This window comes from Pseudomonas sp. TE24901 (genome assembly GCF_054058375.1).
Window position 1 is genome coordinate 230,687 of the sequence record NZ_JBSSAF010000009.1, and the last position, 54,576, is coordinate 285,262.

Annotated in this window: 60 protein-coding genes (1 of these 60 running past the window's edge); 26 read left to right on the forward strand and 34 right to left on the reverse strand. The window is 61.4% G+C overall.

What is annotated here, in order from left to right; translation table 11 throughout:
- Window positions 1-149 precede the first annotated feature (149 nt).
- The 4 genes from ACVWVP_RS19565 (at window position 150) to ACVWVP_RS19580 (ending at window position 3,257) form a co-directional block, all read left to right on the forward strand.
- Window positions 150-806, forward strand: a complete 657-nt coding sequence (locus ACVWVP_RS19565) for a DedA family protein (protein WP_178919367.1) — start codon at window positions 150-152, stop codon at window positions 804-806.
- 7 nt (window positions 807-813) lie between these two features.
- Window positions 814-1,644, forward strand: a complete 831-nt coding sequence (locus tag ACVWVP_RS19570; protein ID WP_178919365.1) for a M90 family metallopeptidase — start codon at window positions 814-816, stop codon at window positions 1,642-1,644.
- 94 nt (window positions 1,645-1,738) lie between these two features.
- Window positions 1,739-2,266 carry an inorganic diphosphatase gene (ppa, locus tag ACVWVP_RS19575; RefSeq protein ID WP_068579703.1) on the forward strand — a complete coding sequence of 176 codons (528 nt, stop codon included), beginning with the start codon at window positions 1,739-1,741 and terminating at the stop codon, window positions 2,264-2,266.
- 214 nt (window positions 2,267-2,480) lie between these two features.
- A complete protein-coding gene (locus tag ACVWVP_RS19580; RefSeq protein WP_457407624.1) occupies window positions 2,481-3,257 on the forward strand; it encodes a LexA family transcriptional regulator in 777 nt (258 codons plus the stop codon).
- A 232-nt stretch (window positions 3,258-3,489) separates the two neighbouring features.
- Here ACVWVP_RS19580 and ACVWVP_RS19585 read toward each other — a convergent pair whose 3' ends face one another.
- The 8 genes from ACVWVP_RS19585 to ACVWVP_RS19620 are packed head-to-tail and all read right to left on the reverse strand — an operon-like array spanning window position 3,490 to window position 9,507.
- Window positions 3,490-4,647, reverse strand: coding sequence for a glutathionylspermidine synthase family protein (locus ACVWVP_RS19585; RefSeq protein WP_457407625.1), 1,158 nt, complete (start codon window positions 4,645-4,647; stop codon window positions 3,490-3,492).
- Window positions 4,648-4,659: 12 nt separating this feature from the next.
- Window positions 4,660-5,373 carry a DUF1190 domain-containing protein gene (locus tag ACVWVP_RS19590; protein WP_259175087.1) on the reverse strand — a complete coding sequence of 238 codons (714 nt, stop codon included), beginning with the start codon at window positions 5,371-5,373 and terminating at the stop codon, window positions 4,660-4,662.
- A gap of 18 nt (window positions 5,374-5,391) precedes the next feature.
- A complete protein-coding gene (locus tag ACVWVP_RS19595; RefSeq protein WP_178924304.1) occupies window positions 5,392-5,820 on the reverse strand; it encodes a DUF350 domain-containing protein in 429 nt (142 codons plus the stop codon).
- Window positions 5,821-5,835: 15 nt separating this feature from the next.
- Complete coding sequence (locus ACVWVP_RS19600; RefSeq protein ID WP_457407626.1) at window positions 5,836-6,510, reverse strand: DUF2491 family protein; 675 nt, start codon at window positions 6,508-6,510, stop codon at window positions 5,836-5,838.
- Complete coding sequence (locus ACVWVP_RS19605; protein ID WP_178924300.1) at window positions 6,497-7,531, reverse strand: ion channel; 1,035 nt, start codon at window positions 7,529-7,531, stop codon at window positions 6,497-6,499. Before ACVWVP_RS19605 ends, ACVWVP_RS19600 begins: the two co-directional genes overlap by 14 nt.
- A gap of 59 nt (window positions 7,532-7,590) precedes the next feature.
- Window positions 7,591-8,151, reverse strand: coding sequence for a rhomboid family intramembrane serine protease (locus ACVWVP_RS19610; RefSeq protein ID WP_176999291.1), 561 nt, complete (start codon window positions 8,149-8,151; stop codon window positions 7,591-7,593).
- 58 nt (window positions 8,152-8,209) lie between these two features.
- Window positions 8,210-8,908 carry a PspA/IM30 family protein gene (locus ACVWVP_RS19615; RefSeq protein ID WP_457407629.1) on the reverse strand — a complete coding sequence of 233 codons (699 nt, stop codon included), beginning with the start codon at window positions 8,906-8,908 and terminating at the stop codon, window positions 8,210-8,212.
- Window positions 8,909-8,925: 17 nt separating this feature from the next.
- Window positions 8,926-9,507 (reverse strand): YjfI family protein, encoded by a 582-nt coding sequence (locus tag ACVWVP_RS19620; protein WP_176999307.1) that lies wholly within the window; start codon window positions 9,505-9,507, stop codon window positions 8,926-8,928.
- A gap of 371 nt (window positions 9,508-9,878) precedes the next feature.
- Between ACVWVP_RS19620 and ycaC the strand changes: the two genes are divergently transcribed.
- On the forward strand, window positions 9,879-10,511 hold the full coding sequence (ycaC, locus tag ACVWVP_RS19625; RefSeq protein ID WP_176999289.1) for an isochorismate family cysteine hydrolase YcaC: 633 nt from the start codon (window positions 9,879-9,881) through the stop codon (window positions 10,509-10,511).
- A 46-nt stretch (window positions 10,512-10,557) separates the two neighbouring features.
- Here the strand turns inward: ycaC and ACVWVP_RS19630 are convergent, their stop codons facing one another.
- Window positions 10,558-11,592 carry a PDDEXK nuclease domain-containing protein gene (locus tag ACVWVP_RS19630; protein WP_457407631.1) on the reverse strand — a complete coding sequence of 345 codons (1,035 nt, stop codon included), beginning with the start codon at window positions 11,590-11,592 and terminating at the stop codon, window positions 10,558-10,560.
- Between the two features lie 188 nt (window positions 11,593-11,780).
- Here ACVWVP_RS19630 and ACVWVP_RS19635 point away from each other — a divergent pair, with 188 nt between their 5' ends.
- The 7 genes from ACVWVP_RS19635 (at window position 11,781) to ACVWVP_RS19665 (ending at window position 18,225) form a co-directional block, all read left to right on the forward strand.
- Window positions 11,781-12,425, forward strand: coding sequence for an NAD(P)H-dependent oxidoreductase (locus tag ACVWVP_RS19635; RefSeq protein WP_457407632.1), 645 nt, complete (start codon window positions 11,781-11,783; stop codon window positions 12,423-12,425).
- Entirely contained in the window at window positions 12,364-12,795 is a 432-nt protein-coding gene (locus ACVWVP_RS19640; protein WP_457407633.1) for a MerR family transcriptional regulator, read from the forward strand. Before ACVWVP_RS19635 ends, ACVWVP_RS19640 begins: the two co-directional genes overlap by 62 nt.
- Window positions 12,792-13,010: a FecR/PupR family sigma factor regulator gene (locus ACVWVP_RS19645; RefSeq protein ID WP_457407634.1), complete on the forward strand. Its 219-nt coding sequence runs from the start codon at window positions 12,792-12,794 to the stop codon at window positions 13,008-13,010. The genes ACVWVP_RS19640 and ACVWVP_RS19645 overlap by 4 nt, the downstream gene beginning before the upstream one ends.
- A gap of 36 nt (window positions 13,011-13,046) precedes the next feature.
- Entirely contained in the window at window positions 13,047-13,289 is a 243-nt protein-coding gene (locus ACVWVP_RS19650) for an exodeoxyribonuclease VII small subunit (RefSeq protein WP_003176346.1), read from the forward strand.
- On the forward strand, window positions 13,286-14,173 hold the full coding sequence (gene ispA, locus ACVWVP_RS19655) for a (2E,6E)-farnesyl diphosphate synthase (RefSeq protein ID WP_457407636.1): 888 nt from the start codon (window positions 13,286-13,288) through the stop codon (window positions 14,171-14,173). The genes ACVWVP_RS19650 and ispA overlap by 4 nt, the downstream gene beginning before the upstream one ends.
- Window positions 14,174-14,283: 110 nt before the next feature.
- The gene (gene dxs, locus ACVWVP_RS19660) at window positions 14,284-16,182 is read left to right on the forward strand and encodes a 1-deoxy-D-xylulose-5-phosphate synthase (protein WP_178924290.1); all 1,899 of its coding nucleotides are present in this window, start codon (window positions 14,284-14,286) and stop codon (window positions 16,180-16,182) included.
- 156 nt (window positions 16,183-16,338) lie between these two features.
- Window positions 16,339-18,225, forward strand: a complete 1,887-nt coding sequence (locus tag ACVWVP_RS19665; RefSeq protein WP_457407637.1) for a TonB-dependent receptor domain-containing protein — start codon at window positions 16,339-16,341, stop codon at window positions 18,223-18,225.
- Between the two features lie 91 nt (window positions 18,226-18,316).
- On the opposite strand, the gene ACVWVP_RS19670 is transcribed toward ACVWVP_RS19665, so the two are convergent.
- From ACVWVP_RS19670 to nrdR, 11 genes are all read right to left on the reverse strand, one after another.
- The gene (locus ACVWVP_RS19670; RefSeq protein WP_457407639.1) at window positions 18,317-19,105 is read right to left on the reverse strand and encodes a cobalamin-binding protein; all 789 of its coding nucleotides are present in this window, start codon (window positions 19,103-19,105) and stop codon (window positions 18,317-18,319) included.
- Window positions 19,102-19,521 carry an MFS transporter gene (locus tag ACVWVP_RS19675; RefSeq protein ID WP_178924284.1) on the reverse strand — a complete coding sequence of 140 codons (420 nt, stop codon included), beginning with the start codon at window positions 19,519-19,521 and terminating at the stop codon, window positions 19,102-19,104. The genes ACVWVP_RS19670 and ACVWVP_RS19675 overlap by 4 nt, the downstream gene beginning before the upstream one ends.
- On the reverse strand, window positions 19,518-20,135 hold the full coding sequence (ribA, locus tag ACVWVP_RS19680) for a GTP cyclohydrolase II (RefSeq protein ID WP_095013680.1): 618 nt from the start codon (window positions 20,133-20,135) through the stop codon (window positions 19,518-19,520). Before ribA ends, ACVWVP_RS19675 begins: the two co-directional genes overlap by 4 nt.
- 129 nt (window positions 20,136-20,264) lie before the next feature.
- Entirely contained in the window at window positions 20,265-20,990 is a 726-nt protein-coding gene (locus ACVWVP_RS19685) for a substrate-binding periplasmic protein (protein ID WP_457407641.1), read from the reverse strand.
- Window positions 20,991-21,045: 55 nt separating this feature from the next.
- Entirely contained in the window at window positions 21,046-22,011 is a 966-nt protein-coding gene (gene thiL / locus ACVWVP_RS19690) for a thiamine-phosphate kinase (RefSeq protein ID WP_457407643.1), read from the reverse strand.
- A gap of 15 nt (window positions 22,012-22,026) precedes the next feature.
- Window positions 22,027-22,527 (reverse strand): transcription antitermination factor NusB, encoded by a 501-nt coding sequence (gene nusB / locus ACVWVP_RS19695; protein ID WP_178924278.1) that lies wholly within the window; start codon window positions 22,525-22,527, stop codon window positions 22,027-22,029.
- Window positions 22,524-23,000, reverse strand: coding sequence for a 6,7-dimethyl-8-ribityllumazine synthase (gene ribH / locus ACVWVP_RS19700; RefSeq protein ID WP_003194576.1), 477 nt, complete (start codon window positions 22,998-23,000; stop codon window positions 22,524-22,526). Before ribH ends, nusB begins: the two co-directional genes overlap by 4 nt.
- A gap of 88 nt (window positions 23,001-23,088) precedes the next feature.
- A complete protein-coding gene (gene ribBA, locus ACVWVP_RS19705) occupies window positions 23,089-24,180 on the reverse strand; it encodes a bifunctional 3,4-dihydroxy-2-butanone-4-phosphate synthase/GTP cyclohydrolase II (protein WP_176999278.1) in 1,092 nt (363 codons plus the stop codon).
- Window positions 24,181-24,195: 15 nt separating this feature from the next.
- Complete coding sequence (locus ACVWVP_RS19710; RefSeq protein ID WP_016973956.1) at window positions 24,196-24,858, reverse strand: riboflavin synthase; 663 nt, start codon at window positions 24,856-24,858, stop codon at window positions 24,196-24,198.
- Window positions 24,859-24,906: 48 nt separating this feature from the next.
- Window positions 24,907-26,043, reverse strand: coding sequence for a bifunctional diaminohydroxyphosphoribosylaminopyrimidine deaminase/5-amino-6-(5-phosphoribosylamino)uracil reductase RibD (gene ribD, locus ACVWVP_RS19715; protein WP_457407644.1), 1,137 nt, complete (start codon window positions 26,041-26,043; stop codon window positions 24,907-24,909).
- On the reverse strand, window positions 26,040-26,504 hold the full coding sequence (nrdR, locus tag ACVWVP_RS19720; RefSeq protein WP_010206843.1) for a transcriptional regulator NrdR: 465 nt from the start codon (window positions 26,502-26,504) through the stop codon (window positions 26,040-26,042). Before nrdR ends, ribD begins: the two co-directional genes overlap by 4 nt.
- 140 nt (window positions 26,505-26,644) lie before the next feature.
- Between nrdR and ACVWVP_RS19725 the strand changes: the two genes are divergently transcribed.
- From ACVWVP_RS19725 to trxA, 3 genes are all read left to right on the forward strand, one after another.
- Window positions 26,645-27,100 carry a YbaY family lipoprotein gene (locus ACVWVP_RS19725; protein WP_178924275.1) on the forward strand — a complete coding sequence of 152 codons (456 nt, stop codon included), beginning with the start codon at window positions 26,645-26,647 and terminating at the stop codon, window positions 27,098-27,100.
- The gene (locus ACVWVP_RS19730) at window positions 27,097-27,753 is read left to right on the forward strand and encodes a class I SAM-dependent methyltransferase (RefSeq protein WP_457407645.1); all 657 of its coding nucleotides are present in this window, start codon (window positions 27,097-27,099) and stop codon (window positions 27,751-27,753) included. The genes ACVWVP_RS19725 and ACVWVP_RS19730 overlap by 4 nt, the downstream gene beginning before the upstream one ends.
- A gap of 171 nt (window positions 27,754-27,924) precedes the next feature.
- Complete coding sequence (gene trxA / locus ACVWVP_RS19735) at window positions 27,925-28,797, forward strand: thioredoxin (protein ID WP_178924271.1); 873 nt, start codon at window positions 27,925-27,927, stop codon at window positions 28,795-28,797.
- Here the strand turns inward: trxA and ACVWVP_RS19740 are convergent.
- Window positions 28,794-29,135: a hypothetical protein gene (locus ACVWVP_RS19740; RefSeq protein ID WP_178924269.1), complete on the reverse strand. Its 342-nt coding sequence runs from the start codon at window positions 29,133-29,135 to the stop codon at window positions 28,794-28,796. The genes trxA and ACVWVP_RS19740 overlap by 4 nt on opposite strands.
- 130 nt (window positions 29,136-29,265) lie before the next feature.
- Between ACVWVP_RS19740 and ACVWVP_RS19745 the strand changes: the two genes are divergently transcribed.
- The 5 genes from ACVWVP_RS19745 (at window position 29,266) to ACVWVP_RS19765 (ending at window position 33,311) form a co-directional block, all read left to right on the forward strand.
- Window positions 29,266-29,874, forward strand: a complete 609-nt coding sequence (locus tag ACVWVP_RS19745) for a DUF2796 domain-containing protein (protein ID WP_457407646.1) — start codon at window positions 29,266-29,268, stop codon at window positions 29,872-29,874.
- Window positions 29,875-30,006: 132 nt separating this feature from the next.
- On the forward strand, window positions 30,007-30,717 hold the full coding sequence (locus ACVWVP_RS19750; protein ID WP_176999271.1) for an ABC transporter ATP-binding protein: 711 nt from the start codon (window positions 30,007-30,009) through the stop codon (window positions 30,715-30,717).
- A gap of 1 nt (window position 30,718) precedes the next feature.
- Window positions 30,719-31,984, forward strand: coding sequence for an ABC transporter permease (locus ACVWVP_RS19755; RefSeq protein ID WP_178924267.1), 1,266 nt, complete (start codon window positions 30,719-30,721; stop codon window positions 31,982-31,984).
- Window positions 31,985-31,995: 11 nt separating this feature from the next.
- Window positions 31,996-32,517, forward strand: coding sequence for a DUF3299 domain-containing protein (locus ACVWVP_RS19760; protein WP_178924265.1), 522 nt, complete (start codon window positions 31,996-31,998; stop codon window positions 32,515-32,517).
- Between the two features lie 95 nt (window positions 32,518-32,612).
- Window positions 32,613-33,311: an OmpW/AlkL family protein gene (locus ACVWVP_RS19765; protein WP_176999268.1), complete on the forward strand. Its 699-nt coding sequence runs from the start codon at window positions 32,613-32,615 to the stop codon at window positions 33,309-33,311.
- Between the two features lie 178 nt (window positions 33,312-33,489).
- On the opposite strand, the gene ACVWVP_RS19770 is transcribed toward ACVWVP_RS19765, so the two are convergent.
- Window positions 33,490-34,374: a sugar nucleotide-binding protein gene (locus ACVWVP_RS19770; RefSeq protein ID WP_176999267.1), complete on the reverse strand. Its 885-nt coding sequence runs from the start codon at window positions 34,372-34,374 to the stop codon at window positions 33,490-33,492.
- 289 nt (window positions 34,375-34,663) lie between these two features.
- The gene (locus tag ACVWVP_RS19775) at window positions 34,664-36,769 is read right to left on the reverse strand and encodes a mechanosensitive ion channel family protein (protein WP_457407647.1); all 2,106 of its coding nucleotides are present in this window, start codon (window positions 36,767-36,769) and stop codon (window positions 34,664-34,666) included.
- A gap of 310 nt (window positions 36,770-37,079) precedes the next feature.
- Between ACVWVP_RS19775 and ACVWVP_RS19780 the strand changes: the two genes are divergently transcribed.
- Genes ACVWVP_RS19780 through ACVWVP_RS19790 form a run of 3 tightly spaced genes read left to right on the forward strand, consistent with a single transcriptional unit; the run spans window position 37,080 to window position 40,055 of the window.
- On the forward strand, window positions 37,080-37,859 hold the full coding sequence (locus ACVWVP_RS19780; RefSeq protein WP_178924261.1) for an endonuclease/exonuclease/phosphatase family protein: 780 nt from the start codon (window positions 37,080-37,082) through the stop codon (window positions 37,857-37,859).
- Window positions 37,856-39,118, forward strand: coding sequence for a cardiolipin synthase ClsB (gene clsB / locus ACVWVP_RS19785; protein ID WP_178924259.1), 1,263 nt, complete (start codon window positions 37,856-37,858; stop codon window positions 39,116-39,118). Before ACVWVP_RS19780 ends, clsB begins: the two co-directional genes overlap by 4 nt.
- Window positions 39,108-40,055: a lysylphosphatidylglycerol synthase domain-containing protein gene (locus ACVWVP_RS19790; RefSeq protein WP_259175063.1), complete on the forward strand. Its 948-nt coding sequence runs from the start codon at window positions 39,108-39,110 to the stop codon at window positions 40,053-40,055. Before clsB ends, ACVWVP_RS19790 begins: the two co-directional genes overlap by 11 nt.
- Window positions 40,056-40,191: 136 nt before the next feature.
- Here ACVWVP_RS19790 and ACVWVP_RS19795 read toward each other — a convergent pair whose 3' ends face one another.
- From ACVWVP_RS19795 to ACVWVP_RS19805, 3 genes are all read right to left on the reverse strand, one after another.
- Complete coding sequence (locus ACVWVP_RS19795) at window positions 40,192-40,947, reverse strand: alpha/beta hydrolase family protein (protein ID WP_457407648.1); 756 nt, start codon at window positions 40,945-40,947, stop codon at window positions 40,192-40,194.
- Window positions 40,937-42,046 carry a DUF3182 family protein gene (locus tag ACVWVP_RS19800; protein ID WP_457407649.1) on the reverse strand — a complete coding sequence of 370 codons (1,110 nt, stop codon included), beginning with the start codon at window positions 42,044-42,046 and terminating at the stop codon, window positions 40,937-40,939. The genes ACVWVP_RS19795 and ACVWVP_RS19800 overlap by 11 nt, the downstream gene beginning before the upstream one ends.
- 171 nt (window positions 42,047-42,217) lie before the next feature.
- Window positions 42,218-43,177 (reverse strand): GlxA family transcriptional regulator, encoded by a 960-nt coding sequence (locus ACVWVP_RS19805; RefSeq protein WP_457407650.1) that lies wholly within the window; start codon window positions 43,175-43,177, stop codon window positions 42,218-42,220.
- Between the two features lie 97 nt (window positions 43,178-43,274).
- On the opposite strand from ACVWVP_RS19805, the gene ACVWVP_RS19810 reads away from it, so the two are divergent.
- The gene (locus ACVWVP_RS19810) at window positions 43,275-43,838 is read left to right on the forward strand and encodes a cysteine hydrolase family protein (RefSeq protein WP_457407651.1); all 564 of its coding nucleotides are present in this window, start codon (window positions 43,275-43,277) and stop codon (window positions 43,836-43,838) included.
- A gap of 21 nt (window positions 43,839-43,859) precedes the next feature.
- Here the strand turns inward: ACVWVP_RS19810 and tam are convergent, their stop codons facing one another.
- Complete coding sequence (gene tam / locus ACVWVP_RS19815; protein WP_457407653.1) at window positions 43,860-44,621, reverse strand: trans-aconitate 2-methyltransferase; 762 nt, start codon at window positions 44,619-44,621, stop codon at window positions 43,860-43,862.
- Window positions 44,622-44,722: 101 nt separating this feature from the next.
- Here tam and ACVWVP_RS19820 point away from each other — a divergent pair, with 101 nt between their 5' ends.
- The gene (locus ACVWVP_RS19820; protein ID WP_457407654.1) at window positions 44,723-45,631 is read left to right on the forward strand and encodes a LysR family transcriptional regulator; all 909 of its coding nucleotides are present in this window, start codon (window positions 44,723-44,725) and stop codon (window positions 45,629-45,631) included.
- Window positions 45,632-45,697: 66 nt separating this feature from the next.
- Here the strand turns inward: ACVWVP_RS19820 and ACVWVP_RS19825 are convergent, their stop codons facing one another.
- Together ACVWVP_RS19825 and ACVWVP_RS19830 are read right to left on the reverse strand one after the other, a co-directional pair.
- Entirely contained in the window at window positions 45,698-46,213 is a 516-nt protein-coding gene (locus tag ACVWVP_RS19825; RefSeq protein ID WP_003232445.1) for a single-stranded DNA-binding protein, read from the reverse strand.
- A 9-nt stretch (window positions 46,214-46,222) separates the two neighbouring features.
- On the reverse strand, window positions 46,223-47,617 hold the full coding sequence (locus ACVWVP_RS19830) for an MFS transporter (protein WP_178924243.1): 1,395 nt from the start codon (window positions 47,615-47,617) through the stop codon (window positions 46,223-46,225).
- Between the two features lie 178 nt (window positions 47,618-47,795).
- Between ACVWVP_RS19830 and uvrA the strand changes: the two genes are divergently transcribed.
- Window positions 47,796-50,630 (forward strand): excinuclease ABC subunit UvrA, encoded by a 2,835-nt coding sequence (uvrA, locus tag ACVWVP_RS19835; protein ID WP_178924241.1) that lies wholly within the window; start codon window positions 47,796-47,798, stop codon window positions 50,628-50,630.
- 65 nt (window positions 50,631-50,695) lie between these two features.
- On the opposite strand, the gene bfr is transcribed toward uvrA, so the two are convergent.
- From bfr to rpsD, 5 genes are all read right to left on the reverse strand, one after another.
- Window positions 50,696-51,160 (reverse strand): bacterioferritin, encoded by a 465-nt coding sequence (bfr, locus tag ACVWVP_RS19840; protein WP_176999254.1) that lies wholly within the window; start codon window positions 51,158-51,160, stop codon window positions 50,696-50,698.
- Window positions 51,161-51,315: 155 nt separating this feature from the next.
- Entirely contained in the window at window positions 51,316-52,764 is a 1,449-nt protein-coding gene (locus ACVWVP_RS19845; protein ID WP_259175055.1) for a catalase, read from the reverse strand.
- Window positions 52,765-53,003: 239 nt separating this feature from the next.
- Entirely contained in the window at window positions 53,004-53,390 is a 387-nt protein-coding gene (rplQ, locus tag ACVWVP_RS19850; RefSeq protein ID WP_003176402.1) for a 50S ribosomal protein L17, read from the reverse strand.
- Window positions 53,391-53,431: 41 nt separating this feature from the next.
- On the reverse strand, window positions 53,432-54,433 hold the full coding sequence (locus ACVWVP_RS19855) for a DNA-directed RNA polymerase subunit alpha (RefSeq protein ID WP_003176403.1): 1,002 nt from the start codon (window positions 54,431-54,433) through the stop codon (window positions 53,432-53,434).
- 22 nt (window positions 54,434-54,455) lie between these two features.
- Window positions 54,456-54,576: the end of a 30S ribosomal protein S4 gene (rpsD, locus tag ACVWVP_RS19860; protein ID WP_003176404.1), read on the reverse strand. It continues 500 nt past the right edge of the window; the window shows 121 of its 621 coding nt (coding positions 501-621); its start codon lies off the right edge, out of view; the stop codon is at window positions 54,456-54,458.

Below are 54,576 nucleotides of genomic sequence, written 5' to 3' on the forward strand. Positions count from 1 at the left end.
CCGCTACAAAACCAACACGCTTTTCACGGCTCAATCCGTATAATGCGGACCTCTCAGGGTTGTAAGAATCGCGACATAGACTTGTAGCCTTATTTCCCGACGCCCCCGCACAGGCCTGCTGAGCCGGGCCATTCACACAGGTGCCATCCATGGATTTCAACCCGCTTGACCTTATCCTGCATCTCGACGTGTATCTCGATACGCTGGTGAGGAATTACGGCGTGTGGATCTACGCCATCCTGTTCCTGGTGATTTTTTGCGAGACCGGCCTGGTGGTCATGCCGTTCCTGCCGGGTGATTCGTTGCTGTTCATCGCCGGCGCCATTGCCGCGGGCGGCGGCATGGACCCGATCCTGTTGGGCGGCCTGTTGATGTTGGCGGCGATCCTCGGGGACAGCACCAACTATGTGATAGGCCGAACGGCCGGAGAACGGCTGTTCAGCAACCCGAACTCGAAAATCTTCCGCCGCGACTACCTGCAGAAGACCCACGACTTCTACGACAAGCACGGCGGCAAAACCGTGACCCTGGCGCGCTTCCTGCCAATCCTGCGCACCTTCGCCCCATTCGTCGCCGGCATCGCCAAAATGCCTTACCCGCGCTTCTTCGGCTTCAGCGTGTTCGGCACCATCATCTGGGTCGGCGGCCTGGTGACCCTGGGCTACTTCTTCGGCAACGTGCCGTTCATCAAGAAAAACCTGTCGCTGCTGGTGGTGTTCATCATCCTGCTCTCCCTGGTGCCGATGATCATTGGCGTGGCCCGCAGCCGCTTTGGCCGCACCTCTTCCGAAGCCAAGTCGCAGTAAGCGCGCGATGTGGTCCCTCAGCGCCTGGCGTCGCCGGCGCCTGCTGGCCAAGCACCCGATTGCCGAGGACACCTGGCAGCGGGTGCGCCACCACCTGACCTTCCTCGACGGCATCAGCGCCGAGCAGGACCAGTGGCTGCGCGAAGCCTGCGTGGTATTCCTCGCCGAAAAACACCTCACCGCCCTGCCCGGCGTCGAGCTGCACCAGGAACAACGCCTGCTGCTCGCCGCCCAGGCACAACTGCCGCTGATGAACCTGGGCGACCTCGACTGGTATCAGGGTTTCCACGAAATCGTGCTGTACCCCGACGACTTCCTGAGCCCCCAGCGCCATCGCGACAGCAGCGGCATCGAACACGAATGGGACGGCGAACACAGCGGCGAAGCCTGGCAACAGGGCCCGGTGATCCTGGCCTGGCCTGGCGTGCTAGCAAGCGGCCAGTGGGAAGGCTACAACCTGGTCATTCACGAACTGGCCCACAAGCTGGACATGCTCAACGGCGATGCCAACGGCCTGCCGCCGCTGCACAGCGACATGCGCGTGCAAGAGTGGGCCAGCGTGATGCAGAGCGCCTACGACGACCTCAATCGCCAGCTCGACGCCAACCCGGACGTCGAAACCGAGATCGACCCCTACGCCGCCGAAAACCCGGCCGAGTTCTTTGCGGTCACCAGCGAATATTTCTTCAGCGCCCCGGATTTACTGGTCAACCATTATCCACAGGTGTACGCGCAGCTCAGCCGCTTTTACCGCCAGGATCCCCTGGCCCGCCTGACTCAGCTGCAAGCCAGCGACGCACGGTACCGGACTGAACCCCAGGCGCCGTACGACGTCTGACGCATGGCATCGGCATCAGAATGTGCCTATAATCGCCGCCACTTTTAGGCCAATCCGGCCATGTTTCATGGCCAATTAACGGGGGCAACGCCCAATGAGCTACAGCAAGATTCCGGCTGGCAAAGACCTGCCGAACGACATCTACGTCGCCATCGAGATTCCGGCCAACCACGCGCCGATCAAATACGAAATCGACAAAGACAGCGATTGCCTGTTCGTTGACCGTTTCATGGCCACCCCAATGTTCTACCCGGCCAACTACGGTTTCATCCCAAACACCCTGGCCGACGACGGTGACCCCCTCGACGTGCTGGTCGTAACCCCTTACCCGGTTGCACCAGGCTCGGTGATCCGCGCACGTCCAGTCGGCATCCTGAACATGACCGACGACGGCGGCGGCGATGCCAAGGTTATCGCGGTACCACACGACAAGCTGTCCCAGCTGTACGTGGACGTGAAGGAATACACCGACCTGCCGCCACTGTTGCTGGAGCAGATCAAACACTTCTTCGAGAACTACAAAGACCTCGAAAAAGGCAAATGGGTGAAGATCGACGGTTGGGGCAACGCAGACGCCGCCCGCGCCGAGATCCTGAAGTCGGTCGCTGCCTACAAAGGCTGATACCCGCTCCTCATTGCCCCGGCAATAAAAAAAGCCCCGATCATTCGGGGCTTTTTTTGTGGGAAAAATTAAACGACAAGTTCAAAAACTTATAGATCTCGTTTAGTTGCCGTTTGAATCCAGCGCATCGAACTACAACTAAGTAAAAACCTACAAGCGCAACTCAACGCATGGTTTATTTGATCTGTTTTCCCGGTCAGTAAGCTCTGCGTTTATGAATACATCAGGTGATCGTTTAAAAGCGCTATTACGGGAAGTTCACCTTTCCGCCTCCGACTTCGCCAAGAACCGCGGCGTCACGCCCCAACACGTGAACAACTGGTTCAAGCGCGGCGTGCCCATGGGCCGACTCAACGAGATCGCAGAACTGCTGTGCATCTCCAGCCGTTGGCTGCGCACCGGCGAAGGCCCCAAACACCCACCGGCCAACTTCCTGCTGGAAGGCCCGGACACCCGAAAAGGACTGACCAACACCCGCGAAGGCCGCGGCAAATACCTCGCAGACCCAGCCTGCCCTCCGGAAAAAACCGACGTGGAGATCGACCTCCACCCTTCCTTCACCTCCAGCGAACGCATCCGCGTCTCCCAACACACCCTCGACACCCTCACCGTAAACCCCGACCGCGCCCTGGGCGCCTACATGGTCGACAACAGCATGATCGACATCATCCAACAAGGCGCCACCCTCGCCATCGACCGTGGCCGCACCCAAATCATCGACGGCGAAATCTACGCCGTAGAACACGACGGCATGCTGCGCATCAAATACCTCTACAACCGCCCAGGCGGCGGCCTGCGCATGCGCAGCCACAACGCCGGCGAACACCCCGACGAATACCTCACCTACGAGCAACGCTTCGAGCAGAACTTCCAGATCGTGGGTTGGGTGTTCTGGTGGTCCACCCTGAACAACCGCCGCCCACCCGTGCCGCTGGATGAGCATTTATTGGGCTGGGAAGGCTCTAAATCGGATCCGGAGGTGGGCATTTGAGGTGAATATGGGTATCATGCGGCCCACATTTGGCAGGGGGTGGCTTTGCGCTATCCAACCTGCTCGGCGAAGCGGAGGAGTTCCCGCGGATGCCCTTACTATTCAGCCCGACGCAACGTGGGCTGAGCGATTTGAAGGCTGGTGAGGTTTGTCAAAAACAAGCTGAAGCAGTCCCCGAGAAGCCGGCCACAAGCCGGCTTTTTAATGCCCGAAATAATCCCTAATAACTTCCTCAATCCAATATCAAATGCGGCAAAAACCGGCTCGAATCCTTGGTAATCAAACTATTGTCCTCCCGCACCCCAATCCCCGCCGCCTGGTCCCCAATCACCCAAGACCCAATCAGCGTATAGCTGTCTCCAAACTTCGGCAGCGGCGCAAATTCCTGCAGGATGAACGGCGCATCGGTGTAAGGCCCGTCCTCTTTGACAATCAGCCCATCCGCCGTTTGCAGTTCGATGTTCGCCCCTTCCCGCGAGAAGAATGGCTTGCGCACCCAGCCTTTCGGCACGGCTTTGCCCGGGTCGGTATCCAGGTGCGACGCGAGTAAGTTGGGGTGGCCTTTGTTGAATTCCCACAGCAGCGGCAGGATGCCTTTGTTGGAGAGGATGGATTTCCACGCCGGTTCGAAGAACTGCGTGTCGCTCTGGGCGATTGCGGTGCCGAAGGGTTCGTGGAAGATGAATTCCCAGGCGTGCAGTTTGAACAGGTGGGGGATCCAGCGATCTTCGAGGTCGACGAAGCGGCCTTCGGCGGTGAGGCCGATGTCTTCGATGTCGATGTGGCGGGATTCGATGCCGACTTTTTCGGCGACGAGGCGCAGGTAGTCGGTGGTGCCTTTGTCTTCGACCGAGTCTTTCATCGAGGCGAAGTAGAACGGTTGGTTGATCTGCAGTTGGGCGAAGGCCTGGTGCAGTTTGGTGTCGATGCTGTTGAACTGGTCGGCGTGTTTGGGCAGCAGCCCGCGTTCGATGCATTGTTCCAGCCAGCCCCATTGGAACGCGGCGGCTTCGTAGAGGCTGGTGGGGGTGTCGTAGTTGAGTTCGAGCAGTTTGGCGGGGCCGGTGCCGTTGTAGGAGAAGTCCATGCGCCCGTACAGGTGCGGGTGGCCTTCACGCCATGAGGTGCGGATCATGTCGTAGAACGGCGCGGGGATGCTCAGGCGTTCCAGCAGTTCTTCGCTCTCGACCACGCGGGCGACGAGGTCCATGCACATGTCATGGATCTCGGTGGTCGGGTCTTCCAGGTCGTGCTCGATTTGCTTGAGCGTGAACTGGTAGTACGCGCTTTCGTCCCAGTAGGGTTCGTCGTCGATGGTGTGGAACAGAAAGCCGAGGCTGTCGGCGGTCTGTTTCCAGTCGTGACGTTCTGCGCAGTGGATTTTCTTCATGGCTCGCCTTCCTTAACTGCTCGACCCGCCGCCGCCCCAGCCGCTGCGTGCGCTGGCCTTGCTGCCGAAGCCGCCACGGGAGGTGGCCGATGCAACGGTGCTGGATTTGTTGGAGGTGCGCAGCGTGTTCGAGTAGTTGCTGCTGCCGTAGCGGGCCTGGTTCGAGCGGCTGAAGGTCGAGCCTTTGGAGACGCGCTGGCTGAGCGTTGAAGAACCGTAGTCGCCACGGTCATCGCGGTAGCGGTACACCGGCTCGGAGCGGTAGCTGTTGCGATTGTTGCTGAGCATGTTGCCGATCAGCAGACCGGTCAGCAGGCTGCTGGTGGAGAAGCCCGAACCACCGTTGTTGGCTTGCGCGCCGCCGACTTGGGCGTTGGCCGCGTCGACCTGGGACTGTGTCACCCGGCCTTCGGCGGTCAGTTCGAAACCGCCCAACCGGGGGATGAATTTGCCGGTGGAATCCTGCTGGCACCAGTCGGCGACAAAGTCGGCATCGCAATCGGCCTGGTTGTCGTACACCGGCGCAATGCGGCGGTGTTCGGCCATGGCGGTCATGTAGGCGTCCGAGCAGACGTCCACCGGCAGTTTCTCATCGGCGCATTGCTGCACCGACTGGAAGTTGTACTTCTTCTGCAAATCGTAGGTTTTTTCCGTCGGCCCACAGCCGGATATCGCCATGGCGACCGACGCTGCCAGCGACAGCTGGACGTACTTGCTTCGTTTCATCGGGAGCTCCGTGGGCGATCAGTTCGAGGTTGGCGTCATGCACGCGGCATTCAACATGCCGACGCTGATGGCCACGGCCGCCACGTAGATACCGGCCGCCAGCTCGCCGTTCTTGATGCGCTCGGACGTGCCTTTGAGCACCAGGCTGGTCAGCAGGAACGCCAGCAACTGCACAACCGCCGCGATCACCGCCCAGACGACGAAGTCGAGGAGGCTGATCGAGTAAGCGATCACGTTGCTGGCCGGAATGGCGAAGCCGACGATGGCGCCGCCCAGGGCGACCGCCGCAGACACGTTGCCCGCACGGATCAGCTCGAACTCTTTGTGCGGGGTGATGCGGGTGTAGAGGAACTGGAACAGCACGAACAGTACAGCGGCCCCGAGGATGTAGAGGACAAACCCGAGCACGGCGGCTTTGTTCAGGGAGATGGAGAGAGCTTCTAGCATGAATGTCTTCCTTGTTTAGAGCGCGGTCAGGTCGGTTGTGTACAGCGAAATGCCCAGCGACGTGCTCAGGCTGATGGTGCCTTCGGCGTCTTCTTCGACGGAAAACAGCAGGAACTCGCGGCGGTCCGTCAGGCCGGTGTCACGGGCGTATAGCATCGAACGGTGCTCGACGCTGTAGGCTTCTTCGGGATTGACCACGTGCTCGGTCATCGCCACCAGCTCGGTCTGGCCGGCTTCGCTGCCCCACACACGGGTGAATTCGACGCCGTTGTGGGTGTAGGTCGGCAGCCCGATCGGGCTTTGCGGGCCGGCCAGCCGGCGCAGTTCCGCTTCACTGCTGACGGTGACGTAGCTCAGGTAGTTGAACAGGATCACCGACTCCACCTGCCCGGCGATTTCGCCGGTGGTGTGCACTTGCAGCCAGTAGTCTTCGTCGTTCATGTAGTAGCGCGACAACCAGGTCGATTGCCCGAGGTCGACAGTGCCGTTACTCCAGATTTCCTGGGAGCCGGGGATGACCACCGAGGTTTTCTCGTCGAGCAGCAATTTGAGGCTGGAGTCGAACATCACACCTTTGCCCGGTGCCAGGCCCAGTGGGCCGGTGCTCGGCAAGGTTTGGCCGGCCGCCTGGTGCGACTCAGGACGCGCGTTCGGGGCTTCAAGCCCCATCAACTGTTTAAACCATCCCATTGGAAATGTCCTTGAGGCGGGTGGAGGCGATGTAGAAGAGTTCGCCGCCCTCGACGCGCGTGGCGCTGGGCGGGTTGATCGAAGGTTGCTGGGCGCCTTTGGCGCGGTAGCCGATGAGCGTGGCGTTGTGATGCTCCTTCATGCGGCTGTACAGGTCGCCGAAGGTGGCTTCGAAGGCCTCGGGCAATTTCATCAGGTATTGGGTGGCGCCTTGGCCCACGCACAACAACTCATTGATGACGACTGACGAGCCCGGGTCCTGGGAAGCACGCACCAACATCTCGATGGCCATGCTTGAGGTGCACTCCAGGCGCGGCGCGTAGGAGCTGGCGAGTGCGGCGATTTCACTTTCATTGAAGTGGGCGACCACATGGCCGACAGGGCTCAGTTGATTCACCGCCAGCACGGTGGCCAGTGTCAGGTCGTCCGACGGGGTTCGCACCAGCACCCGTTCGGCGCCGGGCACACCCGCCCGCAGCAATAACGCGGTGGACGACAGGCTTTCACCGCGGATGAACGCCGCCTTGCCGGGCATGGGGTTTTCATCGAGAGTGCAATCGCAAATGACGATCAGGTTGTCGTTCGAGGTTTCGTCTTGCAGCAACAACTCGATGACCCGCTCACTGGGCGCGCCTTCCCAGCCGATGAGCACCGTGTGGCCGACCTTGCCGGTGAAATCGCCTTTGCCCTTCATGCCTTTTCTCCATGCATCGATGACACTGCTGGTGGTTTTGCCGATGGCTGCCGTCAGCAGCGCAATCCCGCCGAGCATGATCCAGGCGGCCACGAACACCCGCCCTGCCGAGGTCTGCGGCGCGAGGTCGCCATAACCCACGGTGAGTGTGGTGGTGAGATAGAAGTAAATAAACGTGGCGAGCGTGGTGAGGTGCTGCTCGCCTAGAAGCACCAGGCCCAAATAAGCGGTGCTCAGGTGCACGCCCAGGGCGATGACCAGACCTGCCCAGCCGAAACGGTGAAAGAGGGAGGAGGCGTATAGACGCAACAAAAGAAAAATCGACATTTTGCCCCTGATTCCCTGGGTAGTTGCCATCGCCTCGACGCCTGGATGCTCCAGTGCGTTCAGCCGGCATTAAACCTGCTGCGCGGCGCAGAGAGAAGTACCTTGGCTGCAATAAATCCGGCGAGCGCACCAAACAGATGCCCCTCGAACGAAACGCCCTGGCGCGGCAGGAAGCCAAAGACCAGGCCGCCATACAGCAGCGCTACGACGCCGGCCGTGATCAGGTTGGTCCAGCTCCTGTGAAACCAGGCACGTGATAACAGGTAGGCCCACAGCCCGAATACCCAACCGCTGGCGCCGATGTGCACGCCACTGAAACCGAACAGCCAGACCAGCGCGCCGCCCAGCAGAATAATGATCAGGCTGACGGTCACGAATCGGTTGAACCCTTCGATCATCACCAAGGTGCCCAGTACCAAAAAGGCAATCAGGTTCGCGCTCAGGTGAGCCAAGGACCCGTGCAAGAACGGTGAAGTGAGGATGCCGAACAGGCCCGGCACCGTCCTGGGGATCAAGCCAAAGGCCATGAGGCTGTAACCAGTCGCCACGTTGAACAGCTGCAGTGCGACCATCAGCAGGGCAAGGCCTGCGATCATCTTGAAACCCTTGAGGGCGTCCATCCTGACCTCGACGTAAAAAGAAAGGGCCGAGAATAGGCCCTCCCTGTTGCGGCATTATTTACTCAGCCGACTTCTGCTTCAGGCGTTCCAGAATCGCATTGGCGCTGCCTTCGTTCGGCGTGATGCCGGCTTCGCGCAACTTGCGTTCCAGTTCAGTCCCCGTCGAGGCCTCGGCCAGTTCGTCCTGGGCTTCCAGTTCCGCGGCGCGTTGCTGCTGCTTGGCTTGCAAGCGGTTCAGCGTACCAACGGCCGTCTCCAACTTGCCGTTGGCGCCGCCACTGGCGATGGACGCGCTGACCTGAGCCTTTTGTACGCTTTCACGCGCCTTGGCCATGTCCACTTGCTGGCGCAGGCTTTTGATCCGGCTCTCGGCCTTGGTGATGTCCTTGCGCATGCTGTCGGCGTAACCACCGAATTCGGCGGCTTGCTTCTGCTCGGCGTCGCGCTCGTTGGTCAGGGTCGAAATGGCTTCGGCCACTTCCAGGGCCAGGTCTTCGCGGTTGGCCTGGATGGCGGCCATCGCCTTGGTCTCCAGGTCCGTGATCTTGGCGTCGTACTCGCCGACACGATCGTTGGCCAGCTTGTGCTTGGCCATGATGCTGACCAGCTCACGCTTGGCATTGGCCAGCGCGGTGTCGGCATCACGGATTTCCTGGTCGAGGATGCGCAGGGCTTGTTGGTCGACGATTGCTTCGCCGACTTCGCTGGCACCGCCACGCAGCGCGGTGAACAGTTTGCTCCAGATGGACTGAGTCATCAGATACTCCCGAATACTTAATTGAAGAAACGTTCGAAGGCTTCGCTGGCGCGCTGCACGTTGTCGACGAGGGTTTTCACCTCGGTCACGATGTTGGTGAGGCTGGAGTCAGAGCTCAGCGCGCCGAACATGTTGTAAACAACTTGCCCGTTGGGCATGGACTCGATGCCGATGGAAGACAGCGGGAACATTTCCCGGCTGCGCAGCACGGCGTCATTGAATTTTTCGACGTTGTTGATGGACTCGACATCGACCAGCACGGTGTCGACGATGATCTGCTCGCCCACCACCGCGATGTAAATCGGCAAGCCACCAAAGTCGTTCATTTCCAGCTTGATGCTGGACTCCGAGCCTTGAACCAGAGAAAGCGTGATGTCGTTGGAAACCACTTCGTCCAGGGCCTGCAGCGCCGTGAACAGTCGATCGATGTTCCAGTTAGTGCCTGCGCTCATGTAAATCTCCGACATGAATGAGCCAGCCAGGATCGGCTGGCGGAGCTGTTTCTCCATCTGCTTGAGCAGGCTTCGGTTTTCGGGAAGCACCCAAGTCTCGTGTTTCACATAACCGGCGGCCGCCAGGCCCGCGCGCATCTGCTTCATGTAGAAGCTCGACGGTTTTTTCGCGGACGGTTTCAAGCGCTCTCCCTGAAGGCTTGCTGAATCGGTATCGGGCCCTGCGGGCTGACCCGATGGAGAGCTGCTTTTCATGGTGCTGACCTCGTTGTGAAAAACTCACGCGTGAGAAAATCTACAGGCAATTTTCGCCACACTCAATAGCTCACGCGTGAGATTTTTTGTCTCACATTTCCCCGCGACGAACACCATCAAAACGGCTAATAGCCTGGCGATTGTCTCTTTTGAGTTGACGGTATTACCTGTTTCAGCCGATTTATCCCCCGCCACTCGCCCATTAATCTGTGCCCATGTTGAACGCAACGCCTAACCCACTTAAACAAAAAAGGATTTCAACCATGAGCACTCCAACCTACAACCGCTTGAACAAAGACGACGCCATCGTATTGCTGGTCGACCACCAGACCGGCCTGATCTCCCTGGTGCAGGACTTCTCGCCCAACGAGTTCAAGAACAACGTGCTGGCCCTGGCGGACCTGGCCAAGTTCTTCAACCTGCCGACCATCCTCACCACCAGCTTCGAGCAAGGCCCCAACGGTCCGCTGGTGCCCGAGCTGAAAGAGATGTTCCCGGACGCGCCGTACATCGCCCGCCCTGGCCAGATCAACGCGTGGGACAACGAAGACTTCGTCAAAGCGATCAAGGCGACCGGCCGCAAGCAGATCATCATTGCCGGTGTGGTCACCGATGTGTGCGTAGCGTTCCCAACCTTGTCGGCGTTGGCGGAAGGGTTCGAAGTGTTCGTAGTGACTGACGCCTCGGGCACCTTCAACACCACGGTGCAGCAGGCGGCCTGGAGCCGGATGACCCAGGCAGGCGCGCAACTGATGAACTGGTTCTCGGTGGCCTGTGAGCTGCACCGCGACTGGCGCAACGACATCGAAGGCTTGGGGAATCTGTTGTCCCAGCGCATTCCCAACTACCGCAACTTGATGAATGGGTACGCGGCGCTGACGGCGCGCAAGGATTGATTAAACACCGCACACAAAGCCTGCCCTGAAAAGCAGGCTTTTTTGTTTAGTGGGCCGCCAACTCCCGCTCAATCTGCTCGATGCTTGGCAAACTGGTTTGCAACTCCGCGGGCAACGACTCAACCAGTTGATATTCCGCTACGCCAATTGGCCGGTTGTTGTCGCGCAATGCATATTCGGCGACGACTTCGTTCTTGCTCTTGCACAACAGCAGACCGATGGTGGGCCCGTCGTGAGGATGTTTAAGCTGTGCATCGACAGCCGCGAGGTAAAAGCTCAGTTTCCCCAAATGCTCCGGTTTGAACTTGCCCGTTTTAAGCTCGATCACCACGTAGCAGCGCAGTTTCAAGTGGTAGAACAACAGGTCGACAAAGAATTCATCACCTCCGACATCCAGCAACACTTGCTGGCCGACGAAGGCGAAACCCGCGCCCAGTTCCAGCAGAAAGTCGGTGACGTGTTTGATCAGGGCATTTTCAATGTCGCGCTCCTGCGCATCCAACCCCAGGCTCAGGAAATCAAAGCGATAAGGGTCTTTCAGAGACTCCCGCGCCAGATCGGATTGCGGTTTAGGCAGGTGATTTTCGAAATTGCTGACGGCCTTGCCGCTGCGCTCCAGCAAGCGGTTTTCGATGTGCACCACCAGCGAGTTACGCGACCAGTTGTTTTCTATCGCCTGGGCGATGTACCAGCGGCGGGTTTCGGGGCCTGGGAGCTTGTCGAGCAATACCACATTGTGACCCCAGGGCAATTGTGCAGCAGCTTGTTGCACAAATTCAGGGTCTGGCCACGCCTCGGCAAAAGCACGCATATACTTGAGATTGCGCGGTGAAAAACCCTTCATTGCGGGAAACGCTGCACGCAGATCCTGGGCAAGCCGATCAATGACTTTACTGCCCCAGCCCTGCTCCGCCTGGCGGGTCAAAATGTCGTGGCCAAGCTGCCAATAGAGCAACACCAGTTCTCGATTCACGGCCAGTGTTGCGCGTTGTTGCGCCGTGTGGATACGGCCTTTCAAGTCCGTCAACCAGTCGCTGTAGCCCGTAGGCGGTGGGGTCAAGCCGATACCGGGTTCGCTCATGCCGTTTCGCTCTTTGAGTGTTGAGGCAGGCTAGTCAGGGGCATTGACGGCCACAAGGGGTCAAGCGCGCACAAGGAAGGGGCTTTCAAACAATACCGAAATACCCTGCTGGCCATGGCGGCCCTACGCCTTGACTCTCCCCTATACGGCAGCCCTTACCCTGAAACACCCTATTTCAGGACTCACCCATGACGCCGCGCACCCTGGTTATCCTCGGCCACCCTTCAACGTCCAGCTTTTGCTCCGCTCTGGCCGATACCTTCATCCAGGCCGCAAAAACCGCCGGCCATGAATTCCGCGTCCTACGCTTGGGCGAGCTGGTTTTCGACCTCAATCTGCACAGCGGCTACACCCAGCCCCAACCACTGGAACCCGACCTGCTCAGCGCCCAAGCCGACATCCTCTGGGCCACCCACCTGACCTTCATCTTCCCCATCTGGTGGGGCGGTATTCCGGCGTTGATGAAGGGCTTCATTGACCGAATCTTCCTACCCGGCTTCGCCTTCAAATACCGCAAGGGCAAGGCTTTCCCCGACAAGCTGTTGCTCGGCCGCACCGCACATTTGTTAGTGACCCTGGACACGCCGCCATGGTATTACCGCTGGTTCTATCGCATGCCGGGCGTCCACCAGATGCGCAAGACCACCTTGGCGTTTTGTGGCGTCAAGCCTGTCAAGACGCTGCTGTTCGGACCGGTGCTGGGCTCTACGCCGGCGCAGCGAACAAAGTGGTTAAAGCAGGCGGGCGCACTCGTTGAAAAAGGGAGTGTTCATGTACATCGGCAAAGCCGCGCAACTGTCGGGCACGACCGTCAAGGCGATCCGTCACTATGAGGCGATCGGGCTGCTGCCCGCGCCGCAACGCCAGGGGCAGTACCGGGTGTATTCGGCGCAGAGCGTCGAGCGGTTGATGTTTATCAAGTGCGCGCAGCAACTGGGTTTCAAGCTCAAGGAGTTGCAGCAAATCCTGCAGGACCACCCGGGCGATGTGCTGCCATGGGAACGTGCCGACCAGGCCATCGCTGCCAAGAAACAAGCGTTGGCCACGCAGATTGCGACCTTGCAGAAGATGCACGAAGGGTTACAGGCCTTTGAGACGCAACTTAAGGATGCGCAAGGGCAATACTCGACGCCAACTGCGCTGCTGGGCAATAAGGCCATGGCTCATTGCGCGGTGGCTATGCAAGCCAACGAGCCCCGATGAACAGTCAGCCAAGCCCACCAACCTCCGAACGCGATCAGCAAGCATTGGATTGGTGGACACGACTGCACAGCGATGACGTCACCGCCCACGAGCGCAATGCGTTCGAACTGTGGCGCCTGGACCCGCTGAATACCAACGTCTACAAAAAATGCCGAGATGCTCTGGCGCTTGCTCGAACGGCCCGCTCATTTGCCCAGAATCCCCATGTCTGCTAGTGTCGCGCCGGTTTACCGTCTACCGGAATAGCCGCCATGGCCCGCAAAAAAGTTGCACTCGATTTCGAACAATCCCTCGCCGACCTGCAAACCCTGGTCGAGCGTCTGGAGAACGGCGAGTTGTCGCTGGAAGACTCGTTGACAGCGTTTGAGCAAGGCATCGGCCTGACCCGTGACTGCCAGAGCGCCCTGGCGCAGGCGGAGCAGAAGGTGCAGGTGCTGCTTGAACGTGACGGGGAGTTGGCCGAAGAACCTTTCGATGCGGAACAGCCAGAATGATCGACGCGTATCAGGCCAGTAGCCAAGCCCGGGTCAATGCGGCGCTTGCGCCCTTGTTTGTTGCGCCAAGCCCGGAAATGAACCGCCTCTATGAGGCCATGCGCTACAGCGTGATGAACGGCGGCAAGCGCGTGCGCCCGTTGCTGGCCTATGCCGCGTGCGAAGCCCTGGGTGCGCCGGCCGAACAGGCCAATGGCGCCGCCTGTGCGGTGGAGCTGATTCACGCCTATTCCCTGGTGCATGACGACCTGCCGGCGATGGACGATGACGACCTGCGTCGCGGCCAGCCCACCACCCACAAAGCCTTTGATGAAGCCTATGCGATCCTGGCCGGTGACGGCCTGCAGAGCCTGGCGTTCAGCGCGTTGCTGGACCCAGCCTTGAGCAGCGTCAATGCCGAGATCCGCTTGCGCATGGTGACCAAGTTGGCTCACGCAGCGGGCCCGGCCGGTATGGTCGGCGGGCAGGCCATCGACATGGGTTCGGTCAGCCTCAAGCTCGACCAGCAAGCCCTTGAGCACATGCACCGCCACAAGACCGGCGCGCTGATCGAAGCCGCCGTGGAACTGGGCGCACTGGCCAGCGGCCAAGCGACCGCTGCGCAATTGGCCGCCTTGCAGACCTACTCCCGCGCCATCGGCCTGGCCTTCCAGGTGCAAGACGATATTCTCGACGTAGAAAGTGACACCGCCACCCTGGGCAAGCGCCAAGGTGCCGACATCGCACGGGACAAACCGACTTATCCTGCGCTGCTCGGCCTGGACGCGGCCAAGGCCTACGCGCTGGAACTGCGCGACCTGGCCCTGGACGCCCTGCGACCTTTCGACGCGGCGGCCGAGCCACTGCGTGACCTGGCGCGGTATATCGTCGAACGCCGCCACTGATAACGGCGGCCTTTACGGCCGCATATCGGCCAAGTTCGGCGCTCTGCGTGGGCAGTTTGCGATGCTTGAGGTAAACTGCCGCCTCTTCTATACCTATAACGATTCGCCTGATGCCCACGACGTTTCAAGAGATTCCCCGCAAGCGCCCGTCCACGCCCCTGCTTGACCGTGCTGTCACGCCGGCCGGCCTGCGTCGACTGGGTGAAGCCGAGCTGGAAACCCTGGCCGATGAGTTGCGCCTGGAATTGCTCTACACGGTCGGCCAGACCGGTGGGCATTTCGGTGCCGGCCTGGGCGTCATCGAGCTGACCATCGCCCTGCATTACGTGTTCGACACCCCGGATGACCGGCTGGTGTGGGACGTGGGCCATCAGGCGTATCCGCACAAGATCCTCACCGGTCGCCGCGAGCAGATGGGCACCCTGCGCCAGAAGGACGGCATTGCCGCCTTCCCGCGCCGCTCCGAAAGCGAGTACGACACCTTTGGCGTCGGCCACTCCAGCACGTCCATCAGTGCAGCGCTGGGCATGGCCATTGCCGCCCGCCTGCAAGGCAGCGATCGCAAGGCGATTGCGGTGATTGGCGACGGCGCGCTGACCGCCGGCATGGCGTTCGAAGCGCTGAACCATGCGCCGGAAGTGGACGCCAACATGCTGGTGATCCTCAACGACAACGACATGTCGATCTCGCGCAATGTCGGTGGCCTGTCCAATTACCTGGCAAAAATCCTCTCCAGCCGCACCTATGCCAGCATGCGTGAAGGCAGCAAGAAGGTGCTCTCGCGTCTGCCCGGCGCGTGGGAAATTGCCCGGCGTACCGAAGAATATGCCAAGGGCATGCTGGTGCCCGGCACCCTGTTCGAAGAGCTGGGCTGGAACTACATCGGCCCGATCGACGGCCACGACCTGCCCACCCTGATCGCCACGCTGCGCAACATGCGTGACCTCAAGGGGCCGCAGTTCCTGCACATCGTCACCAAGAAAGGCAAAGGTTTCGCCCCGGCGGAAGTCGACCCGATCGGTTACCACGCCATCACCAAGCTGGAACCCCTGGACGCCCCCGCCGCTGCGCCGAAAAAAGCCAGCGGGCCGAAGTATTCCGGCGTGTTCGGCGAATGGCTGTGCGACATGGCCGCTGCCGACCCTCGCCTGGTGGGGATTACCCCGGCGATGAAGGAAGGCTCCGACCTGGTGGCGTTCAGCGAGCGTTTCCCGCTGCGCTACTTCGACGTGGCAATTGCCGAACAGCACGCGGTGACCTTTGCGGCCGGCATGGCCTGCGAAGGCGCCAAGCCGGTGGTGGCGATCTACTCCACCTTCCTGCAGCGCGGCTACGACCAACTGGTCCACGATGTCGCGGTACAGAACCTTGACGTGCTGTTCGCCATCGACCGCGCAGGCCTGGTGGGCGAAGACGGCCCGACCCACGCCGGCAGCTTCGATTTGTCCTACCTGCGCTGCATCCCCGGCATGCTGGTGATGACGCCGAGCGACGAAAACGAACTGCGCAAGATGCTCAGCACCGGCCACCTGTACAACGGCCCGGCCGCCGTGCGCTACCCACGCGGCAACGGCCCGAATGCGGTGATCGAGAAGGACCTTGAACCTATCGAGATCGGCAAGGGCATCGTGCGTCGTCAAGGCAGCAAGACCGCGTTCCTGGTGTTCGGCGTGCAATTGGCCGAGGCCCTGAAGGTGGCCGAGAAGCTCGACGCCACCGTGGTCGACATGCGTTTCGTCAAACCTTTGGATGAAGACCTGGTGCGTGAGATTGCCGGCAGCCATGAGTTGCTGGTGACCGTCGAAGAAAACGCCATCATGGGCGGCGCCGGTGCGGCAGTCAGCGAATTCCTGGCGCGGGAGAACATCCTCAAGTCGGTACTGCACCTGGGCTTGCCGGATGTGTACGTCGAACACGCCAAGCCGGCGCAGATGCTGGCTGAATGCGGGTTAGACGAGGCCGGGATCGAGGCGTCGGTGCGCGAACGCCTGGCGCTGCTGGGCCTGTAATCCAATGCCCCGGTAGAAACTGGGACTAAAATGTGGGAGCGGGCTTGCTCGCGAAAGCAGTGTGTCAGTTAAAGATAAGCTGACTGATACACCGCTTTCGCGAGCAAGCCCGCTCCCACATTTGATGTGTACCCATTTCAGATCTATGGACAGACCATGAAACGCCTGCACCTCGCCTTGCTGCTTCTCCCCACCCCCGAACTGCTCGCCGACACCCGCGACCAGGCCTTGAGCCTCCCCGACGTGGTCATCACCGCCAACCGCCAGGTACAGGCGCGCAACGACAGCAGCGCCGCCAACACCGTGTTCACCCGCGACGATATCGACCGCCTGCAACCCACCAGCGTCACCGACCTGCTGAGCCGCGTGCCCGGCGTGCAAATCGCACAAACCGGTGGGCGCGGCAGTTTGCCGGGGGTGTTCATTCGCGGCACAAAGTCAGCCCAAAGCCTGGTGCTGGTGGATGGCCAGCGCATCGCCAACGCTACCTCGGGCGACAGTGGGTTGCAGTTCCTCAGCGTCGACCAGATTGAGCGGGTGGAAGTGTTGCGCGGTTCGCGCTCGGTGATCTACGGCAGTGATGCCATCGGCGGGGTCATCCAGATTTTCACCCGGCGCAACGCCCAGGCCGGCGTTCATCCGCGCCTGCATGTGGGCTTTGGCAGCAATCAGACGTGGGAACGCAGCCTCGGCCTGTCCGGCGGCGATGAACGCACGCGCTTCAACCTCGGCGCCAGCCTGGATGAAACCCAAGGCATCAACTGGACCCATGAGTCGTTTGCCAGCGATGGCGATCATGATGCCTACCGCAACAAGTCCTTGAGCCTGAACCTCAGCCACTCGTTGAGCGATGACCTCGAAGTGGGCTTCAACCTGTTGGATGGCCGGGGCAAGTCGGAATACGACAACCCGTTCGGACGCTACGTCAGCTTTTTCGAAACCGTCGGCCAGAAGCCCTACACCGACTACACCGTGAGCAGCGCCAGCGGTTATGTCGACGCCAAGCTCAACGACCGCTGGCAGACCCGCCTGGAACTGGGCCACAGCGAGAACCGCGACAAGAAGCGCGATCACCTCAGCGATGAGGGCAGCGCCTTCAACACTTATCGCGACTCGGTGAACTGGCAGAACGACCTGACCCTGGATGACCGCAACAGCCTGATCCTCGGTGGCGACTGGTACGAAGACCGCGTGCGCGCCAGCACTGACTTCGACGAAGACAGCCGCTGGAACCGTGCGGTGTTCATCCAGCATCGTTTCGAGGCCGAGCGGTTTTCCACCGAGCTGGGCCTGCGCCACGACACCAACCAGCAGTTCGGCAGCCAGAACACCTGGAGTGGCACCCTGACCGTGCCGCTGAACCCGGACAACGACGTGCTGCTGTCCTACAGCGAAGGCTTCCGCGCGCCCAGTTTCAATGACTTGTACTACCCCGGCAGCAGCAACCCCGACCTCAAGCCGGAACACTCAAAAACCTACGAGGTGCAGTGGCGCAGCCAGCTGAGCGATACCACGCGCCTGGAAACCTCGCTGTATCGCACCGACCTGAAAGACGCCATCGTCGCCCAGCCGGTGGACTTCTACATCCCGCACAACGTGGCGTCCGCACGGATTAACGGCTTTGAAGCGGCGCTCAAGCAGCAGTTGTTCGGCTGGCAAGGCAATCTGGGCGTCTCGATCATGGACCCTCGCGACCGTGACAGCGGCCATACCCTGGCCCGTCGGGCGCGGCGCACGCTGAACCTGGATGTGGATCGGCAGTTTGACAAGCTGGGGGTGGGTGCCAGCTGGCAGGCCATCAGCCACAGCTATGACGATGAGGAAAACCGCAACCGGCTGGGCGGGTATGCCTTGCTGGGGCTGCGTAGCAGCTGGGCGTTGAACCGGGAGGTGCTGCTGTCGTTCAAGGTTGATAACGTGTTGGACAAGGCCTATGCGCGGGCGATGTACAGCTACCAGGACCCGAATTTCGAGAACAACCAGTATTATCGTGAAGAGGGTCGGGTGTGGAGGGTTGGGGTGACTTGGACGCCTGATATCTGAGTGGGCAGGTCCGGCCTCATCGCAGGCAAGCCAGCTCCCACAGGGGAAACGCGTTCCAAATGTGGGAGCTGGCTTGCCTGCGATAGCGGTATTACAGGCCCGGCGCAATCACCTGACACAACCGCCCCACCGCCTCCACCATCTGCCCACTCGGCCGCTCCAACCCTTTATCCGGCACCAGCCGCACCCGCCCAGCCATCGCCGGCCAGACCTTCCAGGCCTCCTTCTGCACCTGATCGCCCACCAGAATCATCTGCGGGTCACGCTGCAACACCGACTCAATACTCACCTGCGGCGCCGGCAGCTTGAGGTCATCGAACACATTGCGCGCGCCGCACACGCTCAACGCATCGCTGATGATCTGCCCACCGCCCACGGTATACAGCGGCTGGTTCCACACCTGGTAAAACACGCGCAAGGGCTCGGCGCGCTGATAGCGCTGACGCAACTCGGCCAGGCGCTGGTGCAGTTGTGCGGCCAGTTGTCGACCCGCCTCAGCACGCCCTAATTGGTCGGCGATGGCCTGGACCTGGGTAGTCAGTTGCTCAAGGCTATAGGGTTCGGCGACGTACACCGGGATATTCAGGCGTTGCAGCTGTTCGCGCTGGGCCGGGCCGACGCTGCCGGGCCAGAGCAGGATCAGATCCGGCTTGAGGCTGAGCAGGCGTTCCATGTCCAACTGACCGTAATGCCCCACTGAGGGCACGCTGGCCAAGGCCGCAGGCCGATCGCCGCCGTCGAGCACGCCCACCAGCTGGTCGGCAGCGCCCAGTTCGACCACGATTTCAGAAAGAGACGGCGCCAGGCTGATGACACGCTCGGCCGCCAGCACCGGCGCACTCAACACCAACAGCAGAAGCGCCAGCCCGTAACGCCTCATCCCAGCTGACGTGGAATGCGATAGAGGTAGAACAGCACCAGCGTCGACAGGGCCAACAGAAACAGCGGCACCGCTTCCAGGCCGACAAACACCGCCAACGCGCCGATCCACGCGGGAATGGCGGCAATCAGCAAGGCTGCACGCCGACGAGCCGCCAGGGTGATCCAGGCGGCTGGTTCGTCGGGGGTGTCGAGGGCTTTGGAGGTGGCGATCAGTGCGTGTTTATAGCCATGAAAATACCGCAGGCTCAGAAACATCGAGGCCACGCCGGCAATGAAGAACGGCATGGCCAATACGGGAAGCAATGATTCAGCCTGGCCAAACACCAGGTTGATCACAAACAGCGGGAGCAGCGCCAGGGCCAGGTACTGCCACCAATTGAAGGACAGTCGCCGTTTCACCTGGCCACGGGTCACGCGCGGTCGACCTCGCCCTGATGCTCGTTGCCCATCATGTGGTCGAGCTTGCTGGCCTTGGTGGCCAGGTACAGTTTGTTGTGCGGGTTGTGTCCGGTGTGCAGTGGCACGCGCTCGGCCACGGTGATACCCATGTCGGTCAAGGCTTTGACCTTGCGTGGGTTGTTGGTCATCAGGCGAAGGGATTTGACGCCCAGGTGCTCCAGCATCGGCAGGCAGATCGCGTAGTCGCGCTGGTCAGCGGCAAACCCCAGGCGCTCGTTGGCTTCAACGGTGTCGGCGCCGCCGTCTTGCAACTCGTACGCACGGATCTTGTTCATCAGGCCGATACCGCGGCCTTCCTGGCGCAGGTAAAGCAGAACGCCACGGCCTTCGCGGGCGATGGCACGCATCGCGGCTTCCAGTTGCGAACCGCAATCGCAGCGCTGGCTGAACAGCGCGTCACCGGTCAGGCATTCGGAATGCACACGACCCAGCACCGGCGCGCCGTCAGCGATGTCGCCCAGGCTGAGCACAACGTGCTCGCGGCCGGTGGCTTCTTCGAGAAAGCCGTTCATGGTGAACGTGGCAAAAGGGGTAGGCAGCTTGGAAGCGGCGACGAAAACGACGGGCACCGTGTGCTCCTGATTTCAGTTTTTACGATGGCGGCCATTGTAACAGCAGGTTCCTACAGACGCTTAAGCTGAATTATCGCTGATAAAGATCAATCGGTTCGATTGGCCTTCATCCCGGTTCTATGCCCATCAGAACGGATAGGGCTGTTTCCAGCGCTCGAAAATCGGTTTCAACTCACCGTTATTCACCAGCGCCGCCATGCGCTGGTCATACACGGCCATCAACGCCCGGCCGCGTTCGTTATCAGCAAACCCCACGTACAGCGGCAGTTCGGCGATGTGGGTGAGTTTGAATTGCGCGGGGTCGTCGGCCTGGCCGAGCACGTACTGGGCTTCGCTGAGGGCGTCGATGTAAAAGTCTGCGCGGGCGTGCTGCAGCATCGGCAGGATGCCGTCACGGCGTTCGATCTGGTTGAAGCGGTGCACGTTGGGCAAGTACTCCTCGTACTTGTAGCCGCGCACCCAGGCCAGGCGGTAGTTGCCCAGCGTGGCCACGCTGGGCGTCGGCGCAGTGGCCAGCCCGAGGGCGTAGATGTGGTCGGAGTCGAAGTTCCAGTGAGGGTACAGCACGCCAGTCGCTTCATCACGGTAGGAACCGACCCAACCATCCACTTCGCCGCGCTGGGCCAGGCCGACCGAACGGGTATAGGGCACGCTGCGGGTTTGCAGGGTGATCCCAGCGGGCTCGAACACCTGGCGCAACACATCCCACGCCAGACCGCTGCCGTCTTTGTTGGTGTAGTCGTTCCACTCTTCGCTGGCCAGCATGATCTTGCCAGGTACCGGGGCCTCGTCCGCGTGCACAAGTGTCGCGACCGAGCACAGCACAATCAGCAGCCAACGGCGCACATCCATGGTGACAACCTCCTACACCTTGAGAACCGTATAGAGGGTAGCGCAGCTCGCCGAATCAGGGCGTCTCGCTGAAGTGTTGATAGCCGCGCACGGCCGGGGTGATGTCCTGCCCTTGGGCATCGAGCAGTGTCACGCCCTGCCCCGCCTCGACACGGCCGATCACATGCACCGGCCAACCGCTCGCCAACAAGGGCGCCAGTTCGGCAGGCGGCAGGGTGAACGCCAGCACGTAATCATCCCCGCCGCTCAGCGCGGCCACGCGAGCGGCCTCATCCCCGACAAACGCCAGCAAGGCCTGGGACAACGGCAAGGCCTGGCGCTCGATCAACAGGTGAGCAGCCGACGCCTTGGCGATATGCCCGCAATCGGCCAACAGCCCGTCGGAGATGTCCATCGCAGACGTCGCCTTGCCCCGCAGCGCCAGCCCCAGGGCCAGCTGCGGCTGCGGTGACCAGTAATGGGCCAGCAACGGCTCGGCGACGGCGGCGTCAGCGACGCGCTGGCCCAGGACCAGCGGCAAGGCGCCGGCCGCATTGCCCAGCTCACCGCCGACACACAGCAGGTCACCGGGTTTTGCACCGCTGCGCGTCAGCGCCTGCCCGGCCGGCACACGGCCGAACACGGTCAGGGTCAGGCTCAACGGCCCGCGCGTGGTGTCGCCGCCCACCAAGCCCACACCGCAGCTTTGCGCCATGGCGTTCAACCCCTGGGCATAGCGTTGCAGCCAATCGGCATCGACCGTCGGCGTGGTAAGGGCAAGAGTAAATGCAAGAGGGTGCGCGCCCATGGCGGCCAAGTCGCTCACCGCCACGGCCAACGAGCGCTGGCCAAGCAGGAACGGATCACAGGGGTCGGCAAAGTGCACGCCGGCTACCAAAGTATCCGTGGAAATCGCCAACTGCTCCCCGGCGGGGAGCGCCAGCAAGGCGCAGTCATCGCCGATCCCCAACGCAATGCCTTCGCCGCCTTGCGCACAGGGCGCGGCGGCGAAGTAGTTGCGGATCAGCTCAAACTCGCCCATTCAGGACTCAAGCGCTTAGCGCTTGTACGCCTTCACTTCGGCTTCACGCAGGCGCGGGGCCAGCTTGTCGAGCACGCCGTTGACGAACTTGTGGCCGTCGGTCGAACCGTAGACTTTCGCCAGTTCGATGCCTTCGTTGATCACCACGCGGTACGGCACGTCGACGCGATACAGCAGTTCCCAGGCCGACAGACGCATCACGCACAGCTCAACCGGGTCCAGCTCTTCGATGGTCAGGTCCAGGCAAGGTGCCAGGGCCGTGTCGATCTCGGTCAGGTGGGCATGCACACCGTGCAGGATGTCGTGGAAGTACGGCAGGTCGGCAAAGGTGAAATCGTTGTCGACGCGAAACTGTGCTTCGATCTCGTTCAACGAAGCGCCGGCCAGGTGACGCTGGTACAGCGCCTGGGTCGCCAATTGACGAGCAGCGCGACGCTTCTCGTTCTTGGACGGCTTGCCAGCATCGGCTGGGCGTGGCTCGCGCGGGTTGAAACGATCGCTCTCGTCGGAAATCACTTGGCCTCCAACTGCGACAGCAGGCTGACCATTTCCAGGGCGGACAGGGCAGCTTCAGCGCCTTTGTTACCGGCCTTGGTGCCGGAACGTTCGATGGCTTGCTCGATGGAATCAACGGTCAGTACGCCGAACGCAACCGGCACGCCGAACTCCATGGACACCTGGGCCAGGCCCTTGGTGCACTCGCCCGCCACGTATTCGAAGTGCGGGGTACCGCCACGAATGACCGCGCCCAGGGCGATGATTGCCGCGTATTCACCCTGTTGAGCAACTTTTTGCGCAACCAGTGGAATTTCGAAGGCGCCAGGGGCACGGATCAGGGTGATGTCGCTTTCGCTCACACCGTGGCGAACCAGGGCGTCCACGGCACCGCTTACCAGGCTTTCAACAACGAAGCTGTTGAAGCGGCCAACCACCAGGGCGTAGCGGCCTTTGGGGGCGATGAAGGTACCTTCGATGGTCTTCAGGGTCATTCGACAAATCTCTTAAAGAGCAGGGACGTGAAAAGTGCGTCCCTCAGTGATGTGTTAACCGCGAACAAGGGGCAAAAATCGCCGGCCTTTATTCGGAGGGCACGTATTCTACTACTTCCAGATCGAAACCGGATATCGCATTAAATTTCATTGGCGCACTCATCAGGCGCATTTTGCGCACGCCGAGGTCACGCAGGATCTGCGAACCGGCACCGACGATGCTGTAGGTGGTCGGCGTCTTGACCTGGGTGTGCTCGGCGGTTTCACGGATATGCGCCAGCAGCACATCACCATCCACCGGGTTGCCCAACAGCAGCACCACACCGCTGCCCGCCTCGGAAACCGCGGCCATGGCGGCTCGCAGGCTCCAACGGCCCGGTTGCTTGACCATCAACAGGTCGCGCAAGGGGTCCATGTTGTGTACCCGCACCAGGGTCGGCTCTTCGGCGCAAATGGTGCCCAGGGTCAGGGCCATGTGCACGTCGCCTTCCACTGAATCACGGTAGGTCACCAAATTGAATTGGCCCAGTTCGCTGTCCAGCGGCTGCTCGGCAATCCGCTGAACGGTACGTTCGTGGATCATGCGGTAGTGGATCAGGTCGGCAATGGTGCCGATCTTGATGTCGTGTTCGGCGGCAAAGGCTTCGAGTTCAGCGCGACGGGCCATGGTGCCGTCGTCGTTCATCACCTCGCAGATCACGCCGCTTGGCTCGAACCCGGCCATGCGCGCGAGGTCGCAGGCAGCTTCGGTGTGGCCGGCACGGGCCAGGGTGCCGCCCGGCTGGGCCATCAGCGGGAAGATGTGGCCAGGGCTGACAATGTCTTCGGCCTTGGCATCCTTGGCGGCAGCGGCTTGCACGGTGCGCGCGCGGTCAGCCGCAGAAATACCGGTGGTGACGCCGGTGGTCGCTTCGATAGACACGGTGAACTTGGTGCCAAAACCCGACCCGTTGCGCGGCGCCATCAATGGCAGCTTCAGCAACTCGCAGCGCTCGCGGCTCATGGGCATGCAGATCAGCCCACGGGCGTGCTTGGCCATGAAGTTGATGTGCTCAGGCTTGCAGGCCTCGGCGGCCATGATGATGTCGCCTTCGTTCTCGCGGTCTTCGTCATCCATCAGGATGACCATCTTGCCTTGGCGGATGTCTTCAACCAGTTCTTCGATGCTATTGAGCGCCACGTGGCACCCCCTTGGTCAGGATTTCAGGTAGCCGTTAGCGGCCAGAAAACTTTCAGTGATGTTACCGGCAGTAGGCTCTGCGGCCTTTTCGCCCAGCAACAGGCGCTCCAGGTAACGGGCCAGCAAGTCCACTTCCAGGTTCACCCGGCGACCCGGCTGGTAAGACGCCATGATGGTTTCGCTGAGGGTGTGGGGAATGATGGTCAGTTCAAATTCGGCGCCGTTCACGGCGTTCACGGTGAGGCTGGTGCCGTCGACGGTGATCGAGCCTTTGTGGGCGATGTACTTGGCCAGTTCTTTGGGTGCGCGAATGCGAAATTCCACGGCACGTGCGTTTTCGCTGCGGGAGACCACTTCGCCGACGCCGTCGACATGGCCGCTGACCAGGTGGCCGCCCAGGCGGGTGGTCGGGGTCAGGGCTTTTTCCAGGTTGACCGGGCTGCCGGCCTTGAGGTCGTTCATCGCGGTGCAGTCCAGGGTTTCCCGGCTGACGTCGGCGGCGAAACCGTTGCCTGGCAGTTCGATGACGGTGAGGCACACGCCGCTGACGGCGATGCTGTCGCCCAGCTTGACGTCACCCAGGTCCAGCTTGCCGGTTTCAACCAGCAGGCGAACGTCGCCGCCTTTGGGGGTCATGGCGCGGATGCTGCCGATGGATTCGATGATGCCGGTGAACATGGCCTTCTCCTGGAATACGGTACGGGGCGCTTGAGCGCCCGGTCAGAATTATACGCTCGCTGCTGGCACAGGGATGGCAGTGACTCGCCAGTCGTCGCCTACAGCGCGCATTTGCGTGATCTTGAGTTGGGGGGCGTCCGCCAGTTTCTCAAGCGGCCAGTCGAGCAGAGGCCGGGCGGCGGAGCCGAGGAACTTGCCGGCGACGAATATCACGTACTCGTCCACCAGGCCTTGCTGGGCAAACGCGCCCGCCAGGCTCGGGCCGGCCTCCACCAGCACCTCGTTGACGCCACGGGCGGCCAACGCCACCAGGGCCGAGCGCAGGTCAACCTGGCCATCCACGCCCGGCACTACCAGGCACTCGGGACCACGGGGGAACTGGTTTTCCGGGGTTACGCAAGTAATGACCAATGCCGGGCCAGCCTTGAAGAACGGCGCGTTGAGCGGCACGCGCAGGCGGCCATCGATCAACACGCGCAGCGGCGGACGCGACATGGCCAGGGCGGTGGTTGCTTCATCCAGGCCCAGATCGGCGGCGCGCACGGTCAGACGTGCACCGTCGGCCAGCACGGTGTCGGCGCCGGTCAGCACCACGCTGGCCTCGGCGCGCAGGCGTTGCACCGCTGCGCGGGCGTCGGGTCCGGTGATCCATTGGCTTTCGCCGCTGGCCATCGCGGTGCGCCCGTCCAGGCTCATCGCCAGCTTGACCCGCACAAACGGCAAGCCGTGCTCCATGCGTTTGAGGAAGCCCGGGTTCAGTGCACGGGCTTCCTGCTCCAGCACGCCGCTGCGGGTCTCGATGCCCGCCTGGGCCAGACGCTGCATGCCGCGCCCCGCCACTTCCGGGTTGGGGTCCTGCATGCCGGCGACCACGCGCGCCACACCCGCACTCACCAGCGCGTCGGCGCAGGGCGGCGTGCGGCCGTGGTGGCTGCACGGCTCAAGGGTCACGTACACCGTCGCACCGCGCGCCTTGTCGCCAGCGGCGCGCAGGGCATTGGGTTCGGCATGGGGCTCGCCGGTGCGCTCATGCCAGCCTTCGCCGACAATCTGCCCATCCCGCACAATCACGCAGCCCACCCGAGGGTTGGGATGGGTGGTGTACAGGCCTTTGCGGGCCAGTTCCAGGGCGCGGGCCATGTAATGGGCGTCGAGGACAGCTTGTTCAGCGCTAGGCGAATTCATTCTTTGGCAGGCTCACGGGCCAGGCGGTCGATCTCTTCGCGGAACTCGTTGAGGTCCTGGAAGCGTCGATACACCGAGGCGAAACGGATGTAGGCAACTTCGTCGAGCTTTTGCAGCTCGCCCATCACCAGTTCTCCAACCACCAGGCTCTTGACCTCGCGCTCGCCGGTCGCACGCAGTTTGTGCTTGATGTGCACTAGCGCCGCTTCCAGGCGCTCGACACTCACCGGGCGTTTTTCCAGGGCGCGCTGCATACCGGCACGCAGTTTTTCTTCGTCGAAAGGTTGGCGGCTGCCGTCGGACTTGATCAGACGAGGCAACACCAGCTCGGCGGTTTCGAAGGTGGTGAAACGCTCACCGCAGGCCAGGCATTCGCGCCGGCGACGCACTTGATCGCCCTCGGCGACCAGACGCGAGTCAATGACCTTGGTGTCGTTGGCACCGCAGAAGGGACAGTGCATGGTTGGCAGGCAACAAAAAAAGGGAGGGCCATGGTAGCGCATCCCTGTGGCAAGACAAGCCATAGCCTTTACGGTATATAGGCTGGCTTATATGTTTCTTTGTGTTCAAGTCACGGATTTTGCCCTTTCTGGAGCCGTACATGCAGTTACGACCACTTGTTTTGCTCGCCCTGTTCAGTGTCCTGGTCGCCTGCAGCAGCGAAGCCCCCAAGCCAACCACCCCTCAACCGACGCCCGCCCAGGAGAAAAAAGTCCCGGGCATTGAAGACCTCGGCCCGTTGCCGGCGTATCAGCGTGAAATCAACGGCACCCTCAACGGCGTGCCTGCCGGTGCCGAAGTTGAGCTGGCGCTGCTGGTGATCGATGACCGCTCGCGCCCGCAACAACTGCTCGCCAGCAGCGTGCTGACCGGCAACGGCAAGCCCCTGGCCTTCCGCTTGCGCTTCAACCCTGAAGCCTTCCCGGCCGGTGCCCGCGTTGAACTGCGTGGCCGCGCCAGCCAGTCCGGCCAGTTGATCCTGCACCTGCCTGCGGTGCGCATCACCCAGGCGATCACCCAGAGCACCGGCCCTCTGCAACTCGTCCCGGCACCATGACGCCACCGCTGGGCCTGCAACGTGCGCTCAGTGAGCTGATCGGCGACGCTCACTTGGTGCCCTGCCCGCTGCCGGGCACCGAGCTGTCGTTGTGGCTGCTGGACGCCGACAACATGGACCGCGCCTTCAGCCCCGAAGAAACCCGGCGCATCCTGCATGAACCGCCCTACTGGAGCTTTTGCTGGGCCAGTGGTTTGGCGCTGGCGAGGTATCTGGCGGCGAATCCTGAGTGGGTTGCCGGCAAGCGCGTGCTGGATTTCGGCGCGGGTTCTGGCGTGGCGGGGATTGCCGCCGTCAAAGCCGGCGCGCTGGAAGTGGTGGCCTGCGACCTGGACCCATTGGCGCTGGCATCCTGCCGGGCGAATGCCGAGCTTAACGGTGTGGCGTTGGGTTACTCGGACGATTTTTTCGCCGAGGCTGACCGCTTCGATTTGATCCTGGTGGCGGACGTGCTCTACGACCGGGCGAACCTGCCGCTGCTGGATCAGTTTCTCACTCGCGGCCGAGAGGCACTGGTGGCAGATTCACGGGTGCGGGACTTTCAGCACCCGGATTATCGGCGGCTGGAGATCCTGGACGCGCTGACGCTGCCGGATCTGGCTGAACCTTGGGAGTTTCGCAAGGTGAGCCTGTACCATTCGCGCCGTGCTTGAAAGCACCTGTAGTGAGCGGGCTTGCCCCGCGCAGCGGTGTGTCAGGTTAGCCTGAGGCGCCTGGTCGATTGCGGCGCGGGGCAAGCCCGCTCACTACATTTCCCTGGCGCTTCCGATAGCCCTCGCCAGCCCTTATAGTTGCCCCCATTCCCGCTTTATTCGAGACGCCCCATGAGTGAGCCCACGCCGTACATCTTCGATGTCACCACCGCTACCTTCGATCAGGCGGTGATCGAGAACTCGTTCCACAAACCTGTGCTGGTGGACTTCTGGGCCGAGTGGTGCGCGCCGTGCAAGGCGTTGATGCCGTTGCTGGCGCAGATTGCCGAGAGTTATCAAGGCGAGTTGTTGCTGGCCAAGGTCGATTGCGAGGCCGAGCAGGACATCGTTGCGCGCTTCGGTATTCGCAGCCTGCCGACGGTGGTGCTGTTCAAGGATGGCCAGCCGGTGGACGGGTTTGCCGGTGCGCAACCGGAATCGGCGGTGCGGGCGATGCTGGAGCCCCATGTACAGATGCCACCACCGGCAGCGGCGGACCCGCTGGAGCAAGCCCAGGCACTGTTTGCCGATGGCCGCATCAGCGATGCCGAAGCCGTGCTGGTGGCCTTGCTGGGTGAGGACAACACCAACGCCGGCGCATTGATCCTTTACGCACGCTGCCTCGCCGAACGCGGTGAACTGGGCGAAGCCCAGACCGTGTTGGACGCCGTGAAGAGCGACGATCACAAAGCCGCCCTCGCCGGCGCCAAGGCGCAGATCACGTTCCTGCGCCAGGCGGCCGACCTGCCAGACGCCGCCGACTTGAAAAGCCGCCTGGCGCAAAACCCGCAAGACGACGAAGCGGCCTATCAGTTGAGCATCCAGCAACTGGCGCGCCAGCAGTACGACGCGGCGCTGGAAGGCCTGCTCAAGCTGTTCATCCGCAACCGCAGCTACAGCGAAGGCTTGCCGCACAAGACCTTGCTGCAGGTGTTCGAACTGCTGGGCAATGATCACCCGTTGGTGACCGTGTACCGCCGCAAGCTGTTTGCCGCGCTGTACTAATCGCCGACCCAGCTGTACAGCGGCGTGTCTGCGCCGCTGGCCACTTTCACGTTTGAACTGTGGCGCAGGCGCACCAGCAGGCGTTTGCCTGAGGCGGCATCGCCGGCCAAGCCTTCCAACTGATCCAGTAACTCCAGGCCGCTAAGCTGCCCGGCGTTGCGCAACAGGTCCTGGGCGTTCTGCCACAAGTCGTCATTCCTCTTGACCGGTGCGGCTGCCGTTGCGGCGGGTACGGGGCCCGCCTGCAATTGCGCGCCCAGGCGTGCCCAATCGCTTTCGTCCAGCTCCAGGGTCAAGTCCACCGGCCAGTCGCCGACGGTTCCACGAATTCGCAACATCGTCCTTCCTCCTGCAGTTTTCTGACAGGCATGCTCCCACGCGGCTTGCGCAACGCCAAGCGGGCGGTCAAACTCTGGCACTATTGTTATAAGATCACATAACAAAACTTTCATGTTCTGGAGCCTTCTCATGCGCCGTCTGTTGCTCGCTTTGCCGTTTGCCCTACTGCCACTGGCTATCGCCCACGCCGCTGACGAACATGAACACGAGCACGGCAGCCTCGGCGCCCACGAACACGGCGTCGGCCGCCTGAATGCCGTGCTCGATGGCCAGGCCCTGGAGCTTGAACTGGACAGCCCGGCGATGAACCTGGTGGGCTTCGAACACCTGGCCACCACCCCGGCCGACAAAGCCAAGGTCGCTGCCGCGCGTAAACAACTGGAAAACCCGCTCGCCCTGTTCAACCTGCCCAAGGGCGCCGGTTGCGTGGTCAGCACCCAGGAGCTCAACAGCCCGCTGTTCGGCGACAAGCCGGAAGCCGACCATGACGACGATGATGATGACCACGACCACGACCACGACGCCAAAGACGGCGCCCACGAGCATCATCACGATCACAGCGAAATCCACGCCCACTACCAATTCACGTGCGCCACGCCGACTGCGCTGAGCAACCTCGACCTGACCCAGGTGTTCAAGACCTTCCCTGCCACCCAGAAAATTCAGGTACAACTGATCGGCCCAAGCGGCCAGCAAGGTGTGCAAGCCACGGCACAGGCCGCTACCCTGAAATTCTGATGTAAGCCTGTAGGAGCCGGCTTGCCGGTGATGGCATCACCACGGTGTGCCTGATGCACCGCAGCGATGCCATCGCCGGCAAGCCAGCTCCCACAGGGGTCCAACCCAGCCAGCAGGCGAATTTGATTTCACATGACTCAAGCACTGATCGAACTGTCCGACCTGGCCTTCAACTGGCCCGGTCACCCACAGTTGCTGGACATCCCCGCGTTCCGCCTGGAAGCCGGGGAAACCCTGTTTCTCAAAGGCCCCAGCGGCAGTGGAAAAACCACGTTGCTGGGCCTGCTCGGTGGCGTGCAAAAACCTACGCGGGGCAGCATCCGCCTGCTCGGCCAACAGCTGACCGAGCTGTCGGCCGGCGCCCGCGACCGCTTTCGCGTCGACCACACCGGCTACATCTTCCAGCAGTTCAACCTGCTGCCGTTTCTGTCGGTGCGTGAAAACGTCGAGTTGCCGTGCCACTTCTCCAAGCTGCGAGCACAACGGGCGAAGCAGCGTCACGGCAGTGTCGACAAAGCTGCCGCCGCCTTGCTCGCGCACCTGGGGTTGAAAGACAAGGACCTGCTGGAGCGCCGCGCCGACTCGCTGTCCATCGGCCAGCAGCAACGGGTGGCCGCCGCCCGCGCGTTGATCGGCCAGCCGGAACTGGTGATCGCCGACGAGCCCACCTCGGCCCTGGACTACGACGCCCGCGAAGCCTTCCTGCAACTGTTGTTCGCCGAATGCCGCGAAGCCGGCGCCAGCCTGTTGTTCGTCAGCCACGACCAGAGCCTGGCCTCGCTGTTCGACCGTAACCTGTCGCTGGCCGAACTCAATCGCGCCGCCACGCCCGCAGAGGTTTGAGATGTATCTGTTCCGTCTAGCCATGGCCAGCCTGGCTAACCGCCGCTTTACCGCGATACTCACCGCGTTCGCCATCGCGCTGTCAGTCTGTTTGCTGCTTGCCGTGGAGCGTGTGCGCACTGAGGCACGCAACAGTTTTGCCAGCACCATCAGCGGCACCGACCTGATCGTCGGCGCGCGCTCCGGCTCCGTGAACCTGCTGCTGTACTCGGTGTTTCGTATCGGCAACGCCACCAACAACATTCGCTGGGACAGCTTCGAGCATTTCGCCGCCAGCCCCCAGGTGAAATGGGCGATCCCGATTTCCCTCGGCGACTCCCACCGCGGCTACCGCGTGATGGGCACCAACGAGTCCTACTTCGAGCATTACCAGTACGGCCGCAAGCAAAACCTCGAACTGGCCAGCGGCCGCGCCTTCGCTACCGACCCCTTCGAGGTGGTGCTCGGCGCCGAAGTAGCGGACGCGCTGCACTATAAACTCGGCGACAAGCTGGTGCTGGCCCACGGTGTCGCGGTGGTCAGCCTAGTGAAACACGACGACAAACCCTTCACCGTGGTCGGCATCCTCAAGCGCACCGGCACGCCGGTGGACCGCACGCTGCACATCAGCCTCGGCGGCATGGAAGCCATCCATATCGATTGGCACAACGGCGTGCCGGCCCAGGGCAAAGGCCGCATCAGTGCCGACCAGGCCCGCAACATGGACCTCACGCCGCAAGCTATCACCGCGTTCATGCTCGGGCTGAACAACAAGATTTCCACCTTCGCCCTGCAACGGGAAATCAATGAATTCCGTGGCGAGCCGATGCTGGCGATCTTGCCGGGCGTGGCGCTGCAAGAGCTGTGGAGCATGATGGGCACCGCCGAAAAAGCGCTGTTCGTGATCTCGCTGTTCGTGGTGCTGACCGGCCTGATCGGCATGCTCACGGCGATCCTCACCAGCCTCAACGAGCGCCGCCGCGAGATGGCGATTTTGCGTTCGGTGGGCGCCCGCCCGTGGCACATCGCAACGCTGCTGATCTTTGAAGCGTTCGCCCTGGCCCTGTCCGGCGTGGTCGCGGGCGTGGGGCTTTTGTATGTGTGCATCGCCGCGTCGCGTGGCTACTTGCAGGCCAACTACGGCCTGGACCTGCCGATGTCGTGGCCCAGCGAATATGAATGGACGCTGCTCGCCGGTATCCTGGCCGCCGCGCTGTTGATGGGCGCCGTGCCCGCGTGGCGTGCCTACCGACAATCCCTGGCCGACGGCCTGTCCATACGTTTATGAGGAAGGCTTCGATGCGTCGTGCGCTGTTTGCGTTGCTGTTGCTGGTGGGCGTGCCTGCCTGGGCTGATGAGCAGCCCAAGGACCTGTCGTGGCAGGAGATGATCCCGCCGGACGCGCCGCCGGAAATCCCCAACATGAAACCGTTGCACGACCTGTCGAACATGGCCGATGCGTTGTCCGTCGAGTCGGCGCCAGCGGCCAAGCAGGACTTGCCCAACGCGCCGGTGGTGCAGAGCCTCGACGGCCAGCACATCCGCCTGCCGGGCTATATCGTGCCGCTGGAAGTCAGTGAAGAAGGCCGCACCACCGAGTTCCTGCTGGTGCCGTATTTCGGCGCGTGCATCCATGTGCCGCCACCGCCGTCGAACCAGATCGTGCATGTCAAAAGCGAAGTCGGGGTGAAACTCGATGAGCTGTACCAGCCGTATTGGATCGAGGGTTCGATGCAGGTCAAGCCGTCCACCAGCGAGCTGGCGGACGCCGGTTACCAGATGGATGCCGAGAAGATTTACATCTACGAACTGCCGGAATAGCGCTGATCGCCCTTTCATTGAGCTGAGTCAAAAGATCGAGTGGAACGATCTTTACCATTGGACGTACAACTTTTAAACGTCCTTTTGGAGCTCCCATGAACAAGTCCCTGCTCGGCGCGTCCCTCTTCGCGCTCGCCCTCATCGCCCCTGCCGCACACGCTCACGAAGCGGGCGACATTCTGATTCGTGCCGGTGCAATCACCGTGAATCCGAAGGCCGACAGCGGTCACGTGAAGGTTGACCAGGGTCCATTGGCGGGCGCCAACCTGGGCGGCAAGGCGACCATGAGCAGCGACACTCAGCTGGGTTTGAACTTCGCCTACATGCTGACCAACCACGTGGGTATCGAGCTGCTGGCCGCCACCCCGTTCGAGCATGACGTGAAGATCAAGAACACCGCCCTCGGCGCCGCCAACGGCAAGCTCGGCACCCTGAAACACCTGCCGCCGACCCTGAGCGTCGTGTACTACCCACTGGACAACAAGTCGGCCTTCCAGCCGTACGTGGGCGCCGGTATCAACTACACCTGGATCTACGACGAACACGTCGGCAGCCGTGCGCAGAGCGCAGGCTTCAGCAACTTCAAGGCTGAGAACTCCTGGGGCTGGGCCGCGCAGATCGGCGCCGACTACATGATCAACGACAAGTGGATGATCAACGCCCAGGCGCGCTACATCGACATCAGCACCAAGGCGACGGTGGACAACAACGCACTGGGCCAAGGCACTCGCGCCAAAGTGAACGTGGACGTCGACCCGATGGTTTACATGGTGGGTATCGGCTACAAGTTCTGATGCTCTAACCAACAGCACAAAACCAATGTGGGAGCGGGCTTGTGTGGGAGCTGGCTTGCCTGCGATAGCATCACCCTGGTCTGCCTGACAGACCGAGGTGCTTGTATCGCGGGCAAGTCGAGGCGTCGAACCGCCAGCTCCCACACAAGCCCGCTCCCACATTGGGGTCTATGTTTCTTCAGCTGTGGCGGTAGAAACGATCCAGCAACGCCGGCAACCCCGCCCGCCACGCCCGTGGCTTGATGCCGAAGGTGTGCAGGATCTTCTTGCACGCCAGCACCGCGTGTTGCGGCTCATCGGCTGCATCCGGCCGGGCCGCGTGGGCCTGGGCGGTGGGTGACTCGATGGCCAGCGGGTGATAGCTGCGCGCTTCGGTCAGAATCGCCTGGCCCAGCGCCAGCGGTGTAGTCGCTTCATGGCCGGCGTAGTGGTAAGTGCCCCACAACGGCGCCGCACAATCGAGCTGCTTGAGCACCGAGATGATCACCCGTGCGGCATCGTCCACCGGCGTCGGGTTGCCGCGACGGTCATCCGCCATCAACAACTCATCCGGCTTCTCGGCCCGGGCCAGGAAGCGCCCGAGGGTGCCGTCGACACTGTCATCGAGCAACCAGCCAAAACGCAGCAGCACGTGCTGCGGGCAGGTGGCGCGCACGCTCTGCTCGATGCGCCACAGCGCCTGGCCACGCAGGCCCAGGGGTACTGGCTCGTCTTTCTCGCTGTAGGCGGTGGCGCGGGAGCCATCGAACACGCGGTAGCTGGACGGTTGCACCAGGGTGATGTTGTGGTGCTGACACAGCTCGGCCAGGCGTTCGATGGCGAATTCCTGGGCGGCCAAGCGGGTTTCGCTGACCGCTTCGGCCTGGAACCAGTCGAAGTAGTAGGCGAGGTTGATCAACGCATCGGGACGGGTGTCGTCGAGCAGTTGGGTGAGGCTCGCGGCATCCCAGCCGTCTTGGGGCGGTTTAGGAGCGAGGAAACCGATGTCTTCCTCTGCACCGAGGCGAATCAGCGCCTGCCCGAGGGCATTCCCGCCGCCCAGTAACATAAGGCGCATTCGCATAGATTGAGCAGGCCCGGTCTGTTGGAACGATGGTTATCTAGGTATTTGTAAGAATCGTTGCATTTTGCGGGTTTGTCGCGCAACCGTCACGGATAAAGTGTGGGGTTGCAACTTGTTGTATCGGGCGGGGTAGCAGGCGGTGCTGGAGAGGTGGATCAGGCATTGAGCCTGATGGTGTTATCACCGGCCTCATCGCAGGCAAGCCAGCTCCCACAGGTGAACGGGTTCACACAGCCCAAACTGTGGGAGCCGGGCTTGCCCGCGATGAGGCCAGGTCAGTCAATCTCAATCATTGAGTACGCGGCTGCTCGGTCAGCACCACCGACGCCGGCACCTCTTCCCCCTGATCATCCACCTGTGGCCCGCGCTTGGGTAAAAAAACCTGCTGTGGATAAGTCTGCGCGAACTGCACCTCGGCGCAGTTATCCACAAGCTTTTTCAAGCGCTGGTTAAACGCACGGCTCACTGCGTATTGGCCACCCGACACGGTGCGGAACTGCGCCGTGAGCACCACGCCGTTGAGGTCCATCTTGTCCACACCAAACACTTCCAGCGGCCCTTGCAGGTTGTACTTGAGGAACACGTCGTCGCGGATCGATTGCCCGGCCTCGCGGATCAGCTCCACCGCCTTGTCCACGTCTGTGTCGTAGGTGAACTGCACCGAGAAGAACGCATAGGCAAACTGCCGGGACTGATTGGTGACCGCCTTGATCTGCCCAAACGGCACCGAGTGCACAAACCCCTTGCCATCGCGCAGGCGCAGGGTGCGGATGGTCAGGCCTTCGACAGTGCCGGCATGCCCGGAGTCGAGCACCACCCAGTCGCCGATGGACAGCGTGTCTTCGATGATGATGAACAGGCCGGTGATCACATCTTGCACCAGTTGCTGCGAACCGAAACCGATGGCCAGGCCCACCACCCCGGCACCGGCCAGTAACGGTGCGACATTGATGCCGAGGTTGGCCATGGTGGTGATCGCGCAGATCACCACCAGGATGATCTTCACCGCATTGCGCACCAGCGGCAGGATGGTTTTTACCCGTGTACTCGGCTGGCGGTTAGAGCGTTTATTCACCGGTGGTTTGAGGGCTTCCTGGATCGCGGTGTCGAGCACCACCCAGAACAGCCAGGTCATCAGCAGGATCAGGCCGATGCTGCTCAGCGAGTCGCTGATCGCCCGGCCCACCGAATTGCGCTGGGCGAACTCAAACAGCGACACGCCCCAGATCCGCCCGAGAATCTCGATAAAGGCGATAGCCATGACAATGCGCAGGATCGCGTGCAACAGGCTGAGAAAACGCTCCTTGTAGGCACTGCTGCGCTGGATCGCCACCTGGCTGCGGGACTTGAACAGGTGTTGCAGCACAGTGCTCAAAAATACCGTGCCGATCAGCAGGATCGTGGTGAACAGCGCGCAGCGCAGCGCCTTCTGGTTATCGTCGCCGGCCCCGATCAGGTTGATCGCCGACACCAGCACCATCAACAGGATCGGCCAGTACCAGAGCCCGGAAAACACCCGCAACGATTGTTGCAGCGCCGGGTGTTTGAGGCGTTGGGCCAGCGGCCGGTTGCGGATCAGATGCGCCACCGGGCGGCGCAGGCGCACCACCAGCACACCGAAGATCACCGCCGCAAACAGGCCGGTGAACACCGCAATGCTGCTGGTGATATTACCGCCGAGCTGGCGGGCGATCTGCGGGCTGGTCAAGGCGTCACTGAGTGCAGCGAGAAAGCCGATCAGGAACAGCGGTTTGGGGCAGTAGCTACGGATGATCCGCACGGCCGGGCGTTTATGGCCGACGTTGAACATGACGATGACGCACAGCAGCATCGAGGTGGAAAAAATGCCACTGCTGGTGGCGTAGGCAAAGCATAGCGCCAGCGCGCGGCCCACGGACGTGGGTAAAAAGTGACTGACGTAGAGCGTCAGCGGCAGGCAAATCAGCGCAGGAAGCGTATAGGGCACCACATACCCGAGCACCGCTTGCAGGCGCCCGCGCCGTTCGACAAACGGCCGCCGGCTCAAGCGCTGCACGATAAAACGCCCGAGCAACGCCAGCACGGCGAAGGCGCCGATCCACACCCCGGAGAGCAACAAGAAGTCCCCGGCCACGCTCCAGGGCGAGCGTTCGGCGGTCTGGTCGACCAGGCGCCCCACTTCGTCTGCCGCACGGTCGGCACGCAGGCGCCAGGCGTCCACGAGGTTCTGGTTGAGGTCGAGTTTGTCCTGCACGTCGTCGATGCTGGAACTGATGGCGCCGAGCAAACCGCCTTCGACCAGCAGCTCCGGTTTGGCAGGTGCGGCCGTCGTCGGTGTAGGGGTTGCGGCTTGCAGTGCACCGTTGCCACACAGCAGCAGCGCGCCGAGGAGTAATGCAGCTCTGGGATTCAGCAAAACACCGGGCTCCTTCAACAGGGTCTGTAAGGAACTGACGGGATTGAGCCTTGATCGTTCCCCACTTTCGTCATCTTGGGCGTAGGGTTGACCACTGAATCAGTCACCACACAGATCCCCTGTGGGAGCGGGCTTGCTCGCGAATGCGGTGGTTCAGCTGATGAATCTATTGACTGACACCCAGCTTTCGCGAGCAAGCCCGCTCCCACATTGGATTTATGCCGCCTGTAAGAACCTGGAAACTTTCCGCCAAAAATCGCAGTCAGCCATAAACGGGGGCCAGGCCCCCATGGTTTTTTCAGGAGCAACCATGGCTGCGAATCCCGACTGGATGCCCACCACACCCAGCATCGCCATCACGCGCTTCACGGTGCTGACGGTCAATATCCACAAGGGCTTCACCGCCCTGAACCGACGCTTCATCCTGCCCGAGCTGCGTGAAGCGGTGCGCAGTGTGGGCGCTGACATGGTGTTCCTGCAGGAAATCCACGGCACCCACGAACGCCACCCCCAGCGCTACAGCGACTGGCCGAACATGCCGCAATACGAGTTCCTCGCCGACAGCATCTGGCCGCAGTTCGCCTATGGGCGCAACGCGGTCTACCCCCATGGCGACCACGGGAATGCGCTGCTGTCGAAATTCCAGATCGTGCGCTATGACAACCTCGACATTTCCCAGAGCGGCCACGAAAACCGTGGCCTGCTGCATTGCGTACTGCGCTTGCCGGGCACCGGCCAGGAGGTGCATGCGATCTGCATTCACCTGGGCCTGCGCGAGGTGCATCGCCAGCAACAACTGCGCTTGCTGGAACAGCGCATCGGGGAGATCCCGGCCGACGCGCCGCTGGTCGTCGCCGGCGATTTCAACGACTGGCGCCAGCGGGCCGACCTCAGCCAAAGCGGCCTGCGGGAAGTGTTTATCGAGGCTCACGGCAAATTGCCGCGCACTTTCCCCGCGCGCCTGCCGCTGCTGCCCCTGGACCGTATTTATGTGCGCAACGTGAAGGTGCATAACCCCCGGGTGCTGACCACTCGGCCCTGGTCTCACCTGTCCGATCATGTGCCGTTGTCGGTGGAGATCGAGCTATGAACGTTGCCGTCGAACACATCGCCACCGACCAACCACCGGACGAAGCCAAGGCCCGCGATCTGGATTACGGCTGGCAGAGCGGCAACCGCGTCGAGTTGCTGGAGAATGGCGAGGCATACTTCCCCAAGGTGTTCGACGCTATGCGCGGGGCCCAGCGTGAGATCCTGCTGGAGACCTTCATTCTGTTCGAAGACAAGGTCGGCGTTGAGCTGCAAGGCATCCTGATCGACGCGGCGCAGCGTGGGGTCAAGGTGGTGATGAGCCTTGACGGCTTTGGCTGCGGCGAGCTGAGCCCGACCTTTCTGGGTGAGCTGGCGGAAGCCGGGGTAACGGTGCAGATGTTCGATCCGGCGTCCAAGACCTTGGGTGTTCGCACCAACTGGTTTCGCCGCCTGCACCGCAAGATCGTGGTGGTGGATGCCAGCGTGGGGTTTATCGGCGGGATCAATTTTTCGGCCGATCACCTGGGCGATTTCGGCCCCGAGGCCAAGCAGGATTACGCGGTGCAAGTGACCGGCCCGGCCGTGGCCGACCTGCACCATTTTGCCTTGGCGCAAAGTGGTCGCCAGGTGCGCACGCGACGCGGTTGGCGACGGCGCCAGCAACGGCCATCGCCGTGGGCCACCGACAACAGCGACGGCCTGGTACGCCTGATCTACCGAGACAACGTGCAGCACCGCGATGACATCGAAGAGGCCTACATCCACGCCTTGAGCAAGGCGCAAACGCGCGTGGTCATCGCCAACGCCTACTTCTTCCCCGGTTACCGCCTGCTGCGGGAGATCCGCAACGCGGCGCGCCGTGGCGTGCAGGTGCAACTGATCATGCAGGGTCAGCCGGATGTGCTGTTGGCCAAGCTCGCGGCGCGCATGCTCTACGACTACTTGCTCAAGGACGGCGTGGTGATTCACGAATATTGCCAGCGCCCTCTGCACGGCAAAGTCGCGCTGGTGGACGACGAATGGAGCACCGTGGGTTCCAGCAACCTGGACCCGCTCAGCCTGTCGCTGAACCTGGAAGCCAACGTGCTGATTCGCGACCGTGCGTTCAATCAACACCTGTATGAACGCCTGGAAACACTCGCGAAAAATCATTGCCAGACCATGCCGGAAAACCGCACGCCGCGCCTGTGGCTCTGGCGGTTGACCGTGGGTTTCCTGGTGTTTCATGTGATGCGCCACTTCCCGGCATTGACCGGTTGGCTGCCGGCGCACAAACCACGCTTGAAACCCGTCGGGAGCCAGGCCCATGAGCAGTGAATCCAGGTTCAAGCGCTGGAAGAAACCCCTGACCCTGGTGTTCTTCCTGCTGCTGATCGTGCTGTTCACCCTGCTCGCCCGGCGCATCGACTGGAGCGAAGTGGTGCAGACCCTGGGCGACTTCAAGCTGCGCACGTTGCTGATCGCAGGCGCGCTGACGCTGTGCAGTTTCCTTGTGTACGCCAGCTTCGACCTGATTGGCCGCACCTACATCCGCCAGCCCCTGGGCTGGAAGCAGATCCTGCCGGTGGGGGTCATCAGCTATGCGTTCAACCTCAACCTGAGCGCGTGGGTAGGCGGCATCGCCATGCGCTATCGGCTGTATTCGCGGCTGGGGGTGAGCACCGGCAATATCGCCAAAATCCTCGGCCTGAGCCTGGCGACCAACTGGTTTGGCTATATGGCGTTGGCCGGGGTGGTATTCAGTAGCGGGCTGGTGACCATGCCCCCAGGCTGGAAGGTCAGCACCGTTGCGTTGCAGGGCATTGGTGCATTGTTGGTGTTGGCGAGCCTGGGTTATCTGGCGGCGTGCCAGTTTTCAAAGAAGCGCGCATGGTCGATTCGCGGCATGGAAATCAACCTGCCATCAGTGCGCATGGCCTGCCTGCAACTGGCGCTGGGCGCGCTGAACTGGTCGCTGATGGCGGCGGTGATTTTCACCCTGTTGCCGGCCAAGCTGGATTATCCGTTGGTGCTGGGGGTTTTGCTGATCAGCGCCATTGCCGGAGTGGTCACGCATATTCCGGCTGGGCTGGGCGTGCTGGAGGCGGTGTTTATCGGGCTGTTGCAGCATGAGGCGTCACGGGGGAGTTTGCTGGCGGGGTTGATTGCCTACCGGGCGATCTACTTTATTTTGCCGTTGCTGATCACGCTGGTGATGTACCTGGTGGTGGAGGCCAAGGCCAAGGCGTTGCGGGTGAAGAAGGCACCGGCTTGAAAGGGTGTTGACGGGTTAATCGCCATCGCAGGCAAGCCAGCTCCCACAGTTGAAAGTATTCACAATTCAAAAGGTGTGAAACCCAATCAAATGTGGGAGCTGGCTTGCCTGCGATGGCGATCTCAAGAGCACAAAACTATCGAGACTGGATAATGCTCAACCGCTCCCCGACCACCATCTCGGTAATCCAATCCACCAGAATCGACGTATAGGCCTGCTGCGACACCAGATCGCTGAGCGCATGGTCGGCGCCATCGATAATGCGGTGGGTCAGCGAGTGCGTCTGCTGGCACGCCGCGCGGTAGCTCATGATGGTGGCGTGGGGCACGTGGTCATCGGACTCCGACTCCACGATCAACACATCACCGGTAAACGCCGAACACGCGTGCAACGCACGATTGGTCTCGGCATGCACCCGTGTGCTGCGGTAATCCATCAAGTCCGCCTTATCCAGGTCCCGCTTGGGCTTGAGCCACTCCTGATCGCGGTACAGCGCCGGCACACGCAGCGCCAGCCAGCGTACCGGGCGCAATGACGTGAGGATCGCCGCCAGGTAACCGCCATAACTGGTACCCACCACCGCGACCGCCGAGGTGTCGATGGCCGGGTGAGACAGCAGCCGGTCGTAGGCCGCGAGCAGGTCGCGCAGGTTGTCTTCACGGGTCACGCGGGACAGCGGAATACCGGTGCCCGCATGACCGCGCAGGTCGAACGTGAGGCACACGCACCCCAGACCCGCAATGCCTTTGGCGCGTTCCAGGTCGCGCTCTTGGCTGCCGCCCCAGCCGTGCACGAACAACACGCCGGGCACTTTGGACTTGGGGCTCAGGAAGGTGCCGCTCATCTGTTCGTCGTCGATGTCGATCGCAATGCTTTCGCTTCTAGCCGTCATAAGCCTTAACCGTCACATACTTGAGAAGAAAGTCGCTGTTTTGCGCAGGCCCGCGGTACACCTCAATGGCGTCAGCCGGCAGGGGCTGGTCCACGTAGGTTTCCACCGAGGCCACCCGGATGGCGCGCAGGCCCGGGTGGTTGATAAAGCTCTGCAGCGCCGCGACTTCCGCGCTGCTGGCACCGCCCATGCGCCAGGATTGTTCGAGCACGCCGCTGCGGCGTTGGCCGTCGCTGTCCAGGCCTTGGGCGATGTCGTAGTTGCGCCGCGACGCAAAGAAACCGGGGTAGGCCTCATCGGCGGCGTTGTCATAGACGCGGGCTTGTTCGATGGCTTCGCGCACATCGTCGGGCAGTGGTAGGCGCAACAGGTCTTCGTAATAGCCAGGCACCACCAGCAGGTTGGAACCGCCGTAGACATCCTCGCCCTGCCCGTCTTTTGTGAGGTACTGCTCGCCGCAGTAGCTGAACACATGATCGCCGATGAAGCTCTGGCCGACACTGTGGGTGACCACATCGCTCAGGTCTTGCTCCAGCACAACGCCGTCGTCGAACAGGCGCGCGCTGTCTGGCCGTGCCAGCACGGCTTCGAATTCGTCGAGATTATGGATAACTTCCTGGCCACGTCCGGCGCACCCATGCACCGGTTTCAAGCGGATGGGGCCGCTGTTGAGCAGATGCATGGCCGCTGGCCGGGCGTCGTCGAGGGCGAAGACGCTCAGGCCGTCGAGCACAACAGGCCGTACTCGCTCGCAAAACAACGGCGACCAGCCTTCGGGCGCCTTGGCGCCTGGGCCCAGCAGGCCGTGACTGATGGCCTTGGTGCAGATGAAGTCGTGCTCGACGTAGCCGCCCCACAGGTCTTGCGGCCCTTTGATATTGAGCTGGCGCGCTTGCTCAGCACCCACCAAGGTTTGCGTGGGGAGCAAGTACAACTCACGGCCGGCATGCCGACCGGGGTCATAACTGCCGCCGAATTTGAGCCCGAGAATCTGCGCCAGCCAGCGCGCCAGGGCGAGGTTGGTCTGAACCTCGTGCAATGGCGCGCCCTCCCGCGTGGAGTGAGCAACGACGAGCTTTTTACGTTGAGTCGGGGTCATGCGTCCCCCTTGGCTATCCCGCCCTGTGTGTGAGGGGAAAGTTGCAGGGATCAGGCCAAGGCCGGTTCTGACGTGATGGTTTGCAAATCAAGCCGTTGCGGGGAAAGCGATGGCAGTAGGCCTGTTTTATTCTGCACGACGGCCCGTAAATGTCGCGGCGTTCTGCACGATTCAGACGCCGAAGCGGCTGCGGTAATCGCTGGGTGCCAGGCCGGTGATTTTCTTGAACGTGGCGCGGAACGCACTGGGGTCCTGATAACCCACGGTCCAGGCGATGTGGTCAATGGTGCCGTTGGTGAATTCGAGCATCTGCCGCGCCTTGCCCACCCGCAGGTGCTGGCAATATTCGGTGGGTTTGAGCCCCGTCGCGTTGCGAAAGCGCCGCAGGAAGGTGCGCTCTTCCAGCCCCGCCTCCTGCGCCATCGCGCTGACCGACACGTCCACCGCGCCGCTGGCTTGCAGCCAATGCTGCACCTTGAGAATCGCGGTGTCGCCATGCCCCAGAATCGGCGCGAAGTTGCTGCCGCACTGGCTGGCGCTGTCGCTGTGCTCGATCACCAGGAACCGCGCCGTACTGGCGGCAATGCTCGGCCCCATCAAGCGATCAACCAGGCGCAGGCCGAGTTCGGACCAAGCCATCAGCCCGGCCGTGGTGATCAAGTCGCCGTCATCAACGATTGGCTTGTCGGCTTCCAGGCGCACGGCCGGGTAACGCAGGGCAAAGGATTTGGCCGAGGACCAATGGGTGGTGGCGCTGCGCCCATCCAGCAGGCCGCTGCGCGCCAGCATGATCGAACCGATGCACACGCCACCCAGCACGGTGCCTGCGGCATGTCTTTGACGAAGCCATTCCAGCAGAGCGGGTGGCGCTTGTTCTTCAGTCAATTCGCCGATGGAGGGCGGCACCAGCACGGCCATCATGGCTTGGTCTGGCCCGGGGTGGCTGTCAAATACGCGGGCCGGCGTGCCGGTGGCGTCTACCTGCCAATGGCTGACGCGCAACAATGGCAGTTGCGAGGATTGATGCTCGGCAGCGATCCGATTGGCGACGCCGAACAGGTCCGTCAGGCCGTGTACCGCAGCCAATTGCGCGCCCTGGTAGATCAACACACCCAGCTCAACAACCGCCATTGTCAGTTTTCCCCCTGTTATTGTCGGTGCGGCCAATCCCGGGTGCGGGCGCCAGCTAAGATACTAAGCCCCATCAACCCATCACGAGGCAACACACATGGCCAAGCAAGCGCTCATCCTAATCGATATCCAGAACGACTACTTCCCTCAGGGCAAGTGGCCGCTCGACGGCGTTGAAGCCGCGGCCGACAAGGCTGCGCAGGTGCTCCAGGCTTTTCGCCAGGCGGGGGATGCGGTGATTCATGTGCGCCATGAGTTCACCTCCGATGACGCGCCCTTTTTTGCCCCGGGCTCCGAAGGTGCGCACTTGCACCCCAAGGTGCTGAACGAAGGCAGCGAGCCGGTGGTGCTCAAACATTTCGTGAATGCGTTTCGTGAAACCAACCTGCGCACCCTGCTGGAACAGCGCAGCATCACCGACGTGGTCGTCGTCGGCAGCATGAGCCACATGTGCATCGACGCCGTGGTGCGAGCAGCGGCGGACCTTGGCTACAAGGTCACGGTGATTCATGACGCGTGTGCCACCCGTGACCTGGAATTCAACGGGAAGGTGATTCCAGCGGCGCAGGCGCACGCAGCTTATATGGCGTCGCTGGGGTTTGCGTATGCAGACGTGCTGTCGGCGGATGAGTACTTGAAAGCGCAAGCGGCGGCGGCATGACCGCCACTTGCCGGCCAGGTATCAGCGGGTCGCAATGATGAACAGGCGCGGGAATGGCAGCAGTACGGTGCCATCGCTCAGGGCTGGATAAGCTTGGGTGATCCGCGCCTTGTATGCCTGTAGGAAGGCGGCTTTTTCGCTATCGGTCAACGGTGCAAGGAAGGGCCTCAGGGCCGAGGCCTTGAACCATTCCACGACCGCCCCGTGATCGGCCAACGGATGCTGGTAGGTGGTGCGCCACACATCGACGGTGCTGCAGTGTTTGCTCAGCAGCTCGTAGTAGTAGCTCGCCGCATGCCGTTCGTTGTGCTTGACCGCGCCGATCTTCGCAGACCACGGGCCGTCGGCTGCCACTTCACGGGCCAGGCGGTGTGCAGGTTCGTCGAGATTGTCCGGGGTTTGTACCGCCAGCGTGCCACCGGGGGTGAGCTGGTGGACCAAATGTGGATAAAGCGTGGCGTGGTCCGGCAGCCATTGCAGCGAGGCGTTCGCCAGTATCACGTCGTAGTGTTGCGCAGGGTTCCAGGCGCCAATATCCGCCAGTTCAAAGGCCAGTTCGGGTAGGCGCTTGCGTGCATCGACCAACATGTCATCGGAGCTGTCCATGCCAGTGACGTGGGCCTGTGGATAACGCTCGGCCAACACTTCGGTGGAGTTTCCCGGCCCACACCCCAGGTCGACGGCGTTGCGCACTTCGGTATTCGGGATAGCCGCGACCAGGTCACGGACGGGACGGGTGCGCTGTTGTTCGAACATCGTGTACTGCTTGGCAGACCAGGTCATCACGGCTTTCCTTCTTTATGAGGTTGGCTACAGCCTAAATCTTGTGAGCCATGAGAACAAATGCCAGGATTGGAGCACTCCCATACCTGGAAAGTATGACTATGTTGGAACTCCGCCAGCTCAAGGCCTTTGTCGCGATTGCCGAAGAAGGTTATATCACCCGCGCCGCCGAACGCCTGGGCATGCAGCAGCCGCCGTTGACGCGCCTGTTGCAAAGCCTTGAGGCGGAGTTGGGAGTGGTCTTGATGGAGCGCCTGCCCAGAGGCGTGCGCCCCACCACTGCCGGGCTGGCGTTGCTGGATGAGGCGCGGGAGCTGCTCGCCAGGGCTGAAGGCATCGCCGAAGTGGTGCGCCGTGCCGCACGGGGTGAACGAGGGCGCCTGGCCATCGGTTTTACGAGTTCGGCGGCCTTGCACCCTTTTGTGCCGAGTGTGTTGCGGTTGTTTCGCGAAACTTTTGTCGGCGTCTCTGTGGTGCTGGAGGAAGCCGGTACTGGCGAACTGCTGGACGCGCTGGAGCACGAGAAGCTCGACGCGGCGTTTATTCGCTCGCCGCTGAGCGGCACTCAATCGCTGCAGGATGAACCGATCCTGGTGGAGCCCATGTTGCTGGCGCTGCCCACCGACCATCCGCTGGCACTCGATGCGGACTCTCCCCTGCCCTTGAAGGCCCTGGCGACCGAATCCTTTGTGCTCTATCGCCGTCGAGTGGGATTGGGGTTGTACGACGCAATCCTGGTGGCCTGCCGTGAGGCCGGGTTCAGCCCCCAGGTGGTCCAGGAAGCGCCGCGCATGACTGCGACACTCAGTTTGGTGGCGGCAGGCCTGGGCGTGTCCATCGTGCCGGCCTCCATGCAGCGGCTGCGTGGCGACGGCATCGTTTATCGAGCGCTGACGGAATGCCAGAGCCTGGTGGCGCCGCTGCATTTGGCAACACGGATCGGCGATGGCTCGGCGGTGTTGCAACGGTTCAAGGAGATGGTGGTAACGGCCGCGTCGACGGATGCCTGATCACGGGCCATAAAAAACCCCCGGCGCTTTCGCGGTCGGGGGCTTTGGTGTTGCGGGTCTTAGACCTTAGAACGGGATATCGTCATCAAAGCTGTCGAAATCCGGAGCCGGTTGCGGAGCGGCCTGCTGTGGCGCTGGACGCGACTCACGCTGTGGCTGCTGGCTTGGCTGTGGACGCGACTGCTGTGGACGTGGTGCCGAGTTGGACATGCCGCCCTGGCCCTGTTGGTCGCCCTGTGGACGGCCGCCCAGCAGTTGCATGGTGCCTTGCATGTCGACCACGATTTCAGTGGTGTAACGCTTGATACCGTCTTTTTCCCACTCGCGGGTCTGCAGCTTGCCTTCGATGTAGACCTGCGAACCTTTGCGCAGGTATTCACCGGCGATCTCGGCGACCTTGCCGAACATCGACACACGGTGCCATTCGGTTTTCTCGACCTTCTGGCCGGTCTGCTTGTCGGTCCACTGTTCGCTGGTCGCCAGACTCAGGTTGGTCACGGCGTTACCGTTAGGCAAGTAGCGAACTTCGGGATCCTGGCCGCAAGTACCGACCAATATGACTTTGTTAACCCCACGGGCCATAACGTTCTCCTAGGCTGGGCGCGCTGTCGGCACTGGGTTGACCAGTTGCTCGAGCGTCGCGCGATCCAATAATTCGGTGTCCAATTTGATGTAGATGGCGGCTTCTTCGGCGATCACTACCGCATCTGTTACCCCAACAACGGCCTTAAGGCGCTCTACCAGGCCGGCTTCACGAATTGCTTCGGGCGACAAAGGCAGGCGCAGGCTTGTGACGTATGGCGGTTCGCGCATGGTAACAGCAAAGGCTAACCAAAGTGCAGCCAGCCCGGCGCATCCCAGGAAGACAACCGACAAACCGCCATGCTGGAACATCCAGCCACCCATGATGCCGCCCAACGCAGAGCCAAGGAACTGGCTGGTGGAATACACCCCCATTGCCGTGCCCTTGCCACCGGCCGGTGAAACTTTACTGATCAGCGAAGGCAACGAGGCTTCCAGCAGGTTGAACGCGGTGAAGAACACCACCGTACCGATCACCAGCGCCCGCAGGCTGTCGCCGAACTGCCAGAAGAATAGCTCAGTGAGCATCAGCGTCGCGACGGCGCCGAGCAGCACTTGTTTCATCTTGCGTTTTTTCTCGCCATAGATGATGAACGGGATCATGGCGAAGAACGAAATCAGCAGCGCGGTGAGGTAGACCCACCAGTGCTGTTCCTTGGGCAGGCCGGCTTTTTCGACCAGCGCCAGGGGCAAGGCAACGAAGCTGCACATCAGCATCGCGTGCAACACGAAGATACCTAAATCCAGGCGCAGCAGGTCCGGATGCTTGAGCGTCGGCAGCAACGCCTTGCGCGCCACACCGGATTCGCGGTGCTGCAAGGTGCCGGTAGAACGCGGCACCATGAAGGCCACGATCACGATGCCGAACAATGCCATGCCGCCCGTTGCGAGAAACAGACCGTGCAAGCCGAACGCACGGGTGAGCAAGGGGCCGACCACCATGGCCACGGCGAACGACAGGCCGATGGTCATGCCGATCATGGCCATGGCCTTGGTGCGGTGTTGTTCACGGGTGAGGTCCGACAGCAAGGCCATGACGGCAGCAGAAATCGCGCCGGCACCTTGCAGGACGCGGCCGGCAATCACGCCCCAAATAGAATCTGACTGAGCGGCGAGCACGCTGCCTAGGGCAAAGACGATCAATCCCAGATAGATCACCGGGCGGCGGCCGATACGGTCGGAAATGATCCCGAAGGGGATCTGGAAAATAGCCTGGGTCAGGCCATAGGCGCCAATCGCCAAGCCGATCAAAGCGGGGGTCGCGCCTGCGAGGTCCATCCCATAAGTCGCCAGCACCGGCAACACCATGAACATGCCAAGCATACGGAAGGCGAACACCAGGGCCAGACCGCTTGCTGCTCGGGTCTCGCCGCTACTCATGCGTTCGCTGTGGGGATCGTGCATGGAAAAACCTCGTGTGAACCGGCGGCGATTCTACCAGTCCCATCGATTGAGAGGGTATATGCGGCGCTTTGCCGCGCAGCTTTCATGTAAGGCTGCAAGCGGCCTTTTGACAGTGTATATTCATCCAGTCTTTAGCCGTATACTCCAGCATTATTTACGCCCGCCGAGCGAGGCCATCTTGGACAAGATCCTGATTCGTGGGGCTAGAACCCACAACCTGAAGAACATCGACCTGACCCTGCCCCGGGACAAACTGATCGTCATCACCGGCTTGTCCGGGTCCGGCAAATCGTCCCTGGCGTTCGACACGCTGTACGCCGAAGGCCAGCGTCGTTACGTGGAATCGCTGTCGGCCTACGCCCGCCAGTTCCTGTCGATGATGGAAAAACCCGACGTCGATACCATCGAAGGCCTGTCGCCGGCGATTTCCATCGAGCAGAAATCGACCTCCCACAACCCGCGCTCCACCGTGGGCACCATCACCGAAATCTACGACTACCTGCGCCTGCTGTATGCGCGAGTCGGTATTCCGCGCTGCCCCGACCACGACATTCCCCTGGAAGCCCAGACCGTCAGCCAGATGGTCGACCTGGTGCTGGCCCAGCCGGAAGGCGCCAAGCTGATGTTGTTGGCACCGGTGATCCGTGAGCGCAAGGGTGAACACCTCTCCGTCTTCGAAGAACTGCGCGCCCAAGGCTTTGTGCGCGCACGCATCAACGGCAAGCTGTATGAGCTGGATGAAGCGCCGAAGCTCGACAAACAGAAGAAGCATTCGATCGACGTGGTGGTCGACCGCTTCAAGGTACGGGCGGACTTGCAGCAGCGCCTGGCGGAGTCCTTCGAGACCGCGTTGAAGCTGGCGGACGGCATTGCCCTCGTGGCGCCGATGGATGACGAGCCGGGTGAAGAAATCATCTTCTCCGCACGCTTTGCCTGCCCGATCTGCGGCCACGCCATCAGCGAGCTGGAACCCAAGCTGTTTTCCTTCAACAACCCGGCCGGCGCCTGCCCGACTTGCGATGGCCTGGGGGTCAAGCAGTTCTTCGACATCAAGCGCCTGGTTAACGGCGAATTGACGCTGGCGGAGGGGGCCATACGCGGCTGGGACAGGCGTAACGTCTACTACTTCCAGATGCTCGGGTCGTTGGCGGCCCACTATAAGTTCAGCCTGGAAGTGCCGTTCAACCAACTGCCAGCCGAACAGCAGAAAGTCATCCTGCATGGCAGCGGTTCGCAGAACGTCGATTTCAAATACCTGAACGACCGTGGCGACATCGTCAAGCGGTCCCACCCGTTCGAAGGCATCGTGCCGAACCTGGAACGTCGCTATCGCGAGACTGAATCGGCGAGCGTGCGTGAAGAATTGGCGAAGTTCCTCAGCACCCAGCCCTGCCCGGATTGCCGCGGTACGCGCCTGCGTCGCGAGGCTCGCCATGTGTGGGTCGGTGAGAAGACGTTGCCGGCTGTCACCAGCCTGCCGATCGGCGATGCCTGCGAGTACTTCGGTGTGCTCAAGCTGACGGGACGCCGTGGCGAGATTGCCGACAAGATCCTCAAGGAGATTCGCGAGCGGCTGCAGTTCCTGGTCAACGTAGGCCTGGACTACCTGTCGCTGGATCGCAGTGCCGATACCTTGTCGGGCGGCGAAGCCCAGCGGATTCGCCTGGCCAGCCAGATTGGTGCCGGCCTTGTCGGCGTGCTGTACATCCTCGACGAGCCGTCGATTGGCTTGCACCAGCGAGACAACGACCGCCTGCTGGGCACGTTGAAACACCTGCGCGATATTGGCAACACGGTGATCGTGGTCGAGCACGATGAGGACGCGATCCGCCTGGCCGATTACGTAGTCGATATCGGCCCAGGTGCGGGCGTGCACGGTGGGCACATTGTGGCCGAGGGCACGCCGGCCGAGGTCATGGCTCACCCCGATTCGCTGACCGGCAAATACCTGTCTGGCCGAGTGAAGATTGAAGTCCCGGCCAAGCGTACACCGCGCAACAAGAAGCTGGCGCTGCACCTCAAGGGCGCGCGTGGCAACAACCTGCGCAATGTCGACCTGGAGATTCCGCTGGGCCTGCTGACGTGTGTGACCGGGGTTTCCGGCTCGGGCAAGTCGACGCTGATCAACAACACGCTGTTCCCGTTGAGTGCCACCGCCTTGAACGGTGCGACCACCCTGGAAGCGGCGGCACACGACAGCATCAAGGGCCTGGAGCACTTGGACAAAGTGGTCGATATCGACCAGAGCCCGATTGGCCGCACACCGCGCTCCAACCCGGCGACCTACACCGGCTTGTTTACGCCGATTCGCGAGTTGTTCGCGGGTGTGCCGGAATCCCGCTCACGGGGTTACGGGCCAGGTCGGTTCTCGTTCAACGTCAAGGGCGGCCGCTGTGAGGCGTGCCAGGGCGATGGCTTGATCAAGGTGGAGATGCACTTCCTGCCGGACATCTACGTGCCGTGCGACGTGTGCAAGAGCAAGCGCTACAACCGCGAGACCCTGGAGATCAAGTACAAGGGCAAGAGCATCCACGAGACCCTCGAAATGACCATCGAGGAAGCCCGGGAGTTCTTCGATGCGGTACCGGCACTGGCGCGCAAGCTGCAGACATTGATGGACGTGGGCTTGTCGTATATCAAGCTGGGTCAATCGGCGACCACGTTGTCCGGTGGTGAGGCGCAGCGGGTGAAACTGTCCCGCGAGCTGTCCAAGCGCGATACCGGCAAGACCTTGTATATCCTTGATGAACCAACCACCGGCCTGCACTTCGCGGATATCCAGCAACTGCTGGACGTACTGCACCGTCTGCGCGATCACGGCAACACGGTGGTGGTGATCGAGCACAACCTGGATGTGATCAAGACGGCCGACTGGCTGGTCGACCTGGGGCCGGAAGGCGGCTCCAAGGGTGGCCAGATCATCGCGGTGGGTACGCCGGAGCAGGTCAGCGAAATGCCGCAATCCCATACTGGTTACTACTTGAAACCATTGCTGGCGCGTGACCGGGCCTGATCCCTCGGGCCCAATAAAAAGCCCCTGTCACCTCGCGGTGACAGGGGCTTTTTTGTATCTGGGAACTAGAACTGCGATTGCAGGTAGTTCTCCAGGCCAACCAGCTTGATCAGACCCAGCTGCTTTTCCAGCCAGTAGGTGTGATCTTCTTCGGTGTCGTTCAACTGCACGCGAAGGATCTCACGAGTGACGAAGTCACTGTGCTTCTCGCAGAGCTCGATGCCCTTGCAGAGCGCGGCACGCACCTTGTACTCAAGACGCAGGTCGGCTGCGAGCATGTCAGGCACCGTCGTGCCCACGTCCAAGTCATCCGGACGCATGCGTGGCGTGCCTTCGAGCATCAGGATGCGGCGCATCAGCGCGTCGGCGTGCTGTGCCTCTTCTTCCATCTCGTGGTTGATACGTTCGTAGAGCTCGGTAAAGCCCCAGTCTTCGTACATGCGCGAGTGGATGAAATATTGGTCACGCGCTGCCAGTTCGCCCGTCAGCAACGTGTTGAGGTAATCGATTACGTCGGGGTGACCTTGCATCGCCCTACATCTCCCTGCTTGAAAGTCTGTAGTTTGAACCATGATGACTCGGAGGTCACGGGACAAACGGCAGAAAAGTGAAGATTTTCAGAGAAAAGTAGCTGATTTAACGCAAAAACCGCCCAAATGAGGGCGGTTCTGCTTATCGTTTAGAGTCAGTTAAGCGATACACCCAGTGCCTTTGCGATTGCTTCTCCATAAGCCGGGTCTGCCTTGTAGAAGTGCCCCAACTGACGCTGGACCACATCACTGGAAACCCCGCCCATGGCGCCGGCGATGTTGTTGACGAGTAATGCTTTCTGCTCGTCGTTCATCAGGCGGAACAGCGCACCGGCGTGGCTGTAGTAGTCCGTGTCTTCGCGGTGATCGTAACGATCGGCGGCGCCACTCAGGGCCAGCGCTGGCTCTGCGTACTGAGGAGCCTGCTTCGGTGCGTCGCTGTAGCTGTTCGGCTCATAGTTTGGCGCTGAGCCGCCGTTGCTGCCGAAGGCCATCGAACCGTCGCGCTGATAGCTGTTCACCGGGCTGCGTGGGGCATTCACCGGCAATTGCTGGTGGTTGGTACCCACACGGTAGCGGTGCGCATCTGCGTAGGCGAATACGCGGCCTTGCAGCATGCGGTCTGGCGACAAGCCAACACCTGGAACCATGTTGCTTGGGCCAAAGGCTGCTTGCTCCACTTCAGCGAAGTAGTTTTGCGGGTTGCGGTTGAGTTCCAGTTCACCGACTTCAATCAGCGGGAACTCTTTCTGCGACCAAGTCTTGGTCACGTCAAACGGGTTCTCGTAGTGAGCGTTGGCCTGGGCTTCAGTCATGATCTGGATGCAGACGCGCCATTTCGGGAAATCACCGCGCTCGATCGCACCGAACAGATCGCGCTGGGCGTAGTCAGGGTCGGTACCGGCAAGGCGTGCGGCTTCTGCGGGCGCCAGGTTCTTGATGCCTTGCTTCGTCTTGTAGTGCCACTTCACCCAGTGACGCTCACCATTGGCGTTAATCAGGCTGTAGGTGTGGCTACCAAAGCCGTGCATGTGACGGTAGCCATCAGGGATGCCACGGTCGGAAAACAGAATGGTGACCTGGTGCAGCGCCTCAGGTGAGTGCGACCAGAAGTCCCACATCATTTGGGCGCTTTTCAGGTTGCTTTGCGGCAGGCGTTTCTGAGTGTGGATGAAGTCAGGGAACTTCAGCGGGTCACGGATGAAAAACACCGGGGTGTTGTTACCCACGATGTCCCAGTTGCCTTCTTCAGTATAGAACTTCAAGGCGAAACCGCGTGGATCGCGCTCAGTGTCAGCCGAACCGCGTTCGCCCCCTACGGTGGAGAAACGCAGGAAGGTCGGGGTTTGCTTACCAACGGATTCGAACAACTTGGCGCTGGTGTATTTCGTGATGTCCTGGGTGACCGTGAAAGTACCATAGGCGCCTGAGCCCTTGGCGTGCACACGGCGCTCAGGGATGTTCTCGCGGTTGAAGTGAGCGAGCTTCTCGATCAGGTGAAAATCGTCGAGCAGCAGCGGGCCGCGTGGGCCGGCGGAACGGGAGTTCTGGTTGTCCGCAACGGGGGCGCCGCTGGCGGTGGTAAGGATTTTATTCTGGCTCATGCTCAATTTTCCTCAGGTCGGACTTGGAACTGCCGGCTAATCGGCTTGGAGGGAGTATTGATCATCAACATGACGTCTACAAATTCATTAAATTGTAGGCACCAATAGAAAATTTCTACCAAACTCCAATCAACCCATAGTGCCAAGCACTGACCGTGAAATCGTGAACACGCCGCACTTTTTATTACGCGCACAAAAAACCGGGCACTAGGCCCGGTTCTTCGTTACAGCTTGTCGTCTTACTCGGCGCTTACAGCTTCGCCAGCAGTAGCACGATCAACCAACTCGACGTACGCCATAGGCGCGTTGTCGCCAGCGCGGAAACCGCACTTGAGGATGCGCAGGTAGCCACCCTCACGGGTAGCGTAACGCTTGCCCAGGTCGTTGAAGAGCTTACCAACGATAGCTTTCGAACGAGTACGGTCGAAAGCCAGACGGCGGTTAGCCAGGCTGTCTGTCTTAGCCAAAGTAATCAGCGGCTCAGCAACGCGGCGCAGTTCTTTAGCTTTCGGCAGTGTAGTTTTGATCAGCTCGTGCTCGAACAGCGACACCGCCATGTTTTGGAACATGGCCTTGCGGTGCGAGCTGGTACGGCTCAGGTGACGACCACTTTTACGATGACGCATGGTTCATTCCTTACCAAACTCACGTTCGGTGATTACGACGATCAGGCAGTCGCCTTGTCGTCCTTCTTAAGACTTGCAGGCGGCCAGTTGTCGAGGCGCATGCCGAGGGACAGACCGCGGGAGGCCAGAACGTCCTTGATTTCAGTCAAGGATTTCTTGCCCAGGTTCGGAGTCTTCAACAGTTCTACTTCGGTACGCTGAATCAGGTCGCCGATGTAGTAAATGTTTTCCGCCTTAAGGCAGTTAGCCGAACGTACAGTCAGTTCCAGATCGTCAACCGGGCGAAGCAGGATCGGATCGATCTCGTCTTCCTGCTCGATTACCACTGGTTCGCTGTCACCTTTGAGGTCGACGAACGCAGCCAACTGCTGTTGCAGGATGGTTGCAGCGCGGCGGATAGCCTCTTCAGGATCCAGAGTACCGTTGGTTTCCAGATCAATAACCAGCTTGTCCAGGTTAGTACGCTGTTCGACACGGGCGTTTTCCACCACATATGCGATACGGCGAACCGGGCTGAACGAAGAGTCAAGCTGCAAGCGACCAATGCTGCGGCTTTCGTCTTCATCGCTCTGACGCGAGTCGGCCGGTTCATAACCACGACCACGAGCTACGGTGAGCTTCATGTTCAGGGCGCCGTTAGACGCCAGGTTAGCGATTACGTGATCGGGGTTAACGATCTCGACATCATGATCCAGCTGAATATCGGCAGCGGTAACCACCCCCGAACCCTTCTTCGACAAGGTCAGCGTAACTTCGTCACGGCCGTGCAGCTTGATAGCCAGACCTTTAAGGTTCAACAGGATTTCAATTACGTCTTCCTGTACACCTTCGATGGCGCTGTACTCGTGGAGCACACCGTCAATCTCGGCCTCGACTACTGCACAGCCGGGCATTGAGGACAACAGGATGCGGCGCAGCGCGTTGCCCAGGGTGTGGCCAAAACCACGCTCGAGAGGCTCGAGAGTGATCTTGGCGCGGGTTGGACTGACAACCTGCACATCAATGTGGCGGGGTGTCAGGAACTCATTTACCGAAATCTGCATGGATGCACCTATTTTCTAGCCCTTACTTGGAGTAGAGCTCGACAATCAGGCTTTCGTTGATGTCGGCGGACAGATCACTGCGAGCAGGAACGTTCTTGAAAACGCCCGACTTCTTCTCAGTGTCTACTTCTACCCATTCTACG

Bases quoted from the DNA above. Each gene is read 5' to 3' on its own strand.
- ppa (WP_068579703.1), top strand. From the start codon at position 1,739: ATGAGCTACAGCAAGATTCCGGCTGGCAAAGACCTGCCGAACGACATC.
- ACVWVP_RS19565 (WP_178919367.1), top strand. From the start codon at position 150: ATGGATTTCAACCCGCTTGACCTTATCCTGCATCTCGACGTGTATCTC.
- ACVWVP_RS19665 (WP_457407637.1), top strand. From the start codon at position 16,339: ATGAAACGCCTGCACCTCGCCTTGCTGCTTCTCCCCACCCCCGAACTG.
- ACVWVP_RS19730 (WP_457407645.1), top strand. From the start codon at position 27,097: ATGACGCCACCGCTGGGCCTGCAACGTGCGCTCAGTGAGCTGATCGGC.
- ACVWVP_RS19760 (WP_178924265.1), top strand. From the start codon at position 31,996: ATGCGTCGTGCGCTGTTTGCGTTGCTGTTGCTGGTGGGCGTGCCTGCC.
- ribH (WP_003194576.1), bottom strand. From the start codon at position 23,000: ATGACCCTGAAGACCATCGAAGGTACCTTCATCGCCCCCAAAGGCCGC.
- ACVWVP_RS19845 (WP_259175055.1), bottom strand. From the start codon at position 52,764: ATGAGCCAGAATAAAATCCTTACCACCGCCAGCGGCGCCCCCGTTGCG.
- ACVWVP_RS19820 (WP_457407654.1), top strand. From the start codon at position 44,723: ATGTTGGAACTCCGCCAGCTCAAGGCCTTTGTCGCGATTGCCGAAGAA.
- thiL (WP_457407643.1), bottom strand. From the start codon at position 22,011: ATGGGCGAGTTTGAGCTGATCCGCAACTACTTCGCCGCCGCGCCCTGT.
- ACVWVP_RS19650 (WP_003176346.1), top strand. From the start codon at position 13,047: ATGGCCCGCAAAAAAGTTGCACTCGATTTCGAACAATCCCTCGCCGAC.
- nrdR (WP_010206843.1), bottom strand. From the start codon at position 26,504: ATGCACTGTCCCTTCTGCGGTGCCAACGACACCAAGGTCATTGACTCG.
- ACVWVP_RS19615 (WP_457407629.1), bottom strand. From the start codon at position 8,908: ATGACTCAGTCCATCTGGAGCAAACTGTTCACCGCGCTGCGTGGCGGT.
- bfr (WP_176999254.1), bottom strand. From the start codon at position 51,160: ATGCAAGGTCACCCCGACGTAATCGATTACCTCAACACGTTGCTGACG.
- ACVWVP_RS19605 (WP_178924300.1), bottom strand. From the start codon at position 7,531: ATGTCGATTTTTCTTTTGTTGCGTCTATACGCCTCCTCCCTCTTTCAC.
- ACVWVP_RS19585 (WP_457407625.1), bottom strand. From the start codon at position 4,647: ATGAAGAAAATCCACTGCGCAGAACGTCACGACTGGAAACAGACCGCC.
- ACVWVP_RS19670 (WP_457407639.1), bottom strand. From the start codon at position 19,105: ATGAGGCGTTACGGGCTGGCGCTTCTGCTGTTGGTGTTGAGTGCGCCG.
- ACVWVP_RS19640 (WP_457407633.1), top strand. From the start codon at position 12,364: ATGTACATCGGCAAAGCCGCGCAACTGTCGGGCACGACCGTCAAGGCG.
- ispA (WP_457407636.1), top strand. From the start codon at position 13,286: ATGATCGACGCGTATCAGGCCAGTAGCCAAGCCCGGGTCAATGCGGCG.
- tam (WP_457407653.1), bottom strand. From the start codon at position 44,621: ATGACCTGGTCTGCCAAGCAGTACACGATGTTCGAACAACAGCGCACC.
- ACVWVP_RS19855 (WP_003176403.1), bottom strand. From the start codon at position 54,433: ATGCAGATTTCGGTAAATGAGTTCCTGACACCCCGCCACATTGATGTG.
- ACVWVP_RS19825 (WP_003232445.1), bottom strand. From the start codon at position 46,213: ATGGCCCGTGGGGTTAACAAAGTCATATTGGTCGGTACTTGCGGCCAG.
- ACVWVP_RS19645 (WP_457407634.1), top strand. From the start codon at position 12,792: ATGAACAGTCAGCCAAGCCCACCAACCTCCGAACGCGATCAGCAAGCA.
- ACVWVP_RS19750 (WP_176999271.1), top strand. From the start codon at position 30,007: ATGACTCAAGCACTGATCGAACTGTCCGACCTGGCCTTCAACTGGCCC.
- ycaC (WP_176999289.1), top strand. From the start codon at position 9,879: ATGAGCACTCCAACCTACAACCGCTTGAACAAAGACGACGCCATCGTA.
- ACVWVP_RS19590 (WP_259175087.1), bottom strand. From the start codon at position 5,373: ATGAAACGAAGCAAGTACGTCCAGCTGTCGCTGGCAGCGTCGGTCGCC.
- ACVWVP_RS19790 (WP_259175063.1), top strand. From the start codon at position 39,108: ATGAGCAGTGAATCCAGGTTCAAGCGCTGGAAGAAACCCCTGACCCTG.
- ACVWVP_RS19610 (WP_176999291.1), bottom strand. From the start codon at position 8,151: ATGGACGCCCTCAAGGGTTTCAAGATGATCGCAGGCCTTGCCCTGCTG.
- ACVWVP_RS19635 (WP_457407632.1), top strand. From the start codon at position 11,781: ATGACGCCGCGCACCCTGGTTATCCTCGGCCACCCTTCAACGTCCAGC.
- ACVWVP_RS19745 (WP_457407646.1), top strand. From the start codon at position 29,266: ATGCGCCGTCTGTTGCTCGCTTTGCCGTTTGCCCTACTGCCACTGGCT.
- ribD (WP_457407644.1), bottom strand. From the start codon at position 26,043: ATGAATTCGCCTAGCGCTGAACAAGCTGTCCTCGACGCCCATTACATG.
- ACVWVP_RS19810 (WP_457407651.1), top strand. From the start codon at position 43,275: ATGGCCAAGCAAGCGCTCATCCTAATCGATATCCAGAACGACTACTTC.
- rplQ (WP_003176402.1), bottom strand. From the start codon at position 53,390: ATGCGTCATCGTAAAAGTGGTCGTCACCTGAGCCGTACCAGCTCGCAC.
- ACVWVP_RS19805 (WP_457407650.1), bottom strand. From the start codon at position 43,177: ATGGCGGTTGTTGAGCTGGGTGTGTTGATCTACCAGGGCGCGCAATTG.
- ACVWVP_RS19795 (WP_457407648.1), bottom strand. From the start codon at position 40,947: ATGACGGCTAGAAGCGAAAGCATTGCGATCGACATCGACGACGAACAG.
- ACVWVP_RS19755 (WP_178924267.1), top strand. From the start codon at position 30,719: ATGTATCTGTTCCGTCTAGCCATGGCCAGCCTGGCTAACCGCCGCTTT.
- ACVWVP_RS19595 (WP_178924304.1), bottom strand. From the start codon at position 5,820: ATGCTAGAAGCTCTCTCCATCTCCCTGAACAAAGCCGCCGTGCTCGGG.
- ACVWVP_RS19800 (WP_457407649.1), bottom strand. From the start codon at position 42,046: ATGACCCCGACTCAACGTAAAAAGCTCGTCGTTGCTCACTCCACGCGG.
- ACVWVP_RS19580 (WP_457407624.1), top strand. From the start codon at position 2,481: ATGAATACATCAGGTGATCGTTTAAAAGCGCTATTACGGGAAGTTCAC.
- ACVWVP_RS19620 (WP_176999307.1), bottom strand. From the start codon at position 9,507: ATGAAGCAGATGCGCGCGGGCCTGGCGGCCGCCGGTTATGTGAAACAC.
- ACVWVP_RS19685 (WP_457407641.1), bottom strand. From the start codon at position 20,990: ATGGATGTGCGCCGTTGGCTGCTGATTGTGCTGTGCTCGGTCGCGACA.
- ACVWVP_RS19630 (WP_457407631.1), bottom strand. From the start codon at position 11,592: ATGAGCGAACCCGGTATCGGCTTGACCCCACCGCCTACGGGCTACAGC.
- ACVWVP_RS19830 (WP_178924243.1), bottom strand. From the start codon at position 47,617: ATGCACGATCCCCACAGCGAACGCATGAGTAGCGGCGAGACCCGAGCA.
- ACVWVP_RS19740 (WP_178924269.1), bottom strand. From the start codon at position 29,135: ATGTTGCGAATTCGTGGAACCGTCGGCGACTGGCCGGTGGACTTGACC.
- ACVWVP_RS19725 (WP_178924275.1), top strand. From the start codon at position 26,645: ATGCAGTTACGACCACTTGTTTTGCTCGCCCTGTTCAGTGTCCTGGTC.
- ACVWVP_RS19780 (WP_178924261.1), top strand. From the start codon at position 37,080: ATGGCTGCGAATCCCGACTGGATGCCCACCACACCCAGCATCGCCATC.
- clsB (WP_178924259.1), top strand. From the start codon at position 37,856: ATGAACGTTGCCGTCGAACACATCGCCACCGACCAACCACCGGACGAA.
- ACVWVP_RS19710 (WP_016973956.1), bottom strand. From the start codon at position 24,858: ATGTTCACCGGCATCATCGAATCCATCGGCAGCATCCGCGCCATGACC.
- ACVWVP_RS19765 (WP_176999268.1), top strand. From the start codon at position 32,613: ATGAACAAGTCCCTGCTCGGCGCGTCCCTCTTCGCGCTCGCCCTCATC.
- ACVWVP_RS19770 (WP_176999267.1), bottom strand. From the start codon at position 34,374: ATGCGAATGCGCCTTATGTTACTGGGCGGCGGGAATGCCCTCGGGCAG.
- trxA (WP_178924271.1), top strand. From the start codon at position 27,925: ATGAGTGAGCCCACGCCGTACATCTTCGATGTCACCACCGCTACCTTC.
- ACVWVP_RS19570 (WP_178919365.1), top strand. From the start codon at position 814: ATGTGGTCCCTCAGCGCCTGGCGTCGCCGGCGCCTGCTGGCCAAGCAC.
- dxs (WP_178924290.1), top strand. From the start codon at position 14,284: ATGCCCACGACGTTTCAAGAGATTCCCCGCAAGCGCCCGTCCACGCCC.
- ACVWVP_RS19600 (WP_457407626.1), bottom strand. From the start codon at position 6,510: ATGGGATGGTTTAAACAGTTGATGGGGCTTGAAGCCCCGAACGCGCGT.